Below are 57526 nucleotides of genomic sequence, written 5' to 3'. Positions count from 1 at the left end.
GCTTTGTTTTTAGCTTCAAACCTTGGTATCGCATAGCTGAGGACGAAAAAGAAGATATTTTAGATGCTAAAGGCGACGATAACCCTGATATATATAAATATATGGGTTACTTTGAATTTAGTGGAGCGTATCGCTTTCATGAGCATGAATTTAGCTTTATGACTCGTAATAATTTAAATTCAGATAATCGCGGTGCTATTCAGCTAGATTGGTCATTTCCTTTATGGGGTCGTATGCGCGGTTACGCACAATACTTTAATGGCTATGGCGAAAGCTTAATTGATTACAATGCCGATATACAGCGTATTGGTGTAGGTATATTATTAACCGATCTGCTGTAATACTTCCCTAAGTTTTACGCACAAAAAAGCCAAGCATTGCTTGGCTTTTTTGTTTAGAACAATTAAATAGTTATTTTTTTACTACAAACTGTCCTTCAAATTCAGCAACAATATCATCGCCATCAAAAATAGTGACTGGAACAAGGTAACTAGCCTTTCCGTCTGTTTCTAAATCGCTCAGCTTACCTTTACATGTTTGAATATCAACACACCCTCGTGGGTCTGTAGTAAGAGGTTTTAAATACTTAATGTTAGCGTCGGCTAATACAATATTACCTTCAAGCCCAGCTTCTTTAAGTGCTAAGTACGTAGCGCCCCATCCGGTAAGTGTTGCTAAGCTATAAATAGAACCTGCAAACATCGTGTTATGTAAGTTTAAGTTAGCGTCTAAATCTGCACTGGTTGTAAATTGCCAGTCGGTATAACTTTCTACCTTAATGCCCATCGCGTCACTAATAGGAATAGACTCACGCCACGTGTTTTGTAGCACTTGCGTCCAATTGGGGTGACGGAACCAACCTGGCTCACATGGCTTTTGTTTTACCATTTTAAAATGCTGTACATCGCCATACGCTAAATGCGCTTTTTCTTTTAATTCGTAACCGTGGCGTTTATAAAACTCAAGGGCACGTTCGCGAGCAAACAAAACCAGTTCATCAGCACTTTGTGTCCATGCTATTTTTTCAAGCTCATGTAGCAAACGACTACCAATATGCTGATTACGATTCCCCTCTGCAACCGCCATGTAACGCACTTGTGCTTGCTCATGATTATTAAAGTGCAAACGTGCTACACCTAGCACTTCGCCTTCTTTATTTTTTATAAAGCGGTGCTCAGAGTCTTGTTCCATATCGTCTTGTTCAGAGCCACGAGGCTCGCCCCAAGGCGCGCGTAAAACTTGCCAGCGCAACTGGTAATAGGCTTGCCAATCTTCGCTACTTTGTGGGGTGCTTACCTGAAACATACATACTCCTGTTGTTATATAAGCCGTAAATAAAAGTCAAAAAAGGCTACGGCTCTATACTAATTTCATTGGTTACTTAGCACGCTAAAAAATCAATAAAATTAAGTCGGTTGGTATTATTTATGGCAAATACAATACTCCATCTTAAAAAAACTGCAAATACGACTTTGGTGATGGCTATGCAATACGTAAAAAATTAATGACACTGACCATTGCGCTTTAATAAAGCTCGTTTATGCTAAAGAGCATGAACGACTATATCAATTTATCTACAGGTCTAATTAACAGCCACTTTATTGAAAACAGCCACAGCGAAGGGCTGCTACTTTATTGGCATAAATATAATGGCGACTACATTCAAGTGCGCGAGCATGGTAATTTACGATGGCTGTTAATTAATAACACGCTACAATCAGTTATTGATACCACAAACCCGCGCAGTTTACTTTTACCCCATTTACAACACTTAGCTTTGCAGTGGCAAACCTTAACTGCACCAAATAAAGTGCTTGAACTAGGTTTAGGCGGTGGTGCTATTCGTAATTACTTATCTCATAAATATCCGCAAGCAAACATTACATCCGTTGAAAAAAACGCTGATATTATTGATTGTTATACCCAGTTTTTTTCGTCAAATAAAAATGAGCGATTACTTTGCGCCGATGCACAGCAGATTTTAAAAAGTGCGCAAAATATTGATTGGATTATTTTAGATTTGTTTAGCCAAATAGACGCGCCTCGATTTTTATTTGAAGAGGCATTTTATAAAAAAATCTACTCAGCTTTAAATAACAACGGCGTGCTATTTATTAACTTTTTATCGCAGCATGAGTCGCAATTAAAGCAACTTCAGCAGCTATTACTCGATGTATTTGGTTGTAACGTCAGCCCGCAAAAAATTACGGGCTATGTAAATCATATTGTCGTGGTTACTAAAAAAGAGGCTTAAACAGATAAGTTAAACGTAACGGGCCCATCATTGCACAAGCTTACTTGCATATCGGCACCAAATTCACCTGTGGCTATTCTAAGCCCCAACTCTTTAGCTTGAGCAACAAAGTACTCGTAAAACTCGTTAGCTTGGCTTGGCGTAGCTGCAGATGAAAAACTAGGGCGCATTCCTTTTTTAGTATCAGCCGCTAAAGTAAATTGCGAAACCACTAATAGCTCACCTTTAATATCTTTAAGGCTTAGGTTCATTTTGTCGTTTTCGTCAGTAAAAATACGATAATTACTTACCTTATGTAAAAGCTTATCGGCAGTTTGTTTATCGTCGTGTTTTTCAACGCCTAGCAACAACAATATACCATTGCCAATTTCGCCTACTACTTGGTTATTAATTTCTACTTTGGCATGTTTTACGCGTTGTATTAAACCTTGCATTTAAACTTTGTCCTTTGCTGTTAGCTCATCATCTTCAAGTTCAAGCTCTGGTGTTTCTGGTACATCATTTGGGCTAATGCATGCAGTAAATTCAGCACCAAGCAAAACAACAATCCACGACAAATACACCCACACAAACAAAATAGGAATAGTTGCTACTGCGCCATAAATAACTTCGTACGAAGGAAAGTGGCTAATATAAAGTGCAAACCCTTTTTTGGTCAGCTCAAATAAAAGTGCCGCAAATAATGCCCCCGGTACGGCAGCTTTAAACGACACTCTTGTATTAGGCACTAAGGTGTAGAGCATAATAAAACCAATCATTGAAATACCATAAGGTAATAGCTTTAACAAAAACCCACTAAACCCAGGAATACCCTGATCAGCAAACGATACCAACGACACAATATAAGAAGTAACACCAATACTAGCACCAAGCAACATAGGTCCTAAGCTCAAAACCATCCAGTAAACAGCAAATGAGATCATCATTGGGCGCTTTTTCTTTATGCGCCAAATTCGATTTAGTGTGGCATCTACATTGCGTATTAACAGCAATGCAATTGCAGCTAAAAAGCCAATACCTACCGCCGTCATTTGGTTAGCGTTACCGGCAAATGAGCTAATGTGCTCTCTAATAACATCGGTAGAGGTGGGCACAAAGTTAGTAAACAAAAAGCTCTCAATTTGCATGCGCGTAGATTCAAAGCCCGGAAAAGCCGAAAATATAGCAACACCTACTGCAATAAGCGGCACTAAAGAAAGTAAAGTAACGTAGGCTAAGTAGCCAGCGTTAACCGTTATTTGATCATCTATACAACGATTAAAGTACTGCATCCACCAGCCAGGCTGTTGGCGCATAAAGGACTTAACTTGCTGTTTGTAATGTGAGAGCTTATCATTCATACAATTGACTTGTGCTTATATAGTTTTGATTATAATAACAATCAGCGCCATAATTTACAGCACTAACGCTCGTAAACAGGAATTCAAATGAAAAAACAAACATTACTTAGTGTTTCAATGCTTGTACTAACACTTACTTTATCAGGTTGCCAATCGGCTTATTATTCTGCGATGGAAAAAGTAGGTGTACACAAACGCGATATTCTTATCGACCGTGTAGAAGAAACCAAAGACTCACAACAAGAATCACAAGAAGAATTTCAATCAGCGCTTGAGCGCCTAACCACCCTTATCGATTTTAAAGGCGGTGAATTACAAGACGCGTACAACGCATTAAATGACGATTACGAGTCGAGCTTAAAAGCAGCAAACGAAGTGTCGACTAACATTGATAAAGTAGAAGACGTAGCCGAAGCGCTATTTGATGAGTGGAGCGACGAACTTGAGCAATATAAAAGCGCATCGCTTAAACGCGAAAGCAGTAAAAAGCTAGCTAACACACAGCGTCAATTTAGTACTTTATTACGCTCTATGCGCAGCGCAGAGAGCAAAATGGAACCAGTATTAACATCGCTTCATGATAATGTTTTATATTTAAAACATAACTTAAATGCGCAAGCGGTATCAGCTATTAAAGGTGAATTCACTAACCTTAAGCGTGATATTCAAGTATTAATGAACGACATGAACAAATCGATTGCCGATTCAAATAAATTTATTGAGCAAATGAATAGCGCAGGTTAATCATTTTTCTACTTTAAAAAGCCTGCTTAGCTGCAGGCTTTTTTATGTTAAAGGCATGCTAAAAGGAATTAACAATGAAAAGCTTTTTAATCGTAACGACGCTTTTATGCTTACTAACTGCCTGCGCCGCACCTAATAATATTAACCGTATTACCAGCCCCGACTCAGTTATAATTATTAACGATAAAAACGGCCGTTATAAAAATTTATACACAGGTGAAAAAACATATCCCACTACCTGTACTGAAAACTGCTACCCAGCCCACCCAGACTTACTATGTAAAACAGGCAGTGAAAACTGCCAGTATCAGGGTAAACAAACTAAGCCCCAGCTTAATACTGGCTATACCGTACGCTGGCTTGGCCACGCTAGTTTTATAATTAATGCCCCAAATGCTCAAAGTGTGCTGTTTGATCCGGTAAAAAATCAATTTGATTCTCCAGTTGCGCTTGGCTTTAAACTTGGTGGTGGTATTTATCGTAAAGCAGGCGCTTGGCCTAGTGATCAAGAACTCAAAAATATTGATGCGGTAATGTATTCGCATATTCATTACGATCATTTTAATAAAGCCGACATACAAAGTATTGGCAATAAACCTCGCTATTTAACACCACTCGGTATGGCCGACAACTTCCCCACCGGCGGTTTTAATATTACCGAAATGCCATGGTACTCAACAACCAACATTGACGACTTAGTTATTAATGCCGTGCCAGCTCATCATTTTAGCGCTCGCGTATTAGTGCCCTTTATTTACGAAGATAACAATAAAGACGCATGGAATGGCTGGTTGCTCGAACAAAATGGTAGCACCTTATTTTTTGCAGGCGATACCGGCTACTCAAAACACTTTAAAGATATACAGCAAAAATATGGCGATATTGATGTGTGCTTAATGCCTATTGCATCTTACTACAGTAAAGACAGTGGTAAATTTTATCGTTACGTCCACACCACACCAGAAGACGCGCTAAACGCAGCACAAGAGCTTAACTGCAAAGTAATGATACCGTGGGGGTATGGTAACTCAAGTTGGAAAATGGGCGATCACAGCAGTCATTTAGCCTTGCTGCGCTTATTGCATATGTACAATAAAATGGATTCAAAAGTACCGCTGTATATTTTAAACGAAGGCGAAAGTATTTCACTGTAACTAATTACTTAGCTGTTTTAAGATTGTTATTACATTAAGACAAATCCACAATAAAATTGAGAAATTAATGAAAAAATTAGCACTCGTCTTAAGCTTTTTATTAAGCGCCCCCGTAATGGCAATTGATGTTGAACACACTGCAACCCCTATTACTATTGATGGCGTATCAGAAAGCGCATGGGATAAAGCCGCTTGGCACAACATGCCTTATTTAATGGATGGCACACTGCCATCAAACGATGCTGACTTTAAAGGGCGTTACCGTTTATTGTGGGATCAAAACTACCTATACCTACAAGCCGATATTGTGGATGACGTTTTAATAGATACACACGCCGATCCAACGTATAAATATTGGGATGACGATGCGCTTGAAGTATTTATTGATAGCGATGCATCCGGTGGTAATCATCAATTTAATCACACCGCTTTGGCATACCATATTAGCCTTGATAACCAAGCCGCCGATTACGGACCTGATAAAAAAGCCCATTTGTATACCGACCACCTAGTCAGTAACTGGAAGCGCAACACCACAGCGCCCTTTAACATCACCTGGGAAGTAGCGATAAAGCTCTACCCTAATGATTATAAAGAAGGAGCTAATAACACTCCGCTCACCCTAACGCCTAAACAAGTAATAGGCTTTATGCTAGCGTACTGCGATAACGATGGCAGCGACGTGCGCGAGCACTTTATGGGCTCACACGAAGTACAGCCAGTAAACGGCGACAGAAACCGTGGATTTATAGATGCAGATGTATTTGGCAAAATCACCCTACTTCCTAAAAAGTAAGTTACTACCTAACTACCACCAACAAAATAATTAAGTAGGTTGGGTTGAGCGCAGCGAAACCCAACGAAAAAATACTCTACCAACAAACACTAGGGCTTTGCATTATCGGCTGTTTCAGCTCTTATTCTTTTACTTCTCATGCTCTTCTTCTTGTGCAAAAGATCTTTAAGTAAATTATTCACAAAGAGGTTAAGAAACAATGCGTTTTAGAGGAAGATACTGGAAGCGGTAAACATAGCACGTTTAATTCGGAAAAATAGCACAGACCTTACTATAGATATTATAAAATCAATCATATTATATATTTGAACGGTATATTAGAGAATCTTCTATAAATGTCCCATTAATGGTATTACGAGAAAAGCGGATTTCAGATATATCATTTTCATCTGTATTGATTGCAAACTTCATCAGTTGGGCAATTGGGTGGTCAATATTTGCAACTCCAATATCATTTATTGACACAATATAATCACTTTCACTTGCCTCTCCATTTGAATCTATAATTCTTTTATAAAATTCTCTAGGACCGTTTTTACCAACAAGAGGAGATGCAATAATTAATTTCCAACTCTTTTCCTCTGGGGAAAAAAGCCACAAAGCAGTTCTCACCTCTGAATTAGATTTATCTAGTCTTTGAATTAATTCTGCTCCAGAATTTATCATATTTTTAGACAAAATTTCTGTTACCAATATGTCTTTAGCCATGCCAATATTCCTGATTTATGATCTGTCACTGCGTTAAATAAATCTACTGCTCTAGTTTTTTCGATAGTACAATCGTACCTTGAGGTCTCTGTCCAGTCTTTTGCTACAGCCCAATTTAAACTAAATTCCTGATCTTCTTTTTCTTTCATGCTTAATTTCTGCTTTAAACCTGCTGTGCCTAATAATTCTGATAGTTTGTGAGTATGACTGGCATTTGCAAGATGCTTACTTGGGAAATCAAACTCCTTTACTTGCTTTGCAATACAAGCTTTGAAAGCACATTCTAAAGCATATCCGACCAAATAATACGCACCATGAAAATTATTAGATTCAAGTAATGCTTTAGATTCAGCAATTCTTATACCCACTAACTTTTCTAAATCAAATTTATTCATATAATATATACTTAAAAATGGATACCTACAGGAACATAACATAAAGCTAGCAGAAAAAGTTAAACGAAGCTAACCGCTTGCTTACTTTCATCCTAAATTATCTTTTTATTAACTCTTAATTAATCAGATCGCATAACTGTATCTTTGTAATTATACCCACGACTACAAACACATAGAGCATTTCGTTTTTTCTAACTCTACCTATTGGATTAGTTATTCAATGGGCGTCAGTGATGTCTGAACCTTCCGTAGCCTGATAAACATCATTCACGAGCAGCCGGTGTTTAATCAACTAAGCTTGAAAAGGCGTATTATTCTGAGTTAAAAACTGTCTAGTGAAAGCAGGGAAGTCCAGCCCACTTATCTACAAACACAAAAAAGCCGCTGTATTTTTCAATACAGCGGCTTTTAAAATCACAATTCTAAATTAATAGATTATGCTTTAGGTCCACGACCTGCACGTTTACGTTCGTTTTCTGTAAGGTAACGCTTACGAATACGAATGTTTAGTGGAGTTACTTCAACTAGCTCGTCATCATCGATGAACTCAAGCGCTTGCTCAAGTGAGTAGTTAAGGTGTGGAGAAAGCGTTTGCGCTTCATCAGTACCAGATGCACGTACGTTAGTTAACTGCTTGCCTTTAAGGGCGTTAACTGTAAGGTCGTTATCACGGTTATGAATACCGATAACCATACCTTCGTATACTTCAACACCGTGACCGATGAATAAACGGCCGCGTTCTTGTAAGTTGAATAATGCGTTAGTAAGTGCTTTACCAGTTGCGTTTGCAATCATTACGCCGTTCTTACGAACACCGATGTCGCCACCTTTGTGAGGACCGTAATGATCGAACGTATGGTACATAAGACCAGAACCCGAAGTAAGCGTCATGAAATCAGTTTGGAAACCAATTAAACCACGGCTAGGGATCATGAAGTCTAAACGCATACGGCCTTTGCCATCTGGAGTCATGTTAGTAAGTTCACCTTTACGTAGGCCAACTTGCTCCATAACAGAACCTTGGTGCTCGTCTTGACAGTCAATAGTAACTGTTTCAAACGGTTCTTCTAGAACGCCATCTACAGTACGTAAGATAACTTCTGGACGAGAAACTGAAAGCTCGTAACCTTCACGACGCATGTTCTCGATTAAGATACCTAGGTGTAATTCACCACGACCAGAAACACGGAAGCTATCTGGGCTACCAGTATCTTCAACGCGAAGTGCTACGTTGTGTACTAATTCTTTGTCTAAACGTTCACGGATATTACGTGACGTTACAAACTTACCTTCTTTACCACAGAAAGGTGAGTTATTTACAGAGAATGTCATTGTTACAGTTGGCTCATCAACACTTAGTGGTGGTAATGCTTCAACGTTTCCTGGGAAACAAACTGTATCAGAAATCTTAAGCTCACCAATACCTGTTACAGTTACGATGTTACCAGCGTAAGCTCTTTCAGTTTCGATACGTTCAAGACCTAGGTAGCTTTGTACTGCGCCAATTTTACCATTACGTGTAGTGCCATCAGCACTGATAATAGTAACTTGTTGGTTAGGAGCAACAGAACCACGTTTAATACGACCAATACCAACTACACCAACATAAGAGTTGTAATCTAGTTGAGAAATTTGCATTTGGAAGTCACCTTCAGGATCTGCATCCGGTGGTGATACTTCGTCAACGATCATCTTGAACATAGGTTCCATGTTGTCTGATGGCTCGTCTAAATCTAGTGTTGCCCAGCCGTTGATTGCTGAAGCGTAGATTACTTTAAAATCTAACTGTTCGTCAGTTGCGCCAAGGTTGTCGAATAAATCAAAGATTTGATCCATAACCCAATCAGGACGTGAACCAGGCTTATCAATTTTATTGATAACTACGATTGGCTTTAAGCCTTGCGCGAATGCCTTTTGCGTAACGAAACGCGTTTGTGGCATTGGACCTTCTTGAGCATCAACAAGTAATAATACTGAGTCAGCCATCGAAAGTACGCGTTCAACTTCACCACCGAAATCGGCGTGTCCCGGAGTATCTACGATATTGATATGGTAGTCGTTCCAAGAAATGGCTGTGTTTTTAGCCAAAATGGTAATACCACGTTCTTTCTCAATGTCGTTTGAGTCCATCACGCGCTCTTCGTTACCGCCGCGTGTTTCTAATGTACCTGATTGCTCAAGTAGTTTGTCAACCAGTGTTGTTTTACCGTGGTCAACGTGCGCGATAATCGCTATATTTCTTAACTTTTCGATGCTCATATATTTACTCAGAGAAATTAAATTCTCATTGATCCTGCAAGATCTACGCACTCATCTGCGTTTTCACGAGATGTCCAAGCATAGGATTTAAAAGGGCGCATATTATCCCTCATTAATGACATGGATGAAAGTTTATCCAATACATATTTTAAAACTTTCTCAATACTTTCACTAAGTATCTGTTTTATATATGACATTTAGATGAATTAAATTTTGATTAATTTCAGAAAAACAGCCATTTTTGCCATTTTACAGATATTTTTGGTACTCTTTTACATTTAAGTTATGCTAATTTAGTGTGATTAAATTAGCAACAAATTACACCGTGTAAAACTTGCACCAAAAGGGACTTTTTACGCACCAATAAAGTGCACCAATTTGATCCATTTTGTAGCATCTTAATTTTTTTAATTTATAAACATATAGTTATAAAAATGGCACAAAATCAGCTTGGTAAATGCCAAAGCAATTACGCAGCAATAACAAAACCCAATAGTTGGAGGACACATGTCGCAATCGGTTTTAGATTTTATTAAAGAAAATGACGTTAAGTTCATTGATTTACGCTTTACTGACACTAAGGGTAAAGAACAACATGTATCTATTCCTCATCACCAAGTTGATGAAGACTTTTTCGAAGACGGTAAAATGTTCGATGGCTCTTCAATCGCTGGTTGGAAAGGCATAAACGAATCAGACATGGTATTAATGCCAGTTCCTGAATCAATCAAACTAGACCCTTTCACAGAAGAAACAACTTTAATCGTTCGTTGTGATGTAGTTGAGCCTTCAACTCTTCAAGGTTATGAGCGCGACCCTCGTTCAGTTGCTAAGCGCGCTGAAGAGTACATGAAGTCTACTGGTATTGCAGATACCGTTTTATTTGGTCCTGAGCCAGAGTTTTTTGTATTTGACGATGTTAAATATAAATCAGATATGTCTGGTTCAATGTACAAAATTGATTCTAAGCAAGCAGCTTGGAACTCAGATAAAGAATATGCAGATGGCAATACAGGTCATCGTCCTGGTGTTAAAGGCGGTTACTTCCCAGTTGCTCCTGTTGATGATTTCCAAGATTGGCGTTCAGCTACGTGTCTAGTTCTAGAAGAAATGGGCCAAGTAGTAGAAGCACATCACCACGAAGTAGCTACAGCGGGTCAAAACGAAATCGCTACTCGCTTTAATACAATGGTATTAAAAGCGGATGAAATTCAAGAAATGAAATATGTTATCCACAACATGGCTCACTTATACGGTAAAACAGCAACGTTTATGCCTAAGCCAGTTGTTGGTGATAACGGTTCTGGTATGCATTGTCACCAGTCACTTGCTAAAGACGGTGTAAACCTTTTTGCAGGCGACAAGTACGGCGGTCTTTCTGAAGATGCTCTTTACTACATTGGCGGCATCATCAAGCATGCTAAAGCAATTAACGCTTTTGCAAATGCATCTACTAACTCGTACAAACGTTTAGTACCAGGTTTTGAAGCACCAGTTATGCTTGCATACTCTGCACGTAACCGTTCTGCATCAATCCGTATCCCAGTGGTTCCATCTGAAAAAGGTCGTCGTATTGAAGTACGCTTCCCGGATCCAACTGCTAACCCATACCTTGCTTTCTCAGCAATGCTTATGGCTGGCCTTGATGGTATTAAAAATAAGATCCACCCTGGCGATGCAATGGATAAAGATTTATACGACTTACCAGCTGAAGAAGCAGCAGAAATTCCAACTGTTGCAGCATCACTTGACGAAGCACTATCTGCACTTAGCGCAGACCGTGAATTCTTAACTCAAGGTGGTGTATTCACTGATGATTTAATTGATGCTTACATTGGTCTTAAATCTAAAGAAGTAGAAAAGCTTAACATGACAACTCACCCAGTTGAGTTTGAAATGTACTACAGCTGTTAATTTATTAGCTGTTAAATAATGTGTGTTCTCAAGCCCGCTTTGCGGGCTTTTTTAATGGTAAATTTAATCAATCTCCACTAAAGTTAAGTTATCGTAAAAAATGCAAGGTTGCAGGGTGAATAACAAGATTTTATTACTAATAATTGCTTTAGGATTAAGTAATTATGGTTATGCTGGTGAAACAAAGATTTACGCTTGGAAAGATAAAAATGGCGTACTTGTGTTTTCAGACACACCACATAAAGGCGCGACGGAGGTAAAGCTCACGAGCCAAAATCTTACTATGCCTGCTACTAATACCGATATTTTAAACACAGAAGACCAACCTAAAAATACAGCATTTAATATTACGATTTCGTCACCAGAGCATAATCAAACTATTCGTGAAAATACGGGAACTGTTTATGTTACCAGCCGCATAACACCACGGTACGAAAGTGGATTTACAATACAGCTTTTTATTGATGGTAAAGCAAATGGTCCAGCCGGCGTTGATTCAACATTTGCAATAAGAGATGTAAAGCGCGGTGAACATACGTTACAAGTAAAACTTTTTAATAAAAACAATCAAATTATTGCCGTAAGCCAACCTTGTGTGTTTTTTATGCACAGAAAAGGCTTAACTCTAGGCAGATAAATTACAGCTTGATATTTAGGCGCCGCAGTCCATTTTACTAAAATAACTTGCCTGCAAACATTAGCGCACTAAAATGGTGCAACTATGATTAACAATGAAAATTTTAGCCCTGAGCTACTTGATGCCATTTGGCAAAATCAAACAACAGCAGTCATGCTACTTGATAAAAACTTCACCGTTGTTTATGCCAACACCAGCACTAGTGAGTTACTAGGCCTTGGTACTAAACGCTTGTTAGAGCAACCTTTCGATAGCCTTTTTAACTACCATTCAATTGATTTAAAACGCATTGAGCAGTATTCATTGATAGATGGCGTAGATTGCCAGCAACACAGAGCTGACGTGGTGTTTAGCGACTCTCGCCACGCCAAAGTTGCAGTAAGTTCAAGACGAATAAAGTTTAAAGATACGTTGTATATTTTATTGGAGTGGCGCCAAACCGATGATGAAATAAAGCACGATCAAGCATCAAATCAAATGCACCAATACCAAGCTGCACGCAACTTAATTCGTGGTCTTGCCCATGAAATAAAAAATCCTTTAGGTGGAATTCGCGGAGCGGCGCAGTTATTGCAGTATGAAGTTGATCAACAAGAAAGAGATCAATGTGCCGAGCTCATAATTGAGCAAGCAGACAGATTATGTGAATTAGTTGATAGGCTCCTAGGACCAAACCAACTTCCGCAAAAATCTTATGGCAACATACATCAGACTCTGGAATCAGTTATTAGGTTAAGCACATTAGATAATTGTTCTAATATTTGCTTAGCAAAAGATTACGACCCAAGCATTCCTGATGTGTACATTGACCAAGGTAAAATACAGCAAGTAGTACTAAATATTGTGCGCAATGCTCAGCAGGCGCTTGTAGATGGCGGTGAAATAAAAATAAAAACCCGTATAAACCATCAACATCGTCGCCCAGGAAAAGCGCCTAAAAAAGCCTTGTTGATCCAAATATCTGATAACGGACCAGGCATAGATCATAGCGTACGCGAAACATTGTTTTACCCGATGACCACTAACAAAGAAGGTGGTTCTGGGTTGGGGCTTTCTATAGCGCAAACACTCATTGATCAGCACGATGGCTACATTGAATGTGATAGCTGGCCTGGACATACTGAATTTAATATCTATCTGCCCTTTGCAGATTAATGTTTGGAGTTTGCATGAAAACAGTTTGGCTTGTAGATGATGATGCCTCAATTCGCTTTGTACTTGAAAAGGCACTAACCCGAGCAGGGTTTAACACGGAAAGCTTTGCTAATGCGCAAGATGTATTAAGTGCATTAAAATTTAGCCAACCAGCTGTTTTGGTGTCTGATGTAAAAATGCCAGGTATGGATGGCATGGCTTTACTTGAGCTTATAGCAGAGCAAAATCCTGGGTTACCGGTAATTATAATGACCGCACACTCAGATTTAGACTCAGCCGTTAATGCGTTTCAAAAAGGGGCTTTTGAGTACCTTGCTAAGCCGTTTGATTTAAACGAAGCGGTTGCTCTTGTTGAAAGCGCATTTAGAGCAAACTCCACTAAAAAAACTAAACGCAAACAAGCTCCTCCTAAAAGTGCGCACATAATTGGTGAAGCACCCGCAATGCAAGAAGTGTTCAGAGCGATAGGTAAACTATCGGCTTCTAGCATGAGCGTGCTTATTAATGGCGAATCGGGTACCGGTAAAGAGCTTGTTGCAAGTGCTCTGCATAACCATAGCCCACGTAAAGAAAATCAGTTTATTGCACTTAATATGGCAGCAATTCCTAAAGAACTTGTTGAGTCTGAGCTCTTTGGTCACGAAAAAGGCGCATTTACAGGCGCAGATAGTGTTCGTAAAGGTCGCTTTGAACAAGCCAATGGCGGAACATTATTTTTAGATGAAATTGGTGATATGCCACTCGATGTACAAACTCGCTTACTACGCGTACTTGCCGATGGTGAGTTTTATCGCGTTGGTGGACATCAAAGTATAAAAGTAGATGTACGTATTATTGCAGCTACACACCAAAATCTTGAAGATTTAGTAAAACAAGGGAAGTTTAGGGATGATTTGTTTCATCGCCTAAACGTAGTGCGTCTTCGCTTGCCAGCTCTTCGTGAACGTACCGAAGATATTGAACGCTTATCACAACACTTTTTACACAAAAGCGCCAAAGACCTACAAGTAGAAAGCAAAGTACTTAGCCCTAAAGCCACCGAACAATTACGTTTATTTAATTGGCCTGGTAATGTACGCCAGCTTGAAAACACCTGCCGCTGGCTTACTGTTATGGCTCCTGGGGAACTTGTTACCGAACAAGATTTACCACCAGAGATTCTTGATGCGTCACCAACGCAAGAAGAAGGTGATTGGTTAGATGCATTTCAGCAATGGCTTAATCAGGAACTAAAACAGGGTAAAGAAAATATCTGGCCTGATATTCAAGCACAATTAGAAACACGCTTAATTAAAACAGCATTAGCTAATTGCTCTGGCCACAAACAAGATGCTGCAATAAAAATTGGTTGGGGACGCAACACGTTGACCCGAAAATTAAAAGAGCGCAATATTAGTTAATTAAACGCTTTTAACAAATTTGGTTATTGATGAAGCTAATAGAACATATTCCTTTATTTAAACAAATGGAAATTATAAACAGGCTGCACTTTTTTAAAGAATTTACGCTTAACGAGCGCCAAGTATTATTGGAGTCGTTCGGCCTGTTGTATTTAGTAAGCCAGCACCAGTTTTTATTTAAGCAATACGATAACGACAAGCGCTTGTACATTGTACTTAGCGGCGCGTTATTAGTATTTAAGCATAACCATTTACTGGAGCTTGGTACTATAGAGCCTGGTGAATTTATAGGTGAAGGCGCCTTTATAAATAATCGAGAGCGCAGTACTAGCGCACGCGCCAAGACCGACACCATAGTACTCGCTATTACCCCTGAAGCCCTCACTCGTTTACCTAATGTGATCCGCGAAAAAATTAAAGACCGAATTATAGAGGGAATGAGTCTGCGTATTGCAAAACTTAGTGAACATATAGAAACTCACGGTTAACTCTATCACTCAGTCCATATAAACAATTTGTAGTGAGCAATTAAGCCAATCTGGTTTGTCTACATGCGCATTATAGGTAAAAGTATCTGACGGTTTTTGACCAAAGGGTGTGCTTATATTAGGTGTGATATGCGTATACGATTGCGACGTATTTTGATAATAAATAACTAAATACTGTTTAAAAAGCTCCCAATTCAAAAACGTTTTTACACCACTTGGTAATGTAAATTGAGCCTTTTTTTCGTTAAATGAAACACGCATATTATTATATTTATCGTTTGAGCAGCCCGTTGTAAGCATAATATTTGGCATGCTCAGAAGAGTGCTTTTAGAAGTCGACCGTAAATAAAAACCTATATTCCCATTAGTGTAATGATGATTATCTGCCGAGCTGTAAACAATGTCAGGTTTAAACCCCATACTCTGCATTATTAGCGTTAACTGTTCTAACTGTCCGTTATCAACGTTTTTATAAGACACAATTAACGTCGCATCTTGGTACGCTTTTGGTATTGCAATGCTTTGGTATTGATAAGGTAAGGTTTGAGCAGCCAGTCTAGTTTCTAGCTGCTGCTTTTGATTTGCACTCAATGCTTGCGTATAAACATACACAGTGGGCTGCTGACACGCACTTAATAAAATGACTAAGCACGCTAAAAGTATATTTTTCATCATCAACCTCGAATAGATTACACTTGTAGTCTATTCGGTTTTCGATAAATAGCAAATCAGTTAATTTGGTTATCTAACCAAGCATCAACACTTTTACGAGTATATAAAACTTCTTTAAATAAACGATGGCGCTCGAATTCAAGTATCGATTTTCTATTGGTAACACCGCTTATTAACCGGCTATGATAATCATTAAATTTTGAAATCACTGAAAAACCACGTTCAGCATCTTCTTTTTGCTCTTTTACCTGAGTACTAAGGTGCGACCTTACATCATCTGCAGTTAACATATCTGAATTATCTAAGCCCATTAGCTCTTTTTTCATTGCTAATCTTACGCCCATTTCCTACTCCACTTAATGAAAACTATTTAATCCGCCAGAGCTTTAGCAATTAGCGAGCCATACGTAAAATTGATTGCAATAAAGCTTAACCTTCAATTGCTTCAGTTTTTTTAAAGACAGATAAAATACATAAAAACTTTCATAACTATTTACGTATTACGTTTAGTTAAAGTTACTTGCTTTGGTGCAAAAGTAGCTGCAAGCCTTTATACTACAGCTTGTGCGTTACCCCACCGAGAGCAAATATGAACGAAGAATATATAGAAATAGAATTAGAAGAAGAGCCAATTGAACTCTGCAAATTACTAAAAGTACTAAACTTAGTTGAAGGTGGCGGCCAAGCTAAAAACCTAATTACTGAAGGCTATGTGGGTGTTAACCATGAAATTTGTACAATAAAGCGGAAAAAATTATACAGTGGCGATGTATTAGAATTTGATGGTGAGTTTTTTCAACTTGCGTTAAATGAAGATGCAGTGCCTGCAGAAAAACCTGCTGTGCAGACTCAAACTGAGGCAAAGCAAGCTGCATCACAACCCGCAAGTCAACCTGCTAAAGCTAAGCGTAAGCGAACTAAAAAACCAAAGGTAGATGATAAAACAGGTCGTCGTCCTATTTCGTTTGGCTAAGTATTTAAAGTCCTCTTTTTATATAAAAAGGTCAACTTGTTAAGTTGGCCTTTTTACTCTTTAATAACCTAGTTAATAACAATAAAAACAAGGTTATAAAATGTCTGCCACACCACCTAAAAATTGGTTTAAACCTACGGTATGGGCCGCTCTAGTGTGGAACTTACTTGGCGTTATTGCATTTATTATACAAATGATGATGACACCAGAAATGATAAGTAAACTACCTTTAGATCAACAAGCTGCATACTCTAATATTCCTATTTGGTCTACAATCGCATTTGCTATTGCTGTATTAGGAGGTACTTTGGGTTGTCTTTTTTTACTTGCTAAAAACTCGTTAGCAGCTCCCACTTTTACGCTATCGCTCGGCGCTATTTTAATTCAACAATATTATAATTTTGTGGTCATAAACAGTATTGAGCTACTTGGCGCAAGTGCGGTATTTATGCCTATATTTGTAATTATAATTGCTGTAGCTCTGCTTTATTTAAGTATTAAGGCTAAGCAACAAGGTTGGTTACAATAATTAATATGGGTCGAAATAGCTTTTGGCCCTTTTATCCTCTTTTAAATTCCCCTTGAAATTAAAGTTTTTAGCATCATCTCTACTATATTAACTGTATAAAATTCGTTCTCTAAACGCGATTTTTTACACTGGTATGTACTTTGCAACTCGAACATTACAGAGGTCACTCTTCAAAGCATTTTTCTAATTCATAAAGGGGCAAATAATGAATAATAGTTTCGATACCCAGCATCAGCTCACAATTAATGGTGAGCAATATCACATTCATTCTCTAAAAGGACTTGGCGACAAAGCGAAACGATTGCCCTTTTCTTTAAAAGTATTACTTGAAAACCTTCTCCGTAACGAAGATGGCGCAAATATTAAAGAACAAGACATTCAAGCGCTCCTTGACTGGGATTCTCAAGCAAAACCTGCATCTGAAGTAGCCTTTACCCCTGCCCGCGTTGTTATGCAAGATTTTACTGGCGTACCTGCTATTGTTGATTTAGCCGCAATGCGTGACGCAATGGAAAAACTAGGGGGAGATCCTGCAAAAATAAATCCGTTATCTCCTGCTGAGCTTGTTATTGATCACTCGGTACAAGTAGATGGTTATGGTAACGATGGTGCTTTTGATTTAAATGCAAAACTAGAATACGACCGAAATAAAGAACGTTACGAATTTTTACGCTGGGGACAAACCGCTTTTGATAATTTAAAAGTAGTGCCACCAGCAACCGGTATTGTTCACCAAGTGAATTTAGAATACTTAGCACGCGTTGTTTTTAATGAAGACCGCGATGGCAAAAAGTTCGCTTACCCAGATACACTCGTAGGTACCGACTCTCACACAACCATGATAAATGGCTTAGGTGTACTTGGTTGGGGTGTAGGCGGCATTGAAGCCGAAGCAGCTATGCTGGGTCAACCAATTAGCTTACTCATCCCACAAGTAGTAGGTATGAAGCTAAGCGGCCGCTTACCTGAAGGCACGACTGCAACCGATTTAGTATTAACAGTAACCGAGATACTACGTAACCATGGCGTAGTGGGTAAATTTGTAGAGTTTTATGGTGACGGCCTTGCCGATCTACCACTTGCAGACAGAGCAACCATAGCGAATATGGCACCAGAATACGGCGCTACGTGTGGTATTTTCCCGATTGATGATGAAACAATCAGCTATTTACGTTTAACAAATCGCGATGAAAGTCACCTTAAGTTAATTGAAGATTACGCCAAACATCAAGGTTTATGGCGTAACGATGGTGACGAAGCCAACTATACCGATACACTCGAGCTTAAATTAGGTGATGTTGTACCAAGCCTTGCGGGTCCTAAGCGACCACAAGATAGAATCTCCCTAAATAAGGCTGGTGAAGTGATTAGCCAGCATTTAAAAAACTTTCAAGATGAACGTATGGCTCGTCGTGATAATAGCGATGAAGAACAAGCTCGTATCGAAGGCGAAGGCCCAACAACAAACCCAGATGAACCTGTAAATGAAGCACAATTTATGGGCGCCGCTAAAGTTAAATTTAAAGGACAAGAGTTTGAGCTAAACGATGGTGCTTGCGTTATTGCCGCGATTACCAGCTGTACTAACACCTCTAATCCGAGTGTAATTTTAGCCGCAGGCTTGGTTGCTAAAAAAGCGAAGCAGTTAGGTATTAATGTAAAACCTTGGGTTAAAACATCACTTGCTCCAGGTTCTAAAGTTGTTACCGACTACCTAGAAAAAGCCGGCTTAATGGACGACTTAGAAAGCTTAGGCTTTAACTTAGTTGGCTATGGTTGTACTACCTGTATTGGTAACTCAGGCCCACTAGCGACTGAAATATCAGATGCGATTCAAAAGCATAAATTAGTGGTTAGCTCTATTTTATCGGGTAACCGTAACTTTGAAGGTCGTATTCACCAAGATGTTAAAATGAACTTTTTAGCCTCACCTCCACTTGTTGTAGCTTATGCCATTGCCGGTAGAACCGACATTGACGTATACAACGAACCACTTGCGCAAGATGCTAACGGTAACGATATTTACCTTAAAAACATTTGGCCAAGCGTTAAAGAAGTGAGCGACCTAGTTAAAGAAACAGTTACTAAAGAGATGTTTGAAAAAAGCTACGCTAACGTTTACGAAGGCGATAGCCGCTGGCAGCAAATTCAAATACCCGATGGTAAACTTTATGATTGGGATGACGCATCTACCTACATTAAAAAAGCACCATTTTTTGATGGTATGAAAGTTGAACCGCCGGGCATTCCAACTATTGAGGGTGCACGTTGTTTAGCTAAGCTTGGGGATTCAGTAACCACTGATCATATTTCTCCAGCGGGTGCTATTAAAGCGGATGCGCCAGCAGGTCTATACTTACAAGAAAACGGCGTAGATAAAGCGCAGTTTAACTCGTACGGTTCACGCCGTGGCAATCACGAAGTAATGATGCGCGGCACGTTTGCTAATGTGCGTCTTAAAAACTTACTAGCACCGGGAACTGAAGGCGGGGTAACACGTACTCAGCCTGGCGATACGCTAGAGAGTATTTATGATGCTGCAATGGAGTATCAAAAAAATAATACGCCTCTTATTATTTTAGCGGGCAAAGAATACGGCACGGGGTCGTCTCGTGACTGGGCTGCTAAAGGCTCACTTTTATTAGGTGTTAAAGCCGTTGTAGCACAAAGCTACGAACGTATTCATCGCTCTAATTTAATTGGTATGGGTGTACTACCTCTGCAATTTAAAGAAGGTGAAAGCTATGAGTCACATGGGTTAACCGGTCAAGAGCAATTTGATATTGATGGCTTGTATGATAAAACCGATGAAGTAACCGTTATTGCAACCAATGCAGAAGGTAAAAAAGTTAGCCTGAGTGCCGATGTACGTATTGATACCCCTAAAGAGTGGGATTACTACAAACATGGCGGTATTTTACAATATGTACTGCGTAATATGCTCGACTAACAAACGCTGTAGTTAATACATTTGAAAGCCCAGTTTAGTAATAAGCTGGGCTTTTTTGTACTGTTTGTTGTCTTAAATCAATGCCAAGTATTTAAAGCCTGTCTACAATAAGCTTACTCTTAGCGAGGTGACTATGTCGCAAATAATGATAATTAGGCTGCTTAAAACATCAATAGTGCTTGGGTTGTGCCTTATTGTGACTGGCCACACTTTAATTGTGTCGAGTTACTTCACTGTAGATCATGGTATTAAAGGAATAATTATAGCGGCAGCATGTATTGCTATAGGTGTGTTGTTGTCACTTCCCACTAAAATATATTTAACAGTCTTATTAATGGAAGCCGAAAAGCGTTATTTAAAAAACCATAAAAGCGCTCACTCTAAATAGTTAAAGCGCACTTAAATTGTTTATTTCTTTATTACGCTTCTCTAGTTTTTCTTTTACGTTTTCGGCGTCTTTAAATAACTTTTTAACCGAGTCTGGATTAAAAATACTTACTGTTTCTGATACGTCTTCATCGTTTGATGCTTTTGATTTGCTGTTTAAAATTGAGGTGTCTTCTGCGGCAATAACGGTAATATCTTTAGGATCTAGTTTTAATTCAATACTATTCCCGTTCGGGTTTGGCGTATCGGAATAATTCCACTCACCGTTTTTACCCTGCCACTTATAAATTTTACCACTAGGTACCATTGATGGAATGGGTTCGTCTGAAATACTGCTCGCTATTTTATCACCTGCCTGCTTTACACCTTGCATTGCTTGTTCAAATGTACCGCTGGATAGTGCGGTTATTTTTTCTTTAATTTGGTGTGAGTCATTACTAATTGATGCAGTGGAAAGCCATGTTTGACCGTCTGGTTTTTTTAGATAAAACAAAGAAATGACAGCAATAACCATGACTGATATTGCTAAATAGGTAAAGTATTTCATAGCGTTCCTGCTTTAGTTAATCCTTTATTCTATTGAGTCTAATAAAAAACCTGTGATCTGGCAATTTTTTTGTAATAAAAACGCAGCCTTAGCTGCGTTTTTGTTTATTTTTTACTGACAAAAATATTATTAAATACCATCGCCATCAATGTGTAATCCACATTCTCGATTTAAACCAAAAAAGCGGGTTTCTTCTTCGCTCATTCCTGGCTCTAATTTACGCGTTGTATGTACATCACCCATCGACACATAACCTTGCTCCCATAATGGGTGATAAGGTAAGTCGTGCTTTGTAAGGTACTGATATACATCACGGTTAGACCATTCAATAATCGGATACACTTTAACGGTGCCACGGCTAATCTCTACAAATTGCTTATCGGCACGAGTAGATGATTGGTCACGGCGTAAACCGCTAAACCAAGTACCCGCATCAATGTCTTTTAACGCGCGAGTCATTGGCTCTACTTTATTAAGCTGATTATATTGCTTAATACCGCCTTCGCCTTGCTCCCATAATTTACCAAATTTAGCTTCTTGCCATGCTGGGCTAAGCTGCGCTTTATACACTTTTAAATTTAGTGATAAACGTTCGCTCATTTGCTCAATAAAATGATAAGTTTCTGGAAATAAATAACCTGTATCAGTTAATACTACTGGGATATCTGGACGCTGCGATGTCATTAAATGCAGCATTACAGCTGCTTGAATACCAAAGCTAGATGATAAAAAAGCCGTATTTGGCAAATTATCAAGCGCCCAAGTTACACGCTGCTCGGCGCTCATGTTAGCTAGTAAACCATTAGCATCAGCTAACATAGCCGTTTGGCTTTGCTTATCTAGCTGTAAAATGTTTTTAAATTCACTCATGGTAAATTTCAAGCCTCACCAACGCTTCGCGCTGGTATTAAATTATGCGTGAAAATCGGTTACTGATACTTTTACTTCAGCAACAATGCCTTTGCGGATAACAAAGTCACCAAAACATTCACCCTCGTTACGCTCTTTAGCCCATTGACCAATTAGCTTATCGAATGCCTCTAAGTAAACATCTTCGCCTACGTTCTCAAGGTACAATTTAGGAATACGTGTACCTTCTAAATTGCCACCTAAATACACGTTATACTTACCAGGTCCTTTACCTACTAAACCCGCTTCTGCAAGAAGTGCACGACCACAACCATTAGGGCACCCTACAACGCGCATTATAATGCTGTCATTTGGTATTCCGTGCTTAGCAAGTAGTGCTTCGGTTTTTTCAATTAAACTTGGTAGGTAACGTTCTGCTTCTGCCATTGCAAGCGGACACGTTGGCAGTGAAACACAAGCCATAGAGTTTTTACGCTGCTGCGAATCTGTATCGTCAATTAAGCCATGGCTACGTGCAATCTCTTCAATCACGGCTTTTTGATCTGCAGGTACGCCAGCAATAATTAAGTTTTGGTTTGCCGTCATACGCATATCACCTTGGTGAACCTCTGCAATTTTACGACAACCTGTTTTAAGTGGTTTACCTGGGTAGTCTAAAATACGACCACTTTGAATGAACAACGTTAAATGGTGCTTACCATCAATGCCTTCAACCCAACCAATACGATCACCTCGGTGAGTAAACTCAAACGGGCGACTTGGTGCAAACGTAACACCTGAGCGCGCTTCTACTTCGGCTTTAAATACATCAACACCTACACGGTCTAATGTATATTTAGTTTTTGCATTTTTACGATTTGAACGATTACCCCAATCACGCTGTACAGATACAACATGCTCTGCAATTTTTAAGGTATCGTCTAATGTGATAAAGCCAAAGTCATCTGCTTTACGCGGATACGTTGCAGTATCGCCATGCGTCATAGCTAAGCCACCACCCACTAACACGTTAAAACCAACTAGCTTGCCGTTTTCAGCAATAGCTACAAAGTTTAAATCGTTAGCGTGTATATCAACTTCGTTATTCGGCGGAATTGTTACCGTTGTTTTAAACTTACGCGGTAAATAGTTAGAACCTAAAATTGGCTCTTCTGTGGTTTCTGCTTTTTCGCCATTTAACCAAATTTCAGCATACGCTTTAGTTTTTGGTAATAAGTGTTCAGAAATTTTTGCAGCCCAATCGTAAGCTTCTTGATGTAACTCAGACTCAACAGGGTTCGTTGTACAAAGTACATTACGGTTAACGTCACCTGCTGTAGCAATAGAGTCTATGCCTACGCTATCAAGCATTTGGTGCATGCCTTTAATATTTGGCTTTAACACTCCATGAAACTGAAATGTTTGACGCGTAGTTAAACGAATACTGCCATAGCTTGTTTTGTCATCTGCAAACTTGTCGATTGCTAACCACTGCTCTGGCTTAATAATACCGCCAGGCATACGTGCGCGTAACATTACATTATGTAGCGGCTCTAGTTTTTGCTTAGCGCGTTCACCGCGTATATCGCGGTCATCTTGTTGATACATGCCATGAAAACGAATTAGCTGAAAGTTATCGGCAGTGAAACCACCGGTAATTTCGTCTTTTAAATCTTTTTCTATGGTGCCACGTAAAAAGTTACTTTCTCTTTTCAAACGTTCGTTATCAGAAAGTTTTACGTTTTTATCTTGTTCGCTCATTTTAAATCCTAAATTTGTTACAGTGACGGCTGTTAGCTGTTAAATAAAATAAGAAACGTGATTAATACACGTCTTTCTGATAGCGATTTGCGCTACGTAAATCTTTTAAATATTGCTCTGCGTCTTCATTGCTCTTGCCTGTGTTTTCTTTGATGATATCAACCAAGGCATTGTGTACATCTTTCGCCATACGATTTGCATCACCACAAATATAAAGGTGAGCGCCAGCTTCTAGCCACTCAAACACATCTTTACTGTTACTGCGTAACTTGTCTTGTACGTATACTTTTTGGGCTTGGTCGCGGCTAAATGCAACATCTACTTTATTGAGCAAACCTGACTTTAAATAACCCTGTATTTCTACTTGGTATAAAAAGTCTTGGGTGAAATGTGGGTTACCAAAAAACAACCAGTTTTTGCCTTGTGCTTCACGCGAGTCACGCTCTTGTAAAAATGCACGGAACGGCGCAATCCCCGTACCCGGACCAATCATGATCACTGGCGTATCATCGTTAGTTGGCAGGCGGAAGTTGTCATTATGTTCGCTAAATACTTTAACTTTACAACCCTCTTCTGCACGGCGAGTTAAGTAACCAGTACAGCCACCTAAATGCTCACTATCAAATGCATCAAATTCAACTAAGCCTAGAGTTAAATGTACTTCGTCTTCAACCTCGCTTTGGCTAGATGCAATAGAGTACAAACGAGCTTGTAGCTTACGTAGGCAATCTACTAATGTTTGTGCATCAAGCTTTGCTGGGTTTTGACGAATTACATCAAATATTTGACGAGGTTCGATATACGCACGCATTGCGGTTTTATCTTCCACAAGCTTTAATAATTCAGGCGTGCCCGTTGCTACTGCGTATTTTTCTACAAAGCCTGGGTATGATTGAGTAAGCTCTAGTTTTTCAATTAATGCATCACGCACGTTTAGCTCATCATTACCTACTTTTACAACGCTAGCCGCATCAATTTGAGTGAGTGTAAGTACTTCATCAACTAGTACATCATCATTTAAAAAGTACACACCTAACGAGTCGCCAGGAGTATAAGTAATGTCTGAACCTTCGAGTGAAATTTCAACATGGCGTACATCTTTAGTAGAGTCGCGACCCGTGATTTTTTGTACTGTTAATAACTCGGCTTCAAATGGGTTTTGTTTTGTATATTGGCTTGAAGCGGTAGTTGGTGTACCAAAAGGCATAGCTAAAGTTTGACCGCCAGCTGCATCTTGTTGCGCTTTTAAATCAGGTTCAAATGCATCAAGTGCACCTGCTATCCACGTTGCCGCTTCATCTTCGTAATCTACATCTAAATCGGCACGTTGATATATAGACTCTGCGCCTAACTTATTTAAGCGCTCTTCAAAGTCTTTTGCCGTTTGACAGAAGAACTCATAGCTCGAATCACCCAAACCGATAACAGCTATTTTTACGCCATCTAATTTAGGTGCTTTTTTAGTCGCTAAAAATTCGTGCAGTGTTTCACCGTCTTCAGGTGGCTCGCCTTCACCGTATGTAGATACAACAATAGTTAAAAACTTTTCTTTTTTCAGGGCTGTTGGTTTGTAATCAGACATGCTAACTAATTTTACAGCTAAGCCACGCGACTCAGCTTGCTCTTTCATCTTAGCTGCTACACCTTTTGCATTACCTGTTTGCGAACCATATAAAATGGTTAGCGGTGCGGCATCGCTTGCTGCTGGTGCACCTGTTGTAACGCCACCTAATGCAGCTGAATTAGCATTTGCAGCTAAGTAACCACTTACCCACGCTTGCTGAATTGGATTTAGTTCAGCCACTAAGCCTTGCAGCTTTTGTACTTGATCTTGCGATAGCGGGCTTGCCGCAGCATTTAGTTGACCTAACAACATGAATCGATTCCCCATAACCCTGAAAATTAGACACAATGCATTTTTAGCATTGTTAAAAATGAGCTTTACCCCTTCCAGAGATTCTCTGTTGAGGTTTTCTAAGTATGCAGGATAACGGGCTAAGCCAGTATAAAAAAAGAATAGAATCTGCTTTGTTATTCCATTTAGTTATTAATTTATAAAAATACCTTCAAAAACAGTTTAAAGGAAGATTATTGCATAATATCAAAATCATAATTAACAATTTTGTAACCTAGCTAATGTAATGTATATTATTTATTCAACATAAAAATAGGAACAAACATGTCACACAGGACGTATAAAACTACAATACTCAGCACTGCGTTATTACTCGGCTCGCTCCCTGTAATGGCTAATGTTGCTAATGGCGATTTTGAACAATGGTCAGGCAATACTCCTGACTCATGGAGTACGATTGATAGCGGCATTGCATTATCGCCCTCTACTAGCGTAGTTAATAGCGGCAGTCGATCTGCGGCTATTAATGTGAACACCGGCTCGCAAAGTAATACCGATTTATTACAACAAGTAAATGTTGAAGCAGGTCAAACTTATAACTTTTCGGCTGATGTGTACCATACCGAAGGAAAAATTAAGGCGCGTTTATATGTAGATGGTTATCAAGGTTACTCTAACGAAGCGCAAACTAATCAATGGCAAACAATTAGTCATAGTTATACTGCAAGCAGTAGCAAAACAATTAATGTAGGTTTACGTTTTTACGATGTAAGTGGATTTGATGGTAGCGAGATTGTTTATGTAGATAATTTTTTACCCAATACAAGTATTATATCTCCACCTCCAACTAGCAGCTGTTCAACTAACACCTTAACGCTAACACTCAAAACCGATAACTATGGTAGCGAAACGAGTTGGGTCATTAATAATAGCCAAGGTAGCGCTATAGCTAATGGCAACGGTTATTCGTCAAACACTCAATATAATGAGCAAGTATGTTTAACCGATGGTGCCTATACGCTTATTGTTAGTGATAGCTATGGCGATGGCATGTGTTGTTCAGCAGGTGATGGAAGCTATACTCTTATCCAAGAACAAGTGACTTTAGCAAGCGGTGCCAGTTTTAATAATACCGAGAGTACAGCATTTGAATTAGGTGACTCTACTGGTGATCCCGGTGATGGCTCTGGCGGCGGAACAACTCCCAACCCAACACCGACTGGTTACTATGTTACAACTCAAGGTTTAACTGGATACACCTTAAAGACTGAACTGTACAATATAATTAAAGATCATAATGCGCAGGGGTATTCGGCTATTTGGAATTTTTACGACTCATCAGCACGTGATAAATACTTTGAAAACGATAATAGTATTTTAGATATGTATAGCGAAAAACCAAACGGTACCGATAGCTATAATTATACTGCAGTGAGCGACCAGTGTGGTACTTATAACAGCGAAGCCGATTGCTATAACCGTGAACATTCATTCCCTAAAAGCTGGTTTGGTGGCACAGTAGAGCCTATGAACTCTGATGTTCATCACATTTATGCAACTGATGGCTATGTAAATTCAAAGCGTAGTAACTACCCTTTTGGTGAAGTTGCAAGTGCATCGTTTACATCAACCAACGGTAGTAAAGTTGGTTCAGCAGCCAGTTCGCTAAATTATTCTGGTACCGTATTTGAACCAATTGATGAATTTAAAGGTGACTTTGCTCGCGCTTATTTTTATATGGCAACACGCTACGAAAATGTAATTGGTAATTGGCAAAATATAACAACCTCAAGCAACGCAGTACTTAACGGTTCAAGTAACCAAGTATTTGAAAGTTGGGTTGTAACCATGCTACTTAACTGGCACAACAGCGATCCCGTTAGCCAAATGGAATTAGACCGAAACCAAGCTGCTTTTGAGTTTCAAGGTAATCGTAACCCGTATATCGATCACCCTGAATTTGTAGAGATGATTTGGTAGGCGCTAGATAAATAAAAAGCCTCAGCATTTGCTGAGGCTACTCAAAGCTCGCTTGACCAAGCGCAATAGACTCATAACGCTTTCCTGTTAATTTAATTACCCAAACACTATCTGTAAATGTGCGACTAAAATACACCGTTTGACCATCTGGTATATGAGGCATAAACGATGTGATTGATTCCCACTCCCCATCTACTTTTTCTTTTAATTTCATACTGGCATTGAAATAACTTCCATCTTCATTTGATTTAACCTCCAGCGCCGTTAAATTTGACTCTTCACCTATTTCTATTAATGCACTTTTATTTAAACTAGCTAATAACTGTGGCTGATGAGTTGGTTGCAGCGCTTTTAACGTTTCATCTATTTGACTATCAATGGTGATCTTATTTTGTAATTTATAAATAGTCGCTTTAATTGCAAGTACAGGCTCTGCAAAGCTCGTATGAGATAAAAGCATCAAGCTAATAAACACGACAGTTCGATAAAAATACGTTTTCATTGGTAATACTCCTTTATTAATTAGTATGCCTAGCATAACTAAAAAACGCCTAATTAATATATAACTCATTAATATTCATAATATTCCTTAAATTAATAGGCATGAATATAACGTTATAGACTATTTAAATACGTTATTTTTAGCGATAATAAAATTGTCAGCAAATAATTAGAGTATGGAAACATGTTGTCTTTAGGAATGGAATTAAAGCGCCTCAGAGCAAACAAAAAGTGGACTCAAGCGTTTGCGGCTCGTGAGATAGGTATTCAACAATCATACTTGTCAAAACTCGAGAACGGACAGTTTATTCCTTCTCTCGACGTACTTGAAAAATTAAGCACATGTTATCAAGTTTCTTTTGAGTCATTTATCCCTATTAAAACAAAGCAAAATATTATAAATAATAACCTTAAATGGTTAATCACTCTTCTTTTTACTATCGGCATTTTGATATGGCTATGTGCTAGTTTTAATATTTTTTACTCTGAAACATATTTTACTTATCAAGCAAAACAGGGCGAGTTTTGGGCTATAAATGTTATAGAAACCTACAAAGGTGAAAAGTATATCGAGGGTGATGCTGTATACGAAATCATTGGTCAACGTGATATAAGCCGATTAGAAAACCGTATTTTACTGGTAACTTCTGCTGTATTTGTTTTTGGCGCGCTATTAATAAGTATGCTCATAAATAAACCTTGGCTAAATAAAGAAAAATAAGCATAAGTCTATACTCTAAACCTACAGAGCTATTTCTTCTTATAATAAACGTTTATAAATACCTAGTACTAGCTGCTTTTTAAAACTGCTTTATACCTATTTACTTAAGTATAAGAGCTATTTAGCAACAATAAAACTGCGCTCTGACTAAGCAAATTTTGTATTTATTTTTTCAATGAATATTAAAAACGACATTGAAGAATAATTTGATACGTTAACTTGTATAAATATTTTAGCGTGTTGGTATTAGTAATATCCAATCTAAACCGCAGTACTAAATCTTAGTGCTTAACGTTAACTCAAATGCTTTAGCTCAAATAAACTTTTCTATCAAACTATCATTCTAGAAAAACAAAAAGCCCCAGCTAATGCCGGGGCTTTTTTACAAAACTAACTTAATTAAAAAATTAAGCTTGTTTTGGACTAGAAATAACGTCTACTAATGTCCAAGATTTATTCTTAGAAATTGGTGCGCATTCACGGATAGTAACAACGTCACCCGCTTTTGCTGTGTTATTTTCGTCATGTACGTGTAACTTAGTAGTACGTCGGATGAATTTCCCATAAATTGGGTGCTTCACATAACGTTCGATACCAATAGTGAAAGACTTTTGCATCTTGTCGCTAATTACACGGCCTTGAAGAGTACGAATTTTATCGCTCATTATTGACCTGCCTTCTGGTTAATAACTGTTTTTACACGCGCGATATCGCGGCGTACTGTTCTTAGCGTGTGTGTCTGAGCTAACTGACCAGTACTAGCTTGCATGCGCATATTAAATTGCTCACGAAGTAGTCCTAGAAGTTCAGCATTAAGCTCTTCTACGCTTTTATCTTTTAGTTCGCTTGCTTTCATCACATTACCGTCCGAGTTACGAAAGTTGTTTTGAATGGCAGTTTACGAGCTGCAAGGTCAAACGCTTCACGAGCAAGCTCTTCTGAAACACCTTCCATTTCGTAAAGTACTTTACCAGGCTGAATTTCAGCAACCCAATATTCAACAGAACCTTTACCTTTACCCATACGAACTTCAAGAGGTTTTTCTGTAATCGGTTTGTCAGGGAAGACACGAATCCAGATTTTACCTTGACGTTTCACGTGACGCGTCATAGCACGACGAGCTGCTTCGATTTGACGAGCAGTCATGCGGCCACGGCCAGTAGCTTTCAATCCGAAAGTACCGAAGCTTACTTTGTTACCGTTTTGCGCTAAACCGCGGTTGCGGCCTTTGTGCATTTTACGGAATTTTGTACGTTTTGGCTGTAACATTACTCGCTACCTCTACTTAGCACTTTTCTTGGCTTTCTTTGGTGCGCGTTTAGCTGGCTTCTCTTGCTCTTGTACTAGTGGTAAACCACCAATAACTTCGCCTTTGAAGATCCAAACTTTAACACCAATGATACCATAAGTGGTTAAGGCTTCAGAAGTTGCGTAATCGATATCAGCACGAAGAGTATGTAGAGGTACACGACCTTCACGATACCATTCTGAACGTGCGATTTCTGCGCCGCCAAGACGACCGCTAACTTCAACTTTAATCCCTTTAGAACCGATGCGCATTGCATTTTGTACCGAACGCTTCATAGCGCGACGGAACATAACACGACGTTCTAGTTGAGAGGCAATGCCGTCTGCTACTAGTTGTGCATCTAGTTCTGGTTTACGTACTTCAGAGATATTAATCTGAGCAGGTACACCAGCGATTTTAGTTACCGCTTGACGTAATTTTTCTACGTCTTCGCCTTTTTTACCGATAACAACACCCGGACGAGCCGTATGAATTGTTACACGGATTGATTTTGCTGGACGCTCAATAACGATTTTAGACACAGAAGCCGTTTTCAATTCCTTTGTAAGGAATGTACGTACTTTGTGATCGCCAAAAAGCTGTGCAGAGAAATCTTTTGAACTCGCGTACCAGGTAGAAACCCAAGGTTTAGATATACCTAGGCGAATACCAGTAGGATGAACTTTTTGTCCCATTACTTATACTCCTAGCTATCTGAAACCATAACAGTGATATGGCTTGTACGCTTAAGGATGCGGTCTGCGCGTCCTTTAGCACGAGGCATAATACGCTTCATTGTTGGACCATCGTCCACAAAAATCGTTGTTATGCGTAGCTCATCAATGTCAGCACCTTCGTTATGCTCTGCGTTAGCAATAGCAGACTCAAGTACTTTCTTAACTAATACAGCCGCTTTTTTCGGGCTGTACGCCAGGATTTCTAGTGCGCGATCTACAGGTAACCCGCGGATCTGATCTGCAACTAGACGTGCTTTTTGCGCCGAACCAGAGGCGAATTTATGTTTAGCTAATGCTTGCATTTATCTTCCCCTCTTATCGTTTCTTCGCTTTCTTATCCGCAGCATGGCCACGGTAAGTGCGAGTTGGTGCAAATTCACCTAGTTTGTGACCGATCATTTCGTCAGAAACGAAAACTGGTACGTGCTGGCGACCATTATGGACAGCAATGGTCAATCCGATCATGTTAGGTATGATCATTGAACGACGGCTCCAAGTTTTAATTGGCTTTTTCTCACCGCTTTCCAAAGCTTTCTCTACCTTCTTCAGCAAGTGTAGGTCTATAAAAGGACCCTTCTTGAGAGAGCGTGGCATGGCTATTCCTCAATATTACTTAGTACGACGACGTACTATAAATTTATCCGTACGCTTGTTCTTACGCGTCTTCGCACCTTTAGTCGGTTTACCCCATGGAGACACAGGATGACGACCACCAGATGTACGACCTTCACCACCACCGTGTGGGTGATCTACCGGGTTCATGGCAACACCACGAACTGTCGGACGAATACCACGCCAGCGATTTGCACCTGCTTTACCAAGTGAACGAAGCATATGCTCAGCATTGCCTACTTCACCTAGAGTCGCACGACAATCAGATTCAACTTTACGAACTTCGCCTGAACGAAGACGTAATGTTACATATTGACCATCACGAGCAAGGATTTGAACGTATGCACCAGCAGAACGTGCGATTTGAGCACCTTTACCTGGTTTTAATTCTACGTTGTGAACAGTCGAACCTACAGGCATATTACGCATTGGTAATGCATTACCAGGTTTGATTGGTGCATCAACACCAGACTGGATTGCATCGCCAGCTTTTAAGCCTTTAGGTGCGATAATGTAACGACGCTCACCGTCTGCATATAATACAAGAGCGATGTTTGCGCTACGATTTGGATCGTATTCTAAACGTTCAACAGTAGCTGGAATGCCATCTTTAGTACGTTTAAAATCGATTAAACGGTAATGTTGCTTATGACCACCACCGATATGACGAACCGTAATACGACCATTGTTATTACGACCACCTGATTTAGAGTTTTTCTCTAAAAGTGGTGCGTATGGCTTACCCTTATGTAGATCAGAGTTAACCACTTTAACTAGGTGACGACGGCCCGCAGAAGTAGGCTTACACTTTTGAAGTGCCATAATTCTATCCCCTTATTACTCGGCGCCGCCGACAAAGTCTAGTTCACTACCTTCTTTAAGAGTAACGTAAGCTTTTTTCCAGTCGTTACGACGACCGAAACGTGCGCCAGTACGTTTTGTTTTACCCTTAACATTAAGTGTGCGAACACCCGTTACTTCTACTTCAAAAAGCTTCTCAACTGCTACTTTAACTTCAGCTTTAGTTGCGTCATTTGCTACTTTAAAAACAATAGTATTGTTTTCTTCAGCTGCAATTGTGCTTTTTTCAGAGATATGTGGAGCAACGATCACTTTTAAAAGACGTTCTTCGCGGATCATGCTAGCGCCTCCTCAAGTTGCTTAACAGCAGCGGCTGTAATAAGTACCTTGTCGAAAGCAATTAAGCTTACAGGATCGATACCAGCTACATCACGCGTGTCAACCTTATAAAGGTTACGTGCCGATAAGAAAAGATTTTCATCTACTTCTTCAGTCACGATAAGAACATCTTTAAGCTCAAGTTCTTTAAGCTTAGCAACTAGTTCTTTAGTTTTTGGTGCTGCTAGAGCAAAACTTTCAACAACGATTAAACGCTCTTGACGAACTAATTCAGATAAGATGCTTTTAATCGCACCACGGTACATTTTACGGTTTACTTTTTGGCTGTGGTCTTGTGGTTTAGCTGCAAAGCTAACGCCACCTGAACGCCAAATTGGGCTACGGATTGTACCGGCACGTGCACGGCCAGTACCTTTTTGAGCCCATGGTTTTTTACCACCACCGCTTACTTCAGAACGTGTCTTCTGAGCACGAGTACCTTGACGAGCACCTGCTGCGTATGCAACAACTACTTGGTGTACTAATGCTTCGTTAAACTCACGTCCAAAAGTAGCTTCAGAAACTTCAAGACCGCCAGAAGCGTCTTTAATTGCTAATTCCATCACTAAATCTCCAGGACTTATGCTTTAACAGCTGGTTTAACGATAACGTCACCGCCAATAGCTCCAGGTACTGCACCCTTAACTAAAAGCAAATTACGCTCAGCGTCAACGCGAACTAGTTCTAAGTTTTGAGTCGTTACACGCTCAGCACCCATATGACCGGCCATTTTCTTACCTTTAAACACCTTACCAGGTGATTGGTTTTGACCGATTGAACCAGGAGCACGGTGAGATAGAGAGTTACCATGTGTAGCGTCTTGCATGCTGAAATTCCAGCGCTTAACACCACCTTGGAAACCTTTACCTTTAGAAGTACCGGTTACGTCAACCTTGTTGATTTCGTTGAATAATTCAACAGTAAGCTCAGAGCCTACTTCAAAATCGCCTTCACCACCGTTAAGGCGGAATTCCCACAGACCGCGACCCGCTTCAACACCAGCTTTAGCGAAATGACCCGCTTTAGCTTTGTTTACACGACTTGCTTTTTTAGTGCCTGCGGTTACTTGAAGCGCGTTATAACCGTCTGTTGCGTCAGATTTGATCTGAGCAATGCGGTTAGGTGTCGCTTCAATAACTGTCACAGGGATAGATACACCATCTTCAGTGAAGATTCGTGTCATACCCACTTTACGACCGACTAGACCTAATGCCATTTTCCTAAAACCTCTCTAATCTTTCGATTAACCCAGGCTGATTTGAACATCAACACCAGCAGCAAGATCTAAACGCATAAGAGCGTCAACAGTCTTGTCAGTTGGTTCTACGATGTCAATCAGACGTTTATGGGTGCGGATCTCGTACTGATCACGCGCATCTTTATTAACGTGCGGTGAAGTTAGTACAGTAAAACGTTCAAAGCGTGTAGGTAGTGGAATTGGTCCACGTACTTGTGCGCCAGTGCGTTTCGCAGTTTCCACGATTTCTGCCGTTGATTGGTCAATCAAACGGTGGTCAAAAGCTTTTAGGCGAATACGAATGCGTTGATTTGACATTCTTAACCTCAATATAAAGAGCATTTAAAAGAGCATAAAAAAACGTCCGGAACAATCTTAAAACTTAAGATGCCGGCTGCTTAATTATATCTACGTTGAGTTCCAAATCGGAACTCCTGTTTATTAGCTTGAAATCCAAGCTTAATTTATCCTCTCCAATCCCCTAGGGAATTTAGAAAGCCTGCGTATTATAGAGGTATTGGTGATAAATGCAACAGCTATTTGAGAATAATCTGATAAGGCACTGTTTGGTTAGTATTAGCCATCAACTAAAACTTAATAGCTAAGATGAAACCAATACCCTAATTAACTAATCTAATAATAAGTTCTTTATGGTGTAGCTAGCGCATGTTTGGTATTTGTAAGTCGTTATCACCTATTTATAGGGAAAACTACACTGTATAGGCCTAGTTCTAACTAAAAAATAAACATACTGCTGTAAATTCAACCTCAAAAGCTAAACACGTCCTAGGCAAACTAAAGGATTTTTTAGATATATGGTATCCTATTATGCTAATTTTGCTTTTAATACCCTCTATATGGTGAGTCGATGCGTATTTTTAATTATTGTTTAAATGTTATTTCTGCAGGAGTAAGTCGCTTACTAGTAAAAAGTAAGGTCCTTCCAGAAAACCCGATTGAACAGTATAAGCTAAATCCAGAATACCCTACTTTTTATATCGTACGCTTAAATTCTCGCTTTGATTTAGCCGCACTCAATAACGTGTGTAAAAAGCATGGATTACCAAGCCCAACCGATCAGCAAATTTTAGGTGATCAACAACTTGAGCGTTTTATTGGTATAAAAAACCCACCGCCACTATTTGGTGATGAAGCGAAACCAACTACGGCATTGGCTCAGGGTAAGCAAATTATTGAGTATTTAGTTAAAAGTGGTCAGCAAAACGTACAAGTAGTGCCAGTTACTATTTTGTGGGGTCGTAATCCAGGTAAAGAAAAGCCGGGTATACACACTTTAATTACACATTCACTAACACCAAGCTGGTTCAGAAAGATTTTCGTCGTCTTGTTTTCAGGTCGTGATAACTTTATTCGCTTTAGCCAACCACTCGACTTATCACTTTTGGTGAATGAAAAGGTAGATGTTAGCGAACTACCTCATAAGTTACTGCGTGTGGCATTAGTTCACTTTAAACGTCAAAAGCTTGCTGCGACTGGTCCTAAAATGCCATCACGCGAGCAATTATTTAACTCTTTATTGGCCTCACCTACAATAAAAAAAGCAATTCAAGATGAAGCCCAATCTAAAAATATTACTCAAGAACAAGCACGACAAAATGCGCTTAAACTACTTAACGAAATAGCTGCTAATTACTCTGAGGCAATGATACGAGTAGCCGAAAGATTTTTAACTTGGTTGTGGAATAAGCTCTATAACGGTATTGATATTAAGCACGCAGAACAAATTCATGAATTAACTGATAAAGGTCATGAAATTATTTATATGCCTTGTCATCGCAGCCATATGGATTACTTACTGCTTACCTACTCTATTTACCACTTAGGTTTAGTACCGCCACATATAGCTGCGGGTATAAATCTTAACTTTTTCCCTGCCGGCGGCATATTTAGACGCTCAGGTGCGTTTTTTATTCGTCGTTCGTTTGCTGGTAATAAACTTTACTCAGCCATATTCAAAGAGTACTTAAGCCAGTTATTTATTAAAGGTTATTCTGTTAAGTTTTATACAGAAGGTGGTCGAAGCCGAACTGGTCGTTTGCTTCCACCTAAAACGGGTATGCTATCAATGACCTTACAAGCAATGCTACGCGGAATAGACCGTCCAATATCGATTGTTCCTGTGTACATTGGCTACGAACACGTAATGGAAATTAACACCTATCTTAAAGAGCTGGATGGAAAAGATAAAAAAGGCGAATCCATCTTTGGTATTTTTAAGGCAATTAAAAACCTTAAAAACTACGGTCGTGGTAACTTAAACTTTGGTGATCCAATCTCAATTAACCAATACCTAAACGATAACCAACCTGATTGGCGTGATTCAATACACCCTACCGATGTGCAAAAGCCACAATGGTTAGCCTCACAAGTAACTAAACTTGCCGACCAAGTAATGGTTAAAATTAATAATGCTGCGGCGCTTAATGCAGTTAATTTACTTGCGATGATATTGCTTGTTAACGATAAACAAGCATTGAGTAAACCAAAGCTATTAGCACAACTTGATTTTTATCTGCGCTTACAACGCGACGCAAGCTATAGCGATAAAGTAACCGCGCCAGACGAAACACCAGAGCAATTACTAACGCATGCATTAAAGCTGAATAAGTTTGAAGTTATAAGTGATGAATTTGGCGAAATTATTACTATTAGCGATAAAGAAAAAGTACTGTTTAATTACTACCGAAACAATATTTTGCACTTGTTTGCAGTACCAAGCTTAATTGCACTACATCTATTTAAACAACACAGCACAACTATTGATCAATGCCAGCAACTTGTAAAAACGTTTTATCCGTTGTTTGCTAAAGAATGGTATTTACAGCCTCTTGATGAAAACTATATAACGCGTATTTTAGCTAATTTTGCTGATCAAAATTTAATTGAATTTGATGGCGATAACATTCATATAACGAACAGTAATGACTGTTTAGCTAAGCTTGAAATGCTTGGACGAGCACTTAGTTTTACTCTACAACGTTACGCTATTGTAATTGGCTTTATTCAAACAAGTGATGGTATTGAAAAAGCTGAGCTTGAAAGAGAAAGCCAAGTACTCGCTCAGCGTTTAGGTACACTGCATGGCATTAAAACACCTGAGTTTTTTGATAAAAAAGTACTTGTTAGTTTTATTGATAACTTACGTGGCGAGTCATTAATAACCGAAGGTGATAAAGGCTTAGTAGGCAGTACACAACTTTGCGAAACCTACGCACACCTTAAAACATTACTGCCAGCACGCGTCTGGCAGTCAATCAGCGATATAGTACAAGATCAGTGTAACTAGTACTATATCTATAGAAGGGGGTTAGCGCTGACGCATAACCCCTTCTTGCATTGTTGAGGCAACCAAGTTGCCTTGGCGATCAAAAAACTGCCCGCGTACCAAACCACACCCATTGCTCGCACTTGGACTATCAATTGAATACAAAATCCAATCATCCATTCTAAATGGGCGATGAAACCACATGGCATGGTCAATCGTTGCTACTTGCATATTTGGCTGCATAAACGATACACCATGAGGCTGCAATGCTGTTGGTAAAAATTCAAAGTCAGACGCATACGCTAATAAATAATTGTGGATGCGCTGATCGTCTGGCATTTCACCATTAGCTTTAAACCAAATATGTTTTACCGGCTCCATAACTTCTGGCTTAAACGGGTTATGAAAAGTAACCGGTCGCATTTCAATTGGCATTTCACGCGTAAACTTATTACGGATGACTTCAGGGATATGCGAAGCGTTATCTTGATAAAACTCAAGCGATGAACGTAATTCTTCAGGTGCGGGTACATCAGGCATCGTAGCTTGATGCGACAAACCATTTTCTTCACCTTGGAATGACGCGGTCATATAAAAAATAGGCTTACCGTACTGAATCGCTTTTACACGACGAGTACTAAAGCTTTTACCATCTCGAATAGTTTCTACATCATAAACAATCGGTTTAGCCGGATCGCCTGGGCGTAAAAAGTAAGAATGTAATGAATGAACTATACGCCCCTCAGGTAGAGTTTCTTTAGCGGCAGAAAGCGCCTGCCCCATAACTTGACCGCCAAACACAGCACCAAAGCCTAAATCTTGGCTTTGTCCTCGATATAAACCTTGCTCAATTTCTTCAAGTGTTAACAACGACAATAAATCATCTAATACTTGGCTCATTACTTCTTCCTCATTACCCTAGTATCCAAATGATACTATACAATAGTGGGAAGTAAATATTTGTTAGGAATACTGTTATGGCTTACTGGCTATTTAAAACTGAACCCGATGCGTTTTCATTAGATGATTTAAAAAACGCACCAAAACAAACGACTCTTTGGGAAGGCGTGCGTAATTACCAAGCGCGAAACTTCATGCGTGATGGCGTAAAGGTCGGTGATTTAGTGATGATTTACCATTCAAGCTGTAAACACGTAGGCGTAGCGGGTATTGCCGAAGTGACACACAATGCCTACCCAGATCCTACTCAGTTTGATTTAAGTAGCGACTATTACGATGCAAAAGCCACCAGCGATAAACCACGCTGGGTTGTTGTTGACGTTACTTACCAAAGCCATTTAAAAAAATTAATTAGCCTTAAAGATATTAAAGCTAATAATAATATTACTGAAATCGCACTTAAAAAAGGCGGACGACTATCAATAATGCCTGTTACTCAAAATGACTGGGATGAAATAATCAAAATGGCGCAGTAACACCCTCTCGGTTTGACCTAATTTCATTGAGTTTGATATGATCTATGCTGACTTATAGCTGGAGGATTAATGAAATTACTGTATTGGTTAGATGAATGGTTAGCTCTCCCGCGCAATGAGCAACAAACTCGATTACCCATGACGGGTAGTGATTTACTCGGCGATGTATTTGTTAAGTATGATTTTGTTGACGTTAATAAGCCCCTGCTTTTTACCTTTTCACCCGCAGGTACTAACGTGCAAGAGCAAGATCTTCACCCTGATTTTGCACCATGGGGTTATCACTTAGCTCAAAAACAAAACGTAAACGTAATCGCTTTTCAGCATTTAGGTAAAAGTAACTGGTTTCGTAATCGTAATTTAATCTTTTTTCTCGAGCAGTTATCAACATTACTTACGCCGTTTAATTGTCGACTAGGCTATGGCTTAAGCCGTGGCGGATTTGCTGTTGGCGCTTTTGCTAAACTATTAAGGCTAAACCAAGTACTGTTCTTTCATCCGGTAAGTACTAAAAATAAAGAATTAGTACCGTGGGATGACCGCTCTAGTACCGATATAGCTCAGCAGTTTGACTGGCAACAAGATTATCACGATCTAGATTTAGGAGATGCCCAAGGCTATATTATTTACGATCCTACTAATCGTATAGACCGAATGCACGCCAAGCGCTATAAGCAGTTAACTCACTTGCGAGTATTTGGTATGGGACATGGCACACACGCTACATATTTGAATAAGTTTGGGTTTTATAAGCAAGTAGCCGTTGATTTCATTCAACATCAGCAAATCGATATTGCACAGTTTCGCCTGCAAACCAAAACCTTGCGGTTTAAAGAGGATTATTACAAACGACTCAATAAAGCCAATACAAATTCAGTGCATCGAAAAGAGTTACTCAGCAAAGCACATAATATTCTTATTGATGAAAAGAAAGTACATATACAAGAACATCAAAAAAAAATAGATATTCAGCCACTCATAGATGTTGCACTTAAGCACCAAGATGAACACCCTGCTGATGCAATTCAACTGCTTGAAGTTGCCCAAAAGCTTGTTCCAGGCGATCCGCTAATAGAGCATAAGTTAAAGCAATTAGAATAGGTATACAGGAGAAAGTAGTACGCTATTTTCTCTTTTTCTTTTTGTGTCCATGTTTTGGCACAATCAAAAAATATAAAAACAATCCCAGCCACGAAAAAAAAATAATGCCAATTAACCAGCCATTTTTTTCGTGGCCCTGAGTTCTTTTATTATTAAGTACAATAACAACAGGTAAAATGTACGCACTTAATACTATTATTAAAAATACAACTTCATTCATTATTTAACTAAGCTTTCCCAATCAACTTCATTTTTTAGTACGCGTTCAACCGAAATATAATGCAAAATATCACCTGCATTTATTTTGTAATCAAGCGCCGGATTTAAATCCATATTTTGCGCACTTAAGTCATGAGCTACACCTAATAATATTGCATCGTGATGTTGCTTAAAATGATGAAACAAAGTACCAAAATTCATTTCATTGGTATCTTTAGGAATTTCTAAACTAAATTGGGTATCGCCATGAAGTGTTGAAAGTAACTCTTCTTGCACACGGCTAGACCCAGGATCTTGCATTGAACGCACCAATATTTCTGCTGATTTAGCGCTGCTACATTCTACATTTTGACAATGCTCTAATAGCATATCTACTTTGGTTTCATCTAAAAAATGAGCACTTATATGACACTCTTCTTTTACTAAGCGGCTAATACGCAGTGCTGTAGTAAATGTTTGATCGTCGTCTTGACCATCAATAATAACCTTATCGGCACGACGAATAGCCACACGCTCTAGCTCACTTAAGTTTGTAAAGCTTGTTAAACGTGCAAAATCGACACTTTCATTCGTTAAAAAGGGGTGATCCATTTGCTCAGTTACCGCAAGTAAAATCCGGCGGTCAGTTCGCTTTGTATCAGCAAGAATGTAATCAATCATTTTTTTTGTTCTAGTATCGTGCCAACCAAAAATAATAATGTGATTGTTACTATGAGCAAAGTTTTTATCACCAGTCATAACGCGCCTAATTAAGTAAGTAACTGTTTGCCCTGCTTTTCCCAGCAGAACACCAAATAAAGCTAAACCAAATGGAATTTGTACTAATGCAACCACCCAACGACCAAGATCTGTAATAGGACTAAAATCCCCATAACCCACTGTTGATGTAGTTACTGTGTAATAGTAGAAAAAGGTGGTAAGCGAAGTGAGTGCTTGCTCATTTGCTATATATAACAATATCCACGTTAATAGCATATGAGTCAAAATAGCTAACGCCACTGCTTGCCAACTTAATTGATCGACGTGAGCTCGAAGAAGTAACGCTAGCCTTTTAAATATCAACGGCATAATACGAATCTTTGTTAGTAAATTATCTATAAACAGTACGTTACTGTAAGCGATGCTTTTAAGCAATGTTTAAGCTTTTAACCGCAAATATAAGACTAAATGCTGTTTGCCAATGGTGATTTTTCATGATTAATTAGCGTTAAAATAATAACCAAAACAGTTGTGCTTATGCTTAATAAAATAGCCCGCCCTTTTTCTAAAATTGTAGAGCGCTATCTTCCCGACCCTTTTATATTTGTAATTTTACTTACAATAATTACTCTTATTAGTGCGAGCTTATTTACAACCGCAACCAACATTGAAGTATTACAAGCGTGGGGAGGTGGATTTTGGAACTTATTAAGCTTTGCCATGCAAATGCTACTAGTGTTAATTACAGGCTATATGTTCGCAAGTACGCCACCTATAAGTAAGTTATTAGAAAAACTAGCAACATTTGCAAGCACCGCACCTAAAGCAATTATATTGGTAACGCTTATTTCACTTTTAGCGAGTTGGTTAAATTGGGGATTTGGTTTAGTTATTGGTGCTCTATTTGCCAAAGCAATTGCTACACATATCCGTGTTGATTATCGATTATTAGTAGCCAGCGCTTACTCAGGTTTTGTTGTATGGCATGGCGGATTAGCGGGTTCGATTCCTTTAACTATCGCAACCGAAGGTCACTTTTCAGAGGCCAGTATTGGTGTTATTAGTACAGAGCACACTTTATTTGCCGGTTTTAACATAGCCATATTAGTTGGTTTATTCATTATTATGCCGCTCGTTAATCGCTATATGCTGCCAAATGAGCAAGAAAGCGTATATATCGACCCAGCTCTTTTACAAGAGACAACACCTAAGCACACAACAATAACCAGACCCGCCCAACATTTAGAACAAAGTAAACTACTCGGTATGACAATTGGCTTATTAGGTTTGGCATATTTAGGCTATTACTTTTTTATTACTGGCGGAAACTTAAACCTTAATAGCGTTATTGCCGTATTTTTGTTTTTAACAATTACACTGCATCAAACACCCCATAATTTACTTAATAGCCTGCAACAAGCAATTCCAAGCGGGGCTGGCATTGTTATTCAATTCCCTTTTTATGCCGGCATCATGGCGGTAATGGTTGATAGCGGTTTAGCGCAGCAAATATCGCGTGGCTTTATTGCCGTAGCAGATGCCGATAGCTTGCCATTTTTTAGCTTTATAAGTGCGGGACTCGTTAATATGTTTGTTCCTTCTGGCGGTGGCCAATGGGCTGTACAAGCACCTATTGTAATACCCGCAGCGCAAGAACTGGGCGCCGATATATCTCGCGTTGCAATGGCCGTTGCATGGGGTGATGCATGGACTAATTTAATTCAACCTTTTTGGGCATTACCAGTCCTTGCTATCGCAGGCTTAAAAGCAAAAGATATTATGGGGTTTTGTGTTGTGCAGTTGTTTGTAACTGGGGTTTTTATATCCTTAATGTTGAGCTTTTATCCGTAACGAATAAGAATGATCCGTAGAGGGCTAATGTTACTTTTATAAAATAAGCTCACTAATCGCAAATAAATTAATTATCATATGGCCTAAAACACAATACCAAATGTTCCCCGTTAAGGAGCGAACCCCTCCCATAAAACAAGAAAATAAAAACAGCAGTACAAATATATTAACTTGATCATACTGACCATGTAAAAAAGCAAATATTAAGCTAGGAATTACTACAGCACCACTTACACCTAAAGCAGTCTGCTGTAACCTGTAAAACGCAACGCCTCTGAAAATCACCTCTTCAAAAATAGGAGCAATAACAACTACGGCGAAAAATAGTAGAGACTTGTCTAATAAATTATTTGTTTGTCCTTGCATTTCCAACATAAAATTAGGAGCTTCTACCATTAAGTGGTCAGCTAAATAATACTCTACTATCATATATGCAAAAGTGACTATTAATACATAAACTAAAGGACATATACGAACAGGCTGTACTGCCAGCCTCGCTATTATTAGTGTTCTCTCACTAGAGTATAATGAGTATTTCAGAAGCGGAATAATCAGTAATAACGAGATTAACAATACTATAAATGTAACATTGGGATTCGACTCAAATTGCTCAAAAGTACTGACATTATTAAGAACTAACGAACCTAAGCCAGTAATAAAAAAAATGAAAACCGCGACCATAGGGATGATTATTGAAAAGAAAGCTACCCAGCAGACAGTATAAAAAACTTGCTCTACAGTACCAATTGTTTCACTTTTCATCTTTTCATATTCTTTCATATTCTTTCATATAACCATTAAGCAGTATCTCTTGCTATTTCAGTAGTATTTAAACTGCCCGCTTGTAACTTATAAACGTTACCCGCCATATTAATAGTTTCTTGACGATGGGCAATCATAATCCGTGTGATGGGTAAGAGCTGAATTTGCTCACTTATTTTCGCTTCGTTGTCTTTATCTAAATGGCTAGTTGCTTCATCCATAAACAACACGCAGGGCGATTGATACAATGCGCGAGCAAGAAGTAAACGCTGTACTTGCCCGCCAGATAAGTTTGATCCCATATCACCCACTAATGAGTTATAGCCCATAGTCATTTTGGTAATATCATCATGAATAGCCGCATGACGAGCACACGTCTCTATTTTCAAGTAATTGGGCTGTGGGTCAAAAAAACTGATGTTATCGGCGATTGAGCCAGCTAACAATGTGTCATCCTGCATCACTGCAGCTATTTGTTTACGGTAGTTTTTAAGGCCAAGCTGGGTAATATCTTTGCCATCAAGCAACACCGTCCCTGAGGTTGGCTGTAATAACCCTAGCATTATTTTCATCAACGTAGTTTTACCCGCACCTGACGGACCCGTAATCGCAATCGAGTCACCGGAATTCAGCGTTAAATTAACATTATTTAAAATCGGCACTTGCTCTTCACTGTAACTAAAACAAATATTTTCGAGCGTAAGCTGACCTCTCACTTTACCTTCGTCATCACCTGTATAGACCATTTCACCGTCACGATTAGCTTCTTGTTTCGTGAGTGCTATATCTGCAATACGGTCTAAGTGTAAGCGCATTATTTTGAATTGAATAATTTGCTCAATTAAGTTGGCAAAGCGGCTGGTTAACTGGTTTTTATAAGCAATAAACGCCAGTACCATACCAACAGACAAGCTATTGCTCATAACTAGCAACGCAGCAAAGTAAATCACCAATACATTTTCAAGGCCAAATAACAGCTTATTAAATGAATCAAAACTTATATTTAATCGACCTAAGCGAATTTCACTATTTATTACCTCAGCATAACAGTTTTGCCAAATGCCTTGGCGCTGCGATTCATTACCAAACAATTTTATGGTTTGCACACCGCGAATGTTTTCTAAAAAGTTCGACTGCTCTTTGGCAGATGATTGAATCATTTCTTCAGTGGCTTGGTGTAGTGGACGATACAGTGCTAAGCGAACGATGGTATACAGCACGATTGCACCTACAACTATTGCAGTGAGCTTTAGCGAATAAACTAGCATCATAATCAAAACGGTAATAGCCATCACGCCATCGACCAGTGTTTCTACAAATCCTGTAGTTATGCGCTCCCGTATTTGTGCCAAGGAGCCAAAGCGCGACACAATATCGCCAACATGGCGCGACTCAAAATAATTCATCGGAAGGCGTAATAAATGCCTGAGCAAGTTCACGCCCATTTGCATATTCAAAAGGCTTGAAAGCCGTAAAATCAGCCAACTTCGTACAGCATTGGTTACCACCGAAATAATCGCAATCAGCGCAAAGCCCATAGCGAGTACCGTCAATAACGATTCATCAAAACTGATTAGTACTTCATCCACCACCCACTGCATATAATAAGGGGTCATCAAGGCAAATAGCTGCAATACCAGTGACAACGCAATCAGTTTTATTAACCCTACTTTTAAGCCCTTCATCGAGCTCCAAAGTTGGGTAAACTTCATCTGTGCTTGTTCATGTTTGGCTTCAAAATGACTGGTTGGAGTCAGCTCTAAACAAATGCCGGTAAAGTGCTTACTAAACTCATTACTATTTAAACTACGCTTACCAACAGCTGGGTCGTTAATAGCAAATTTAGTCTTTGCACCTTTGCCAGAGACTTTGGTCAATACCACAAAGTGATTCATATCCCAATGTAAAATACACGGAGTTTGTAGTTTATGGACTTCATCAATAGGGCATTGCAATGCACGACTGGCGAACCCCAAGCCATCACCAAGCTCAATCAGCTGCTGTAAGTTCATCCCCTTTAAATTAGCCGAAAAGCGCTTACGCATGGCTGGCATATCTAGCCTATGACCGTGATAGCTTGCCAGCATTGCCATAGAGGCTAGGCCGCATTCAGCTATTTCGGATTGAAGGATTAGAGGAACTGATCGTGATGTAGAAAAATTTATGCTGGTGTAGCTTTTCGTCTTATGCCTTTTTTGCATTTATAATTTTCCCAATATAATAAATGCACACCTTCATGAATACTAAAGCACTTAAAAATACAATTACTGAGACAATAAATGAATTCAAACCAAGTCCTCCAAAATAAACCTGAACAAGTATAAATGTAATAAGCAATGCACTTAACTCAACGATGACATCCAATCCCGCTTTCAACATATTACCCCTTAAAACCAAAAGTGAAGTAACTTTGATTCATAACCAATAAAGTGCTATGGCCACTTAGGGCCATAGCACTTTTTACAATTAAGGGCGCCAGCCACCTGATCCATATCTACCACCACCACCATATTCAGGGAGGTTATAAGCAATAAATTTTAAAACTTTTACCCAACGACTACCACCATTCACTTCTTTAATTTCTTTTACGTTTAATTCACGCATAATGTTATACTCCATATATCCGATGCTTTTTAGTTAAGTCATCGGTTTGTTAATGTGCTCAACCATTATCATAAAGGTGAGCGGTTAATAGGCTGGCTTTAGTTGTGCTCGCTAAAGTTTGACTAAAGTCAGCCACTCTATTCTCTGCTTAATATTACTTATTACAGCAAATTAAACAGATGAATTTCTTCTTATTATCGAAATAAATCCCGTTCTACAACCCACACATTGCGATTAACTCACACGCCCTTTTAGGCTATACAGCGGCTCAAGCAGCCATTCAATTAGTGTGCGTTGCTCTAGCATAATATCCGCCTCAAATAACATACCGCTTTTTAGCTCAAACGCTTTACCATAAGCCTGCATTTGTTGCTGGCTGAGTGTTGCTCGCAGGCGGTACACCGGCTCTTGCAGTGCAATGGGCAAGCGTATTTCATTTGGGGTAATGAGTGCCTTATCAATCCGGCTAATTTTACTGTTAATAAAACCAAAATGTTGATAAGGGAAGGCATCAAAACGCAAGCGCGTATCGTTACCAAGCGCAATAAACCCTGCTGAGCGTGTAGGTAATAGTAATTCAGCCACCAACTCGGAACCTTCGGGAATAATATGTAACAGTGGTTTGGCTTGGGTAAGTGTTTCGCCTTCAACCACTTGGATGCCAGTAACAACACCGCTGTTACTGGCTGTTATGGTATATTGATAGTTACTTTTAATTTGTGTGAGCTGGTTTTGAATATCCGCTTGTTGGCGTTTAAGACTATTTATACGCAACGTATACTGCTGGGGCACGTTGGCAATATTAAAGCTAAGTTGACTTAATTGGTTTTCTTGCTGCATCAGCAAGCGCGCTAGGTTTTGTTTTTCTTGCTTAGCATCTAACAGGGCTTGCTGTTGTTGCTCACGCTCAATATTTGATAAAAAGCCATTTTTATTAAGTTGATTTAGGTTGCTTTGTTGGCGGTTAAGTAGCCCTAATTTTTCATCAGCTAGAGCTAGTTGACTTTGTAATGCAGCTTGCTCATTAGTAAGTGCATGTTTTTGCGCTTGCAAGTTAAGTGATTCTTGCTTTTGTAGGGTAAGGTTTTGTGTTATTTCGTCATTAAGCAGTAGTATTTGCATACTTAGCTGCTCAACAAGTTGGGTACTCAAAGCTATGCCTTGGCTGTTATTTTGCTGCACAATGATGGTCGCCAACGGCTGACCTTTAGTAACGGCATCACCTTCTTGTACAAATAGCTGCTCAATCATACCACCTTGATTAGCAAAGCTCTGGATCACCCCTTTGCTGGGCATTAAAAAACCGCGCACGGTTTCTTTACGAGAGTATTCAGCGGTGAATAAAAAGGTAATAACTGCGATAGCCACACAAGCTAAAATAAACACAGTTAATTTTATTGATAGTGGTTGTGCGAGGGTTATAGACCCCGTTAAACGCTCACTTTGCTGAGCGACAGCTTCCTTTCTAAATAACATCCCTGAACACCCTGATATCGGTAAATTACATCTTAAGTTACAAAAAAACAACAATAAAAACACAAAAACCTTTAAAAACAGCAAAAAGCGAACAAAAAAACAGCAGGCTGCGCATTTTTCAAACTTATTATGTTTTTTCTTTTGTCGTTAACTCGATAAAATTGTCATCGGCAGACTTAAAATTGGATTTTCTGAATCGGCAAAATGCATCATTACGGCTACATGCCCAGCGACTACAATGGCGTACATAACCGCTGAAAAGCCTTGGCCATATTTATCTAGCGGCATTAAATGTGAGTAGTGACGGCCTCGCCATTCAAATACAATTTCCAGCGCACCTACAAACAAAAAGAACACCAGTAACGTTAAGCCAAACGTGTAACTTAACCATAAACCAAATAGCACACCTAGCAAGCATACGCTTAAGCCAATCCATGAACGCATTGAAAAGCTGATACTTTTTAATACATGTCCACCATCAAGCGGTAAAATAGGTAGCAGGTTAAACAAATTCAGTAATGCACTAAGAACCGCAACACCTGCAAATATTTCCATCTCGGTGGCGTAATACAAAACCACACCTAATACCGAGGTAATTAAACCAAATGCAGGTCCCATTAGTGATATAACTACATCTTGCCAACGAGTCGTTATTTTGTCATCACTTACAGCAAGCCCGCCAACAAATGGGATTAGATAAATGCCCTTCGTTTTGATACCAAAATACTTCATTGCTCGCACATGACCGTATTCATGTACAACTAAACAAGCAATTAGCATTAACGCAAACTCAATACTAAACAACCACGCGTAACCCGCAACAGAAGCCCCTGCAAGTACTACTTTAATTACCTTCGCACTTTTAAAAAGCTTAAAGCCTAATGCAGCCAGACCTAAAAAGCCTTTTTTAGGTGACCCATTTGTAGTTGCTGGTAGCGCAAGCTGTGTTGCAAATTGCTCATCCAAAAAAAGCGAAATACTTTGCTCTTCCGCCGCTCCAGTATCAATACCAATTACTTTGTTGTCGTGAGTAAACTGATAATAGTTTTCACGAGGGTTATCAAACGTAATGGCTTGTTGTGCATGAAATACCTGCACAATTTTTTGCCCAGACACCATAAGTGAAAATGGTTGTTCAGCTAAAGTAAGATCTATTCTTATCATAATTAAGACCGTTTAAAACAATGGCGCTAGTATACCTTCTCAGCTAAAAAAAACGAGTAACGATAAATAATAACAATTTTAAAATTAAAGTTTTTTAATACTGACAAAAACGATCAAAACTACTACTTTTATAGTAACCACATGCAATACATTAAAAGAGGTCAGAGTGAATAAAATAGTACCTAATATTTTAGTAGTTGACGATTCAAAAGCTATTCTGATAGTTATGGAGGCTATACTCAACGAATTAAATATGTCTGAAACTATAATTACATGCCTCAGTGCTGCAAAAGCGCTCGAAAAAGTTAAAATGGATATAAACTACTTTGATGCTATTTTTACCGATCTAAACATGCCTGATATGGATGGTATGGAATTAATACGTCACCTCGGAGCATTACATTATCAAGGTGCTATTGTTATTATTTCTGAAATGGAACATAAGGTTATTAACTTAGCAGCAAACCTTGCTAAGCAACATAATGCCCACCTCATTGGCAATATAACAAAACCGATCCAGTTATCTCAAGTAAGTGCCTTACTTACCAAAGTAGCGCAATTTAACTGTCATACTTTAATTAGAGAGCCTGCAATTTCTAAAGAGGAGCTAATCAGCGCGCTAGAGAATGACGAAATCACCCCTTTTTATCAGCCCAAAGTAAACGTTAACAACAATAAAATAGAAAGCGTAGAAGTACTCGCCCGTATAGTCTCAAATAAAGATGGGAGTGTTATTTCACCAAATCGCTTTATTAGCCTTGCTGAGCAACATGATTTAATTAACCAAATTTCATTTTCTCTCTTTAAGAAAGCCACTAGCGATTTTAGTAATATAAAAACACAGCTTGGAAACGATTTCAAACTAGCCTTTAACTTATCGTCTATTCAACTTGATGATTTAAACTGCCCTAATAAATTATTACTCATACTGGAAGAAAACAAGCTTACACCTAGCAATATAATTATTGAAATAACAGAGCAACATGCACTTTCTAGCCTCACTCAGTTGGAAACTTTAAACAGGTTAAGAATGCATGGATTTGGATTATCATTAGATGATTTTGGTGTTGGTTTTACTAATATGAATCAACTTAAAAGCCTGCCCTTTACGGAAATAAAAATAGACCGTTCACTCATTAGTAATATAGATACTGATTTATTCTCTCAGGTAGTTGTTAGCTCATTAATTAATATTACAAGCGGAGAGCATCTAGATTTAGTCGCTGAAGGCGTTGAGCGACTAGAAGAGCTTGCTTACTTAAAACACTATCGAAGAAATTTAGCTATTCAAGGCTTTTTATTTAGCTGCCCTAAGCCAAAAAATGAATTTATATGTTGGGCCAAAGACTGGATTAAAGCCGACAAGAGCCCCTCTTAAAAAGTGAACTTAATAACTTCATAGGTTATTTAACTAGTTACCATTTTGGGGAGCCTTGTCTTCTTCACAAACTATATGCTCACTATTAGCTAAGCGTTTACGCCAACGCTGCCTTGCTACTGCGCGCATATTAGTAGATTGATCTCGCTCATCTACAATTTCTAACCCCATTAGCGCTTCAATCATATCTTCTAACGTTACGATACCTTGTACATCGCCATACTCATCAACAACTAAGCATATATGCGTGCGTTTTGTTAAAAGTGTTTGCAGTAACGACGATACATTTTGAGAACTCGGCACCGTATAAATAGGCTTAATCAATTTGCTAATTTTATAGTCAGTACCCAGTCGATGAAATGCCAACATAATATCGTTTTTATGCACAAAACCTATTATATCGTCGGCGTCTTTATCAAATACAAGTATTCGAGAGAATGACGACGAGCCATGCTCATTTAAATACTGATTTACCGTTAAATCTTTGTGTATTTTAAAAATGACTGTTCGGGGAGTTATTAAATCGCATAGTTTTGCATGCTTAAAATGTAGAAGGTTACGGATAATATCTGATTCATCTTGATGCAAAGCGCCTAATTCTGTGCCTATATCTGCCATTGCTTCTATTTCTTGACGGATATAGTACGCCTCATCGTGTTTTGAACCCATTAAGTTTGTCAGCTTCTGCGCAAACCATACAAATGGCTTGAGTAAAATCACTAAAAAACGCAAAGCATAAGTAACACTTGGCGTTAAAGCTCGCCAGTAGTTTGCCCCTAATGTTTTTGGAATAATTTCAGATAGTACTAAAACGAGGAACGTCATAATGGCTGATGCAATACCCACAGCCGCATCTGAAAAAACCACGGCAGCTTGCGCGCCAACCCCAGCAGCACCAGCGGTGTGAGCCACAGTATTAAGCGTTAAAATAGCAGCTAAAGGCTGATCGATATTATTTTTAAGTTTTTCCAACTGCTGAGCAAGTAAAGGATGCTCCTTACGAAGTAATGCTACGTAGCTAGGTGATATGCTTAATAATACAGCCTCCATCACAGAACACAAAAATGAAATAACAATGGCAACCACCATATAAACAATCAGTAAAGTCACTTTATCTCCTCTATATTGGATATGTGAGCATGGTAACAATACATGCTATATTTGGCTAAATTATTAATAATAGGCTCAACAATGAAGTTTAGCGCACCTTGGTACAACCATAATAAATTGTTTAAACATGCCACAATCCTTTTAACCCTTAGTAGCTTAAGTTTTGCATCGATTGCTGCACCACTCGATAAATCAAAAGTTCAATTTATTGGCCCCTTAGCTGAGGACATGCAATTAAAGCCTTTTCAAACACCTCATGGCGATGCCATTGTTAATAATCTATTGCCACAACTTCAAGCAAACTCCAATGAGTTAACAATTTTTGGAAAAAAACAAAGCTGGCAGCCATTTAACAAAATTAATGCGCTTACGTTAGGCGGGCTTCAAGCACTTAAGTTTAATATTGAAACAACACGCTTTACACAAGGTACTCTTACCTTAAAAGGAATTGAGCAAGGCCAATTATTTATAAATGGTGAACTGCAAAAAAGTGATAAAAACAGCTACAAACTGGCTTTAACTAATAGCACTCACTCTGTTTTAATAGTAGCTCAGCAAGTAGCTAATTGGCACGACGTAACGCTTGATTTTACACCTAAAAGCGAGATTGATAAAATTACGCTTAGCACTTCACAAATAAAGCGTTTATCGGCAAAGCAATTATTTGATGCACCTACTATTAGCCAACTATCACTCGCACCTAATGCCAAGCAGTACGTTACTACCACGCGTACTTATAACGATAAAACACAAAACCAAGCAAATACAGTTACTGTCCTTAAAGACTCTGAAAATCAAACGGTTTATCGATTTGAAGCAGGTCAACCAAGTAATATTATTTGGAGCCCAGATAATCAGTTTTTAGTGTATTTATTAAATGGTGAGCTAAAACAGCTTAGCCGTAAAAACTTATCAATAAAAACACTAGCAGACGATTTAGAAGGTGCCAGTGGCTTCACATTTTATAACGACACGAGCCTTTTATTTAGTTGGTCTAAATCTCCAGAAACTACAGACAGCTTAACTAAACATTATAAAGGCTTACAAGATCGTTGGTCGTATGCCCGTAACACCAGCCAAATATATATACTAGACACTAAAAGCGGATTAGCAAAAGCACTCAGCCAAGGCCCTCTTTCTCATAGCCTTGAGGATTCAAATAGTAATCGTGGCAAAATATTAATGAGCCGCCCAGTAACGGTAATGCAGGCATCGACTCACCCAGAAACTGAATTAGTCGAACTAGATTTAAAATCAAACAAGGTTTTATCGCTAGGTAAATTTAAAACATTTAACCAGGCTAAATATACAAATAAAGATGTATACGTAGTTGCCGGACCAGATTTTAAAAATGGTACTGGCAGAGCCTTATCTAAAACAATGCTTGCTAATAACTACGATGGACAGCTGTACTTACTTACTGAAGGCGGCAAAAGCGTAAAGGCATTCAGTAAACAGTTCAACCCTGCTATTGGTATGCTTAAAGTATTAAGTAACGGCGATGCCCTTGTAAAAGTAACAGAGCAAGACACTCAACCACTTTATTTGTTTGATTTAAGTAAGCAGCGTTTTAAAAAGTTAAATACTGGCTTAGACATTGTTGAGCAATTTAGCTATTCGAACGATCGAAATACAGAAATTCTCGTAAGTGGCACTAGCGCCTTGGCACCTCAGCAATTAAAACGCCTTAACATAAGTAAAAATAAAACAGATCTATTATGGGATTCAAAACCTTATGCCTATGCAAATACACGCATGCCTACATTAGAAGAGTTTAATTTTAAAAATAAAAAGGGTATTGAAATAACAGGGCGTGTTTATATTCCAAGCAACCTAGATAAAACGAAAAAACACCCTGCTCTAGTTTATTACTATGGTGGTACTTCACCAGTTACTCGTGGCTTTACGGGTCGTTACCCATTTAATTTGTGGGCAGAAAACGGCTACGTTGTTTATGTGCTGCAACCTACGGGCGCAACTGGGTTTGGGCAAACATTTTCAGCGCAACATGTTAATGCATGGGGTGATTATACTGCCGATGATATAATTGAAGGTACTCAGGCATTTTTAAAAAAATATGATTACGTTGATAGTAAAAAAATTGGGAATTTAGGCGCTTCATACGGTGGTTTTATGACCATGCTACTGGCAACCAAAACCGATATGTTTAGTGCCTCAATTGCTCATGCAGGTATTTCTAATATTACCTCGTATTGGGGCGAAGGTTGGTGGGGTTACTTATATTCTGGTGAAGCATCTAAAAATAGCTTTCCGTGGAATAATCCTGAGCTTTACAGCCAGCATAGCCCAGTATTTCATGCCGATAAAGTAACAACACCTATGCTACTTCTTCATGGTGATAGCGATACTAATGTACCCGTTGGCGAAAGCTTAACAATGTACACTGCGCTTAAATTACTTAATAAAGATGTAGAGTTAATTGAGTACAAAGGTGCCGACCACCAAATTTTTGCACGTGATAAACGATTTGATTGGTGGAATACCATGTTAGCGTACTTTGATAAAAAGCTAAAAGACGAGCCTCAATGGTGGAACTCAATGTATTCAGATAACTAATATTAGTTGTTATTTAAAATAGCGGATTACTATTAATATCTTAATTAGCACCTTTTAATTAGTTTAAAGGTGCTAACCTCTCCTGTTATAACATCTTGTATGCCTTTGAAATATTAAGTAACTTAAAACTCACAAACACTCTTCTCAGCATTTACCTAATGGTGCTACCATATAGAACTATAAGCATTCAAAATAAAGTACTATGGCTATTAATGTTTTATTGGTTGAAGACGATGAACTACTCGTTAAACGCATCCAAAATCACTTCTCAGATACAGAATTTACCATTGAGGTAGACCCAACTGGCGCTGATGCTCTTAGCATTGTAAGGCAGCGAGTAAACCTACACGGTGTTATATCACTAGCCATAATTGACATTGTTTTGCCAAAGCGCGATGGACTTCAGCTTGCAAAAGAATTAAACACACTTACTGATATTGGCGTTATTGTATTATCGAGTCGTGACTCCCAAGCTGATCGTATTGCAGGCCTTGCACAAGGTGCTGATGACTACATTTGTAAACCCGTCGACTTACTTGAACTAGAACTACGCATGCGCGCACTTTATAAGCGTGTAGCGGTTACTCAAGACGATGATGAAAGCGAAGAGTTTATAGAATACGCAGACTTTAAGCTTCACCCCGATAACCGCACATTAATTACCGCTTCAGGTGTTGAATCACGCTTAACTGAAGCTGAGCATAAAGTGCTTATTTGTCTGATTAGTAATGCAGGCAAAGCCACATCCCGCGAAAAAATATCAGAAGAAATCGGTCAGCCAGATTGGAGCCCTAACGATCGCACTGTTGATGTACTTATTGGTCGTTTACGTAAAAAATTAAACGATGAGAAAGATCAAAAACGCATTGTTACCGTTCGCGGTAAAGGGTATATGCTCTCTATTTAATATTTAGTTAATTGCGCAATAAGGCGCTCAAATGCACGGTAATTAAGTGCCTCCTTGAGTTCATTTAAACTAATATTTTCAGCCCCTTTTAAATCACTAATAGTACGCGCCACCTTAATTACTCTATGGTAAGAGCGTGGCGATAAAGATAATTTCTCACTCGCTCTGGCTAAAAACTGTAATTCTGCAGACGCAAGAACACAATGCACACTCATTTCTTTATTATTAAGCCTCGCATTAACCTTACCTTGGCGTTTTAGCTGTAGGTAATAAGCCGCTTCAACTCTTGCTCTAACCTCAGCACTACTTTCCTCAGGCTGAGTACTTTGTAGTTCAACACTTGTTAAGCGAGGTAGTTCTATTTGCAAATCAATACGGTCAATAAAAGGTCCTGATACTCGCGACAGATAGCGCATAACTTGATCGGGAGTTGCCCGCTTATCAGTATGGCTCCCTGTAGGACTTGGGTTTAATGCAGTTATAAGTTGAAACTGCGCTGGAAACTCCATTTGCCTTGCAGCACGCGAAATGGTCACAGTGCCGGTCTCCATTGGTTCACGCAGCGAATCCAGTACCTTACGCTCAAACTCGGGTAATTCGTCCAAGAAAAGCACACCATTATGTGCCAACGAGATCTCACCGGGCTTGGGATTAGAAGAGCCACCAACCAAAGCAACTGCTGAACATGTATGGTGTGGATTACGAAATGGTCGTTGTCGCCAATTAGTTAAATCTATGGATTGGCCAATAATAGAGTAAAGCGCCGCTGTCGAAATAGCCTCATCATCCGACATGGTCGGCATTATGGTTGCCATGCGCTGGGCAAGCATTGATTTTCCCGTTCCAGGTGGACCTAAAAATAATAAATTATGTCCGCCAGCTGCGGCTATTTCTAATACTCGCTTTGCACCGGGCTGACCTTTAACATCGCTTAAATCGAGTAAAAAGTCAGGGGCTTGGGTACAATCAGGATATTCGACATTTAAAGGCAAGGGTTGTTGATTGAGTAAATCACCCCACACTTCTTGAATAGAGCTGACGGCTTTGCGTTTAACGCCATTAACTAAGCTTGCTAGGCTATCGTTTGCAAGAGGTAAAAAGCAGCAGCGATCTTGCTCTTTAGCAGCAAGTACCGAAGGTAAAATAGCATTTACACCACGCACCTCACCATTAAGAGCAAGTTCTCCGTAAAATTCATACTTATGAATGTCAGAGCACACAATTTGTCCTGAAGCGACTAAAATACCTACCGCAATAGCAAGATCAAAACGTCCACCATCTTTTGGTAAATCAGCAGGGGCTAAATTTACTGTTATTCGCTGATCAGGGAAGCCAAATTGAGAGTTTTCAAGTGCGCTACGCACTCTGTCTTTTGATTCTTTAACGGACGCTTCAGGGAGGCCTACAATATGAAAAGCAGGTAAACCATTTCCTAGGTGAACTTCTACAATAACTTCGGGGGCGTTTATTCCCACCTGAGCACGAGAAAATATACGAGCTAACGACATTCCTTATCCTAGTAAATGGTGTGATTACACCAGTCTAGTCAGGATATTTAAAAATGTGTAATGTGATCTGCCATTTTATCGCAGCTAAACGAAGCAACAGGGTCATTAGCATGCCTAATACCATTGCCATTTCAGTGACTAACGAAAAGCCTATACTTAGCGTGTAAACAGTACCACCAGCAATGCAGGTAATAGCGTAAAGCTCGCCTTTTAATAGCATAGGAATTTCGCGGGCAAGTACGTCTCGAATTAATCCACCAAAGCAGCCTGTAATTACAGCCATAATTACAGCTGTCATATCTGGCATACCAGCAAGTTGCGCTTTTTGTGCCCCCATTACGGCAAAAAAAGCCAAACCAAATGCATCGGCTGTTTGTAAAATATAATGAGGTATTGGTTTTTGCTTATTTATAAGACGTACGGTGACAAATACAGAAGCAAGTATTGCAAAAAAGTAACTTTGGTCGTGCAACCAAAAAACAGGAACATCTAAAATAAGATCGCGTACTGTACCACCACCAATGGCAGTTACCGTCGCTAAAACGACGACACCAAAACCATCCATTTTTTTCTCGTACGCTAACAAAGTGCCCGATACAGCAAATACCGCAATACCTATTAAATCAAACCAGTGATAAAGTTCTGTCATGTGTATTATTACTTAAAATATTTTAACCGTTTTAACATAAAACACTCTTTTTAAAAAATAAGTTATTTGTAAAACGTCATAGGTATTAGAGGGAAGTCATTAAATAAAGCAGAATATAAGGTATTTTACCAAATTCCAGACGCAAAAAATCACTCAATGAAGAGTGTTATTTTGTTTTAACTTTAAATATTTAATTTCAGTGGTTGTGGGAGCTTGAGTTTGTAAAAAGCGAACCGACGACCTTCGCTTACTTGTGCAAAGTATTTTGCGCAGTAACGGTAAGTTTAAATTCATAAGAATTCACCAAATTCCAGACGCAAAAAATCACTCAATTAAGAGTGTTATTTTGTTTAACTTTAAATATTTAATTTCAGTGGTTGCGGGAGCTTGAGTTTGTAAAAAGCGAACCGACGACCTTCGCTTACTTGTGCAAAGTATTTTGCGCAGTAACGGTGAGTTTAAATTCATAAGAATTTACCAAATTCCAGACGCAAAAAATCACTCAATGAAGAGTGTTATTTTGTTTTTAATTTTTAGATATTTAAGTATTTAATTTCAGTGGTTGCGGGAGCCGGATTTGAACCGACGACCTTCGGGTTATGAGCCCGACGAGCTACCAGACTGCTCCATCCCGCGCCTGAAATTTGTATGCTTGTTTAAAGTTGCCTACATTACAACTTGGCTTCCAATTAAAGAATTGGTTGCGGGAGCCGGATTTGAACCGACGACCTTCGGGTTATGAGCCCGACGAGCTACCAGACTGCTCCATCCCGCGCC

Annotated in this window: 58 protein-coding genes and 2 tRNA genes (1 of these 60 cut by a window edge); 23 read left to right on the top strand and 37 right to left on the bottom strand. The window is 39.1% G+C overall.

The window, feature by feature from the left end:
* Positions 1 to 341 carry the 3' end of a phospholipase A gene (locus I6F65_RS12250; RefSeq protein WP_024610394.1) on the top strand. 697 nt of this gene lie to the left of the window's left edge, so 341 of the gene's 1038 nt are visible here — the last part of the coding sequence; its start codon lies off the left edge, out of view; the stop codon is at positions 339 to 341.
* 70 nt (positions 342 to 411) lie between these two features.
* On the opposite strand, the gene I6F65_RS12245 is transcribed toward I6F65_RS12250, so the two are convergent.
* A complete protein-coding gene (locus I6F65_RS12245; protein WP_024612578.1) occupies positions 412 to 1305 on the bottom strand; it encodes a bifunctional GNAT family N-acetyltransferase/hotdog fold thioesterase in 894 nt (297 codons plus the stop codon).
* Positions 1306 to 1540: 235 nt separating this feature from the next.
* Between I6F65_RS12245 and I6F65_RS12240 the strand changes: the two genes are divergently transcribed.
* The gene (locus tag I6F65_RS12240) at positions 1541 to 2254 is read left to right on the top strand and encodes a spermidine synthase (protein WP_197113075.1); all 714 of its coding nucleotides are present in this window, start codon (positions 1541 to 1543) and stop codon (positions 2252 to 2254) included.
* Here I6F65_RS12240 and dtd read toward each other — a convergent pair.
* Both dtd and I6F65_RS12230 read right to left on the bottom strand, forming a co-directional pair.
* Entirely contained in the window at positions 2251 to 2688 is a 438-nt protein-coding gene (gene dtd / locus I6F65_RS12235) for a D-aminoacyl-tRNA deacylase (protein WP_197113073.1), read from the bottom strand. The two genes, I6F65_RS12240 and dtd, sit on opposite strands and share 4 nt — an antisense overlap.
* A complete protein-coding gene (locus tag I6F65_RS12230) occupies positions 2689 to 3594 on the bottom strand; it encodes a virulence factor BrkB family protein (RefSeq protein WP_197113070.1) in 906 nt (301 codons plus the stop codon).
* 87 nt (positions 3595 to 3681) lie between these two features.
* Between I6F65_RS12230 and I6F65_RS12225 the strand changes: the two genes are divergently transcribed.
* From I6F65_RS12225 to I6F65_RS12215, 3 genes are all read left to right on the top strand, one after another.
* A complete protein-coding gene (locus I6F65_RS12225) occupies positions 3682 to 4338 on the top strand; it encodes a DUF2959 domain-containing protein (RefSeq protein WP_024612582.1) in 657 nt (218 codons plus the stop codon).
* 74 nt (positions 4339 to 4412) lie between these two features.
* Entirely contained in the window at positions 4413 to 5492 is a 1080-nt protein-coding gene (locus I6F65_RS12220) for an MBL fold metallo-hydrolase (protein WP_197113068.1), read from the top strand.
* A gap of 67 nt (positions 5493 to 5559) precedes the next feature.
* Positions 5560 to 6288 carry a CBM9 family sugar-binding protein gene (locus tag I6F65_RS12215; RefSeq protein ID WP_197113066.1) on the top strand — a complete coding sequence of 243 codons (729 nt, stop codon included), beginning with the start codon at positions 5560 to 5562 and terminating at the stop codon, positions 6286 to 6288.
* A 297-nt stretch (positions 6289 to 6585) separates the two neighbouring features.
* Here I6F65_RS12215 and I6F65_RS12210 read toward each other — a convergent pair whose 3' ends face one another.
* The 3 genes from I6F65_RS12210 to typA form a co-directional block, all read right to left on the bottom strand.
* On the bottom strand, positions 6586 to 6996 hold the full coding sequence (locus I6F65_RS12210; protein WP_197113064.1) for a hypothetical protein: 411 nt from the start codon (positions 6994 to 6996) through the stop codon (positions 6586 to 6588).
* Complete coding sequence (locus I6F65_RS12205) at positions 6975 to 7391, bottom strand: hypothetical protein (protein ID WP_197113062.1); 417 nt, start codon at positions 7389 to 7391, stop codon at positions 6975 to 6977. The genes I6F65_RS12210 and I6F65_RS12205 overlap by 22 nt, the downstream gene beginning before the upstream one ends.
* Before the next feature lie 435 nt (positions 7392 to 7826).
* Entirely contained in the window at positions 7827 to 9650 is a 1824-nt protein-coding gene (gene typA, locus I6F65_RS12200; protein ID WP_024613031.1) for a translational GTPase TypA, read from the bottom strand.
* Positions 9651 to 10157: 507 nt separating this feature from the next.
* Here typA and glnA point away from each other — a divergent pair.
* The 5 genes from glnA to I6F65_RS12175 all read left to right on the top strand — a co-directional run bounded on the left by glnA (position 10158) and on the right by I6F65_RS12175 (position 15244).
* Entirely contained in the window at positions 10158 to 11564 is a 1407-nt protein-coding gene (gene glnA / locus I6F65_RS12195) for a glutamate--ammonia ligase (RefSeq protein WP_024613030.1), read from the top strand.
* Positions 11565 to 11679: 115 nt separating this feature from the next.
* Complete coding sequence (locus tag I6F65_RS12190; RefSeq protein WP_166109377.1) at positions 11680 to 12201, top strand: DUF4124 domain-containing protein; 522 nt, start codon at positions 11680 to 11682, stop codon at positions 12199 to 12201.
* Positions 12202 to 12285: 84 nt separating this feature from the next.
* Entirely contained in the window at positions 12286 to 13356 is a 1071-nt protein-coding gene (gene glnL, locus I6F65_RS12185; RefSeq protein WP_166109378.1) for a nitrogen regulation protein NR(II), read from the top strand.
* A gap of 14 nt (positions 13357 to 13370) precedes the next feature.
* On the top strand, positions 13371 to 14756 hold the full coding sequence (ntrC, locus tag I6F65_RS12180) for a nitrogen regulation protein NR(I) (RefSeq protein WP_166109379.1): 1386 nt from the start codon (positions 13371 to 13373) through the stop codon (positions 14754 to 14756).
* Between the two features lie 29 nt (positions 14757 to 14785).
* On the top strand, positions 14786 to 15244 hold the full coding sequence (locus I6F65_RS12175; protein ID WP_166109380.1) for a cyclic nucleotide-binding domain-containing protein: 459 nt from the start codon (positions 14786 to 14788) through the stop codon (positions 15242 to 15244).
* A gap of 9 nt (positions 15245 to 15253) precedes the next feature.
* On the opposite strand, the gene I6F65_RS12170 is transcribed toward I6F65_RS12175, so the two are convergent.
* Together I6F65_RS12170 and I6F65_RS12165 are read right to left on the bottom strand one after the other, a co-directional pair.
* A complete protein-coding gene (locus I6F65_RS12170) occupies positions 15254 to 15916 on the bottom strand; it encodes a hypothetical protein (protein ID WP_166109381.1) in 663 nt (220 codons plus the stop codon).
* 56 nt (positions 15917 to 15972) lie between these two features.
* Positions 15973 to 16260: a hypothetical protein gene (locus tag I6F65_RS12165; protein ID WP_024613024.1), complete on the bottom strand. Its 288-nt coding sequence runs from the start codon at positions 16258 to 16260 to the stop codon at positions 15973 to 15975.
* 245 nt (positions 16261 to 16505) lie between these two features.
* Between I6F65_RS12165 and I6F65_RS12160 the strand changes: the two genes are divergently transcribed.
* The 4 genes from I6F65_RS12160 (at position 16506) to I6F65_RS12145 (ending at position 20756) form a co-directional block, all read left to right on the top strand.
* Entirely contained in the window at positions 16506 to 16889 is a 384-nt protein-coding gene (locus I6F65_RS12160) for an RNA-binding S4 domain-containing protein (protein ID WP_166109382.1), read from the top strand.
* Positions 16890 to 16989: 100 nt separating this feature from the next.
* Positions 16990 to 17418, top strand: a complete 429-nt coding sequence (locus I6F65_RS12155; RefSeq protein WP_197113061.1) for a hypothetical protein — start codon at positions 16990 to 16992, stop codon at positions 17416 to 17418.
* A 205-nt stretch (positions 17419 to 17623) separates the two neighbouring features.
* A complete protein-coding gene (gene acnA / locus I6F65_RS12150; RefSeq protein WP_024613021.1) occupies positions 17624 to 20368 on the top strand; it encodes an aconitate hydratase AcnA in 2745 nt (914 codons plus the stop codon).
* Positions 20369 to 20501: 133 nt separating this feature from the next.
* Positions 20502 to 20756 (top strand): hypothetical protein, encoded by a 255-nt coding sequence (locus I6F65_RS12145; RefSeq protein ID WP_166109384.1) that lies wholly within the window; start codon positions 20502 to 20504, stop codon positions 20754 to 20756.
* Here the strand turns inward: I6F65_RS12145 and I6F65_RS12140 are convergent, their stop codons facing one another.
* The 4 genes from I6F65_RS12140 to I6F65_RS12125 form a co-directional block, all read right to left on the bottom strand.
* On the bottom strand, positions 20757 to 21302 hold the full coding sequence (locus I6F65_RS12140) for a DUF4124 domain-containing protein (RefSeq protein ID WP_197113060.1): 546 nt from the start codon (positions 21300 to 21302) through the stop codon (positions 20757 to 20759). It abuts the gene before it with no gap.
* A 129-nt stretch (positions 21303 to 21431) separates the two neighbouring features.
* A complete protein-coding gene (locus tag I6F65_RS12135) occupies positions 21432 to 22172 on the bottom strand; it encodes a phosphoadenylyl-sulfate reductase (protein ID WP_024613018.1) in 741 nt (246 codons plus the stop codon).
* A gap of 42 nt (positions 22173 to 22214) precedes the next feature.
* Positions 22215 to 23912, bottom strand: a complete 1698-nt coding sequence (gene cysI / locus I6F65_RS12130) for an assimilatory sulfite reductase (NADPH) hemoprotein subunit (RefSeq protein ID WP_024613017.1) — start codon at positions 23910 to 23912, stop codon at positions 22215 to 22217.
* Between the two features lie 61 nt (positions 23913 to 23973).
* Entirely contained in the window at positions 23974 to 25788 is a 1815-nt protein-coding gene (locus I6F65_RS12125; protein WP_197113059.1) for an assimilatory sulfite reductase (NADPH) flavoprotein subunit, read from the bottom strand.
* 303 nt (positions 25789 to 26091) lie between these two features.
* On the opposite strand from I6F65_RS12125, the gene I6F65_RS12120 reads away from it, so the two are divergent.
* Positions 26092 to 27747, top strand: coding sequence for an endonuclease (locus I6F65_RS12120; protein WP_197113058.1), 1656 nt, complete (start codon positions 26092 to 26094; stop codon positions 27745 to 27747).
* 37 nt (positions 27748 to 27784) lie between these two features.
* Here I6F65_RS12120 and I6F65_RS12115 read toward each other — a convergent pair whose 3' ends face one another.
* Entirely contained in the window at positions 27785 to 28249 is a 465-nt protein-coding gene (locus I6F65_RS12115) for a hypothetical protein (RefSeq protein ID WP_197113057.1), read from the bottom strand.
* Between the two features lie 183 nt (positions 28250 to 28432).
* Between I6F65_RS12115 and I6F65_RS12110 the strand changes: the two genes are divergently transcribed.
* A complete protein-coding gene (locus tag I6F65_RS12110; RefSeq protein WP_197113056.1) occupies positions 28433 to 28969 on the top strand; it encodes a helix-turn-helix domain-containing protein in 537 nt (178 codons plus the stop codon).
* A 407-nt stretch (positions 28970 to 29376) separates the two neighbouring features.
* Here I6F65_RS12110 and rpsQ read toward each other — a convergent pair whose 3' ends face one another.
* From rpsQ to rpsJ, 11 genes are read right to left on the bottom strand one after another with little or no spacing between them, the layout of a single operon-like run.
* On the bottom strand, positions 29377 to 29634 hold the full coding sequence (rpsQ, locus tag I6F65_RS12105) for a 30S ribosomal protein S17 (protein ID WP_024613012.1): 258 nt from the start codon (positions 29632 to 29634) through the stop codon (positions 29377 to 29379).
* Positions 29634 to 29825 (bottom strand): 50S ribosomal protein L29, encoded by a 192-nt coding sequence (rpmC, locus tag I6F65_RS12100; RefSeq protein ID WP_002957889.1) that lies wholly within the window; start codon positions 29823 to 29825, stop codon positions 29634 to 29636. Before rpmC ends, rpsQ begins: the two co-directional genes overlap by 1 nt.
* Entirely contained in the window at positions 29825 to 30238 is a 414-nt protein-coding gene (gene rplP, locus I6F65_RS12095) for a 50S ribosomal protein L16 (protein ID WP_002957890.1), read from the bottom strand. Before rplP ends, rpmC begins: the two co-directional genes overlap by 1 nt.
* Before the next feature lie 12 nt (positions 30239 to 30250).
* Entirely contained in the window at positions 30251 to 30952 is a 702-nt protein-coding gene (gene rpsC / locus I6F65_RS12090; protein ID WP_002957891.1) for a 30S ribosomal protein S3, read from the bottom strand.
* Between the two features lie 11 nt (positions 30953 to 30963).
* The gene (gene rplV, locus I6F65_RS12085; protein WP_002957892.1) at positions 30964 to 31296 is read right to left on the bottom strand and encodes a 50S ribosomal protein L22; all 333 of its coding nucleotides are present in this window, start codon (positions 31294 to 31296) and stop codon (positions 30964 to 30966) included.
* Positions 31297 to 31309: 13 nt separating this feature from the next.
* Positions 31310 to 31588 (bottom strand): 30S ribosomal protein S19, encoded by a 279-nt coding sequence (gene rpsS / locus I6F65_RS12080; protein ID WP_004588689.1) that lies wholly within the window; start codon positions 31586 to 31588, stop codon positions 31310 to 31312.
* Positions 31589 to 31603: 15 nt separating this feature from the next.
* Positions 31604 to 32428 (bottom strand): 50S ribosomal protein L2, encoded by an 825-nt coding sequence (rplB, locus tag I6F65_RS12075; protein ID WP_002957895.1) that lies wholly within the window; start codon positions 32426 to 32428, stop codon positions 31604 to 31606.
* 15 nt (positions 32429 to 32443) lie between these two features.
* Entirely contained in the window at positions 32444 to 32746 is a 303-nt protein-coding gene (gene rplW, locus I6F65_RS12070) for a 50S ribosomal protein L23 (protein WP_024613011.1), read from the bottom strand.
* On the bottom strand, positions 32743 to 33348 hold the full coding sequence (rplD, locus tag I6F65_RS12065; protein WP_002957897.1) for a 50S ribosomal protein L4: 606 nt from the start codon (positions 33346 to 33348) through the stop codon (positions 32743 to 32745). Before rplD ends, rplW begins: the two co-directional genes overlap by 4 nt.
* A 17-nt stretch (positions 33349 to 33365) precedes the next feature.
* A complete protein-coding gene (gene rplC, locus I6F65_RS12060; protein ID WP_024613010.1) occupies positions 33366 to 34001 on the bottom strand; it encodes a 50S ribosomal protein L3 in 636 nt (211 codons plus the stop codon).
* A gap of 27 nt (positions 34002 to 34028) precedes the next feature.
* Positions 34029 to 34340 (bottom strand): 30S ribosomal protein S10, encoded by a 312-nt coding sequence (gene rpsJ, locus I6F65_RS12055; RefSeq protein WP_002957900.1) that lies wholly within the window; start codon positions 34338 to 34340, stop codon positions 34029 to 34031.
* Between the two features lie 550 nt (positions 34341 to 34890).
* On the opposite strand from rpsJ, the gene plsB reads away from it, so the two are divergent.
* Positions 34891 to 37329, top strand: coding sequence for a glycerol-3-phosphate 1-O-acyltransferase PlsB (plsB, locus tag I6F65_RS12050; RefSeq protein WP_197113054.1), 2439 nt, complete (start codon positions 34891 to 34893; stop codon positions 37327 to 37329).
* Positions 37330 to 37350: 21 nt separating this feature from the next.
* On the opposite strand, the gene tesB is transcribed toward plsB, so the two are convergent.
* Complete coding sequence (gene tesB / locus I6F65_RS12045; protein ID WP_002957902.1) at positions 37351 to 38208, bottom strand: acyl-CoA thioesterase II; 858 nt, start codon at positions 38206 to 38208, stop codon at positions 37351 to 37353.
* Positions 38209 to 38285: 77 nt separating this feature from the next.
* On the opposite strand from tesB, the gene I6F65_RS12040 reads away from it, so the two are divergent.
* Positions 38286 to 38744 carry an EVE domain-containing protein gene (locus I6F65_RS12040; RefSeq protein ID WP_166109390.1) on the top strand — a complete coding sequence of 153 codons (459 nt, stop codon included), beginning with the start codon at positions 38286 to 38288 and terminating at the stop codon, positions 38742 to 38744.
* 69 nt (positions 38745 to 38813) lie between these two features.
* Positions 38814 to 39845 (top strand): cytosolic protein, encoded by a 1032-nt coding sequence (locus I6F65_RS12035; RefSeq protein WP_197113052.1) that lies wholly within the window; start codon positions 38814 to 38816, stop codon positions 39843 to 39845.
* A gap of 22 nt (positions 39846 to 39867) precedes the next feature.
* Here the strand turns inward: I6F65_RS12035 and I6F65_RS12030 are convergent, their stop codons facing one another.
* Both I6F65_RS12030 and I6F65_RS12025 read right to left on the bottom strand, forming a co-directional pair.
* The gene (locus I6F65_RS12030; protein WP_024613006.1) at positions 39868 to 40065 is read right to left on the bottom strand and encodes a PLDc N-terminal domain-containing protein; all 198 of its coding nucleotides are present in this window, start codon (positions 40063 to 40065) and stop codon (positions 39868 to 39870) included.
* Positions 40065 to 41132, bottom strand: coding sequence for a potassium channel family protein (locus I6F65_RS12025; protein WP_024613005.1), 1068 nt, complete (start codon positions 41130 to 41132; stop codon positions 40065 to 40067). The genes I6F65_RS12030 and I6F65_RS12025 overlap by 1 nt, the downstream gene beginning before the upstream one ends.
* A gap of 168 nt (positions 41133 to 41300) precedes the next feature.
* Here I6F65_RS12025 and I6F65_RS12020 point away from each other — a divergent pair, with 168 nt between their 5' ends.
* Positions 41301 to 42614, top strand: a complete 1314-nt coding sequence (locus I6F65_RS12020) for a short-chain fatty acid transporter (RefSeq protein ID WP_197113050.1) — start codon at positions 41301 to 41303, stop codon at positions 42612 to 42614.
* A gap of 36 nt (positions 42615 to 42650) precedes the next feature.
* Here the strand turns inward: I6F65_RS12020 and I6F65_RS12015 are convergent, their stop codons facing one another.
* The 5 genes from I6F65_RS12015 to I6F65_RS11995 form a co-directional block, all read right to left on the bottom strand.
* Positions 42651 to 43394, bottom strand: a complete 744-nt coding sequence (locus I6F65_RS12015) for a CPBP family intramembrane glutamic endopeptidase (protein WP_231613166.1) — start codon at positions 43392 to 43394, stop codon at positions 42651 to 42653.
* A 17-nt stretch (positions 43395 to 43411) separates the two neighbouring features.
* Positions 43412 to 45577: a peptidase domain-containing ABC transporter gene (locus tag I6F65_RS12010; RefSeq protein WP_197113048.1), complete on the bottom strand. Its 2166-nt coding sequence runs from the start codon at positions 45575 to 45577 to the stop codon at positions 43412 to 43414.
* 265 nt (positions 45578 to 45842) lie between these two features.
* The gene (locus I6F65_RS12005; protein WP_197113046.1) at positions 45843 to 45980 is read right to left on the bottom strand and encodes a hypothetical protein; all 138 of its coding nucleotides are present in this window, start codon (positions 45978 to 45980) and stop codon (positions 45843 to 45845) included.
* A 234-nt stretch (positions 45981 to 46214) separates the two neighbouring features.
* A complete protein-coding gene (locus I6F65_RS12000) occupies positions 46215 to 47456 on the bottom strand; it encodes an HlyD family efflux transporter periplasmic adaptor subunit (protein WP_197113044.1) in 1242 nt (413 codons plus the stop codon).
* 147 nt (positions 47457 to 47603) lie between these two features.
* The gene (locus I6F65_RS11995; RefSeq protein ID WP_197113042.1) at positions 47604 to 48620 is read right to left on the bottom strand and encodes a metalloprotease; all 1017 of its coding nucleotides are present in this window, start codon (positions 48618 to 48620) and stop codon (positions 47604 to 47606) included.
* Between the two features lie 166 nt (positions 48621 to 48786).
* Between I6F65_RS11995 and I6F65_RS11990 the strand changes: the two genes are divergently transcribed.
* Positions 48787 to 49998, top strand: coding sequence for an EAL domain-containing protein (locus I6F65_RS11990; protein WP_166109393.1), 1212 nt, complete (start codon positions 48787 to 48789; stop codon positions 49996 to 49998).
* A gap of 33 nt (positions 49999 to 50031) precedes the next feature.
* Here I6F65_RS11990 and I6F65_RS11985 read toward each other — a convergent pair whose 3' ends face one another.
* On the bottom strand, positions 50032 to 51108 hold the full coding sequence (locus tag I6F65_RS11985) for a hemolysin family protein (protein ID WP_166109394.1): 1077 nt from the start codon (positions 51106 to 51108) through the stop codon (positions 50032 to 50034).
* Between the two features lie 81 nt (positions 51109 to 51189).
* Between I6F65_RS11985 and I6F65_RS11980 the strand changes: the two genes are divergently transcribed.
* Together I6F65_RS11980 and I6F65_RS11975 are read left to right on the top strand one after the other, a co-directional pair.
* Entirely contained in the window at positions 51190 to 53685 is a 2496-nt protein-coding gene (locus tag I6F65_RS11980; protein WP_166109395.1) for a S9 family peptidase, read from the top strand.
* Between the two features lie 202 nt (positions 53686 to 53887).
* Complete coding sequence (locus tag I6F65_RS11975) at positions 53888 to 54592, top strand: response regulator transcription factor (RefSeq protein ID WP_024611310.1); 705 nt, start codon at positions 53888 to 53890, stop codon at positions 54590 to 54592.
* On the opposite strand, the gene I6F65_RS11970 is transcribed toward I6F65_RS11975, so the two are convergent.
* From I6F65_RS11970 to I6F65_RS11955, 4 genes are all read right to left on the bottom strand, one after another.
* Positions 54589 to 56100 carry a YifB family Mg chelatase-like AAA ATPase gene (locus tag I6F65_RS11970; protein WP_197113040.1) on the bottom strand — a complete coding sequence of 504 codons (1512 nt, stop codon included), beginning with the start codon at positions 56098 to 56100 and terminating at the stop codon, positions 54589 to 54591. The two genes, I6F65_RS11975 and I6F65_RS11970, sit on opposite strands and share 4 nt — an antisense overlap.
* 34 nt (positions 56101 to 56134) lie before the next feature.
* Positions 56135 to 56749 (bottom strand): trimeric intracellular cation channel family protein, encoded by a 615-nt coding sequence (locus tag I6F65_RS11965; protein ID WP_166115073.1) that lies wholly within the window; start codon positions 56747 to 56749, stop codon positions 56135 to 56137.
* Positions 56750 to 57308: 559 nt separating this feature from the next.
* Positions 57309 to 57385, bottom strand: a tRNA-Met gene (locus I6F65_RS11960).
* A 62-nt stretch (positions 57386 to 57447) separates the two neighbouring features.
* A tRNA-Met gene (locus tag I6F65_RS11955) sits at positions 57448 to 57524 on the bottom strand.
* Positions 57525 to 57526: the final 2 nt, after the last annotated feature.

Origin of the sequence: Pseudoalteromonas sp. SWXJZ94C, assembly GCF_015864385.1 — a bacterium.
GTDB lineage: Bacteria > Pseudomonadota > Gammaproteobacteria > Enterobacterales > Alteromonadaceae > Pseudoalteromonas.
Note: the sequence above shows the minus strand (reverse complement) of the source record. Positions and strands in the feature narration are given on the sequence as shown.

What these genes read in the sequence shown, in the direction of transcription:
- I6F65_RS12220 (WP_197113068.1), top strand. Translation starts at nt 4,413, where the DNA reads ATGAAAAGCTTTTTAATCGTAACGACGCTTTTATGCTTACTAACTGCC.
- I6F65_RS12025 (WP_024613005.1), bottom strand. Translation starts at nt 41,132, where the DNA reads ATGCCGTTGATATTTAAAAGGCTAGCGTTACTTCTTCGAGCTCACGTC.
- ntrC (WP_166109379.1), top strand. Translation starts at nt 13,371, where the DNA reads ATGAAAACAGTTTGGCTTGTAGATGATGATGCCTCAATTCGCTTTGTA.
- plsB (WP_197113054.1), top strand. Translation starts at nt 34,891, where the DNA reads ATGCGTATTTTTAATTATTGTTTAAATGTTATTTCTGCAGGAGTAAGT.
- I6F65_RS12005 (WP_197113046.1), bottom strand. Translation starts at nt 45,980, where the DNA reads ATGCGTGAATTAAACGTAAAAGAAATTAAAGAAGTGAATGGTGGTAGT.
- rplP (WP_002957890.1), bottom strand. Translation starts at nt 30,238, where the DNA reads ATGTTACAGCCAAAACGTACAAAATTCCGTAAAATGCACAAAGGCCGC.
- I6F65_RS12035 (WP_197113052.1), top strand. Translation starts at nt 38,814, where the DNA reads ATGAAATTACTGTATTGGTTAGATGAATGGTTAGCTCTCCCGCGCAAT.
- I6F65_RS12210 (WP_197113064.1), bottom strand. Translation starts at nt 6,996, where the DNA reads ATGGCTAAAGACATATTGGTAACAGAAATTTTGTCTAAAAATATGATA.
- rpsQ (WP_024613012.1), bottom strand. Translation starts at nt 29,634, where the DNA reads ATGAGCGATAAAATTCGTACTCTTCAAGGCCGTGTAATTAGCGACAAG.
- rplC (WP_024613010.1), bottom strand. Translation starts at nt 34,001, where the DNA reads ATGGCATTAGGTCTAGTCGGTCGTAAAGTGGGTATGACACGAATCTTC.
- cysI (WP_024613017.1), bottom strand. Translation starts at nt 23,912, where the DNA reads ATGAGCGAACAAGATAAAAACGTAAAACTTTCTGATAACGAACGTTTG.
- I6F65_RS12040 (WP_166109390.1), top strand. Translation starts at nt 38,286, where the DNA reads ATGGCTTACTGGCTATTTAAAACTGAACCCGATGCGTTTTCATTAGAT.
- I6F65_RS12170 (WP_166109381.1), bottom strand. Translation starts at nt 15,916, where the DNA reads ATGAAAAATATACTTTTAGCGTGCTTAGTCATTTTATTAAGTGCGTGT.
- I6F65_RS11980 (WP_166109395.1), top strand. Translation starts at nt 51,190, where the DNA reads ATGAAGTTTAGCGCACCTTGGTACAACCATAATAAATTGTTTAAACAT.
- rpsJ (WP_002957900.1), bottom strand. Translation starts at nt 34,340, where the DNA reads ATGTCAAATCAACGCATTCGTATTCGCCTAAAAGCTTTTGACCACCGT.
- I6F65_RS12115 (WP_197113057.1), bottom strand. Translation starts at nt 28,249, where the DNA reads ATGAAAACGTATTTTTATCGAACTGTCGTGTTTATTAGCTTGATGCTT.
- I6F65_RS12160 (WP_166109382.1), top strand. Translation starts at nt 16,506, where the DNA reads ATGAACGAAGAATATATAGAAATAGAATTAGAAGAAGAGCCAATTGAA.
- I6F65_RS12175 (WP_166109380.1), top strand. Translation starts at nt 14,786, where the DNA reads ATGAAGCTAATAGAACATATTCCTTTATTTAAACAAATGGAAATTATA.
- I6F65_RS12140 (WP_197113060.1), bottom strand. Translation starts at nt 21,302, where the DNA reads ATGAAATACTTTACCTATTTAGCAATATCAGTCATGGTTATTGCTGTC.
- I6F65_RS12000 (WP_197113044.1), bottom strand. Translation starts at nt 47,456, where the DNA reads ATGTTATTTAGAAAGGAAGCTGTCGCTCAGCAAAGTGAGCGTTTAACG.
- I6F65_RS11995 (WP_197113042.1), bottom strand. Translation starts at nt 48,620, where the DNA reads ATGATAAGAATAGATCTTACTTTAGCTGAACAACCATTTTCACTTATG.
- rpsC (WP_002957891.1), bottom strand. Translation starts at nt 30,952, where the DNA reads ATGGGACAAAAAGTTCATCCTACTGGTATTCGCCTAGGTATATCTAAA.
- I6F65_RS12225 (WP_024612582.1), top strand. Translation starts at nt 3,682, where the DNA reads ATGAAAAAACAAACATTACTTAGTGTTTCAATGCTTGTACTAACACTT.
- I6F65_RS12125 (WP_197113059.1), bottom strand. Translation starts at nt 25,788, where the DNA reads ATGTTGTTAGGTCAACTAAATGCTGCGGCAAGCCCGCTATCGCAAGAT.
- I6F65_RS12215 (WP_197113066.1), top strand. Translation starts at nt 5,560, where the DNA reads ATGAAAAAATTAGCACTCGTCTTAAGCTTTTTATTAAGCGCCCCCGTA.
- acnA (WP_024613021.1), top strand. Translation starts at nt 17,624, where the DNA reads ATGAATAATAGTTTCGATACCCAGCATCAGCTCACAATTAATGGTGAG.
- I6F65_RS11970 (WP_197113040.1), bottom strand. Translation starts at nt 56,100, where the DNA reads ATGTCGTTAGCTCGTATATTTTCTCGTGCTCAGGTGGGAATAAACGCC.
- tesB (WP_002957902.1), bottom strand. Translation starts at nt 38,208, where the DNA reads ATGAGCCAAGTATTAGATGATTTATTGTCGTTGTTAACACTTGAAGAA.
- I6F65_RS12110 (WP_197113056.1), top strand. Translation starts at nt 28,433, where the DNA reads ATGTTGTCTTTAGGAATGGAATTAAAGCGCCTCAGAGCAAACAAAAAG.
- rpsS (WP_004588689.1), bottom strand. Translation starts at nt 31,588, where the DNA reads ATGCCACGCTCTCTCAAGAAGGGTCCTTTTATAGACCTACACTTGCTG.
- I6F65_RS12015 (WP_231613166.1), bottom strand. Translation starts at nt 43,394, where the DNA reads ATGAAAGAATATGAAAAGATGAAAAGTGAAACAATTGGTACTGTAGAG.
- rplD (WP_002957897.1), bottom strand. Translation starts at nt 33,348, where the DNA reads ATGGAATTAGCAATTAAAGACGCTTCTGGCGGTCTTGAAGTTTCTGAA.
- I6F65_RS12010 (WP_197113048.1), bottom strand. Translation starts at nt 45,577, where the DNA reads ATGCAAAAAAGGCATAAGACGAAAAGCTACACCAGCATAAATTTTTCT.
- I6F65_RS12245 (WP_024612578.1), bottom strand. Translation starts at nt 1,305, where the DNA reads ATGTTTCAGGTAAGCACCCCACAAAGTAGCGAAGATTGGCAAGCCTAT.
- rplW (WP_024613011.1), bottom strand. Translation starts at nt 32,746, where the DNA reads ATGATCCGCGAAGAACGTCTTTTAAAAGTGATCGTTGCTCCACATATC.
- I6F65_RS11975 (WP_024611310.1), top strand. Translation starts at nt 53,888, where the DNA reads ATGGCTATTAATGTTTTATTGGTTGAAGACGATGAACTACTCGTTAAA.
- I6F65_RS12030 (WP_024613006.1), bottom strand. Translation starts at nt 40,065, where the DNA reads ATGAATGAAGTTGTATTTTTAATAATAGTATTAAGTGCGTACATTTTA.
- I6F65_RS12230 (WP_197113070.1), bottom strand. Translation starts at nt 3,594, where the DNA reads ATGAATGATAAGCTCTCACATTACAAACAGCAAGTTAAGTCCTTTATG.
- I6F65_RS12155 (WP_197113061.1), top strand. Translation starts at nt 16,990, where the DNA reads ATGTCTGCCACACCACCTAAAAATTGGTTTAAACCTACGGTATGGGCC.
- rplV (WP_002957892.1), bottom strand. Translation starts at nt 31,296, where the DNA reads ATGCAAGCATTAGCTAAACATAAATTCGCCTCTGGTTCGGCGCAAAAA.
- dtd (WP_197113073.1), bottom strand. Translation starts at nt 2,688, where the DNA reads ATGCAAGGTTTAATACAACGCGTAAAACATGCCAAAGTAGAAATTAAT.
- I6F65_RS12240 (WP_197113075.1), top strand. Translation starts at nt 1,541, where the DNA reads ATGCTAAAGAGCATGAACGACTATATCAATTTATCTACAGGTCTAATT.
- rplB (WP_002957895.1), bottom strand. Translation starts at nt 32,428, where the DNA reads ATGGCACTTCAAAAGTGTAAGCCTACTTCTGCGGGCCGTCGTCACCTA.
- I6F65_RS12120 (WP_197113058.1), top strand. Translation starts at nt 26,092, where the DNA reads ATGTCACACAGGACGTATAAAACTACAATACTCAGCACTGCGTTATTA.
- rpmC (WP_002957889.1), bottom strand. Translation starts at nt 29,825, where the DNA reads ATGAAAGCAAGCGAACTAAAAGATAAAAGCGTAGAAGAGCTTAATGCT.
- I6F65_RS11965 (WP_166115073.1), bottom strand. Translation starts at nt 56,749, where the DNA reads ATGACAGAACTTTATCACTGGTTTGATTTAATAGGTATTGCGGTATTT.
- I6F65_RS12145 (WP_166109384.1), top strand. Translation starts at nt 20,502, where the DNA reads ATGTCGCAAATAATGATAATTAGGCTGCTTAAAACATCAATAGTGCTT.
- I6F65_RS12135 (WP_024613018.1), bottom strand. Translation starts at nt 22,172, where the DNA reads ATGAGTGAATTTAAAAACATTTTACAGCTAGATAAGCAAAGCCAAACG.
- I6F65_RS12165 (WP_024613024.1), bottom strand. Translation starts at nt 16,260, where the DNA reads ATGGGCGTAAGATTAGCAATGAAAAAAGAGCTAATGGGCTTAGATAAT.
- glnL (WP_166109378.1), top strand. Translation starts at nt 12,286, where the DNA reads ATGATTAACAATGAAAATTTTAGCCCTGAGCTACTTGATGCCATTTGG.
- I6F65_RS12020 (WP_197113050.1), top strand. Translation starts at nt 41,301, where the DNA reads ATGCTTAATAAAATAGCCCGCCCTTTTTCTAAAATTGTAGAGCGCTAT.
- typA (WP_024613031.1), bottom strand. Translation starts at nt 9,650, where the DNA reads ATGAGCATCGAAAAGTTAAGAAATATAGCGATTATCGCGCACGTTGAC.
- glnA (WP_024613030.1), top strand. Translation starts at nt 10,158, where the DNA reads ATGTCGCAATCGGTTTTAGATTTTATTAAAGAAAATGACGTTAAGTTC.
- I6F65_RS12205 (WP_197113062.1), bottom strand. Translation starts at nt 7,391, where the DNA reads ATGAATAAATTTGATTTAGAAAAGTTAGTGGGTATAAGAATTGCTGAA.